Annotated in this window: 47 protein-coding genes and 1 pseudogene; 30 read left to right on the top strand and 18 right to left on the bottom strand. The window is 69.4% G+C overall.

The window, feature by feature from the left end; genetic code table 11:
* Positions 1-939: 939 nt before the first annotated feature.
* Positions 940-2,025, bottom strand: coding sequence for a tetratricopeptide repeat protein (locus tag ETD96_RS04350; RefSeq protein WP_138634392.1), 1,086 nt, complete (start codon positions 2,023-2,025; stop codon positions 940-942).
* Positions 2,026-2,110: 85 nt separating this feature from the next.
* Between ETD96_RS04350 and ETD96_RS48045 the strand changes: the two are divergent.
* The 3 genes and pseudogenes from ETD96_RS48045 to ETD96_RS04340 all read left to right on the top strand — a co-directional run.
* Positions 2,111-2,410, top strand: a pseudogene (locus tag ETD96_RS48045) (DUF6879 family protein); the annotation flags it as partial.
* Positions 2,411-2,450: 40 nt separating this feature from the next.
* Positions 2,451-2,645, top strand: coding sequence for a DUF6879 family protein (locus ETD96_RS04345; protein ID WP_138634389.1), 195 nt, complete (start codon positions 2,451-2,453; stop codon positions 2,643-2,645).
* A 139-nt stretch (positions 2,646-2,784) separates the two neighbouring features.
* On the top strand, positions 2,785-3,147 hold the full coding sequence (locus tag ETD96_RS04340) for a DUF6082 family protein (protein ID WP_138634387.1): 363 nt from the start codon (positions 2,785-2,787) through the stop codon (positions 3,145-3,147).
* A gap of 46 nt (positions 3,148-3,193) precedes the next feature.
* Here ETD96_RS04340 and ETD96_RS04335 read toward each other — a convergent pair whose 3' ends face one another.
* From ETD96_RS04335 to ETD96_RS04325, 3 genes are all read right to left on the bottom strand, one after another.
* Positions 3,194-3,712, bottom strand: a complete 519-nt coding sequence (locus ETD96_RS04335; RefSeq protein ID WP_138634384.1) for a hypothetical protein — start codon at positions 3,710-3,712, stop codon at positions 3,194-3,196.
* 111 nt (positions 3,713-3,823) lie between these two features.
* Positions 3,824-4,909 carry an alpha/beta hydrolase gene (locus ETD96_RS04330; RefSeq protein ID WP_171068851.1) on the bottom strand — a complete coding sequence of 362 codons (1,086 nt, stop codon included), beginning with the start codon at positions 4,907-4,909 and terminating at the stop codon, positions 3,824-3,826.
* 25 nt (positions 4,910-4,934) lie between these two features.
* Positions 4,935-5,654: a hypothetical protein gene (locus ETD96_RS04325; RefSeq protein WP_138634379.1), complete on the bottom strand. Its 720-nt coding sequence runs from the start codon at positions 5,652-5,654 to the stop codon at positions 4,935-4,937.
* Positions 5,655-6,469: 815 nt separating this feature from the next.
* Between ETD96_RS04325 and ETD96_RS04320 the strand changes: the two genes are divergently transcribed.
* Positions 6,470-6,862 carry a DoxX family protein gene (locus ETD96_RS04320; RefSeq protein WP_138634376.1) on the top strand — a complete coding sequence of 131 codons (393 nt, stop codon included), beginning with the start codon at positions 6,470-6,472 and terminating at the stop codon, positions 6,860-6,862.
* A 26-nt stretch (positions 6,863-6,888) separates the two neighbouring features.
* Here the strand turns inward: ETD96_RS04320 and ETD96_RS04315 are convergent, their stop codons facing one another.
* A complete protein-coding gene (locus ETD96_RS04315; protein ID WP_138634373.1) occupies positions 6,889-7,329 on the bottom strand; it encodes a YybH family protein in 441 nt (146 codons plus the stop codon).
* 174 nt (positions 7,330-7,503) lie between these two features.
* Here ETD96_RS04315 and ETD96_RS47465 point away from each other — a divergent pair, with 174 nt between their 5' ends.
* The 6 genes from ETD96_RS47465 (at position 7,504) to ETD96_RS04280 (ending at position 14,546) form a co-directional block, all read left to right on the top strand.
* A complete protein-coding gene (locus ETD96_RS47465; protein ID WP_138634370.1) occupies positions 7,504-8,613 on the top strand; it encodes an alpha/beta hydrolase in 1,110 nt (369 codons plus the stop codon).
* Positions 8,614-8,786: 173 nt separating this feature from the next.
* Positions 8,787-9,218, top strand: coding sequence for a DUF6223 family protein (locus ETD96_RS04305; RefSeq protein ID WP_240807199.1), 432 nt, complete (start codon positions 8,787-8,789; stop codon positions 9,216-9,218).
* A gap of 435 nt (positions 9,219-9,653) precedes the next feature.
* Positions 9,654-11,189 carry an ABC transporter substrate-binding protein gene (locus tag ETD96_RS04295; protein ID WP_138634367.1) on the top strand — a complete coding sequence of 512 codons (1,536 nt, stop codon included), beginning with the start codon at positions 9,654-9,656 and terminating at the stop codon, positions 11,187-11,189.
* Positions 11,190-12,173, top strand: coding sequence for an ABC transporter permease (locus tag ETD96_RS04290; RefSeq protein WP_138634364.1), 984 nt, complete (start codon positions 11,190-11,192; stop codon positions 12,171-12,173).
* Positions 12,163-13,056, top strand: a complete 894-nt coding sequence (locus tag ETD96_RS04285) for an ABC transporter permease (RefSeq protein WP_240807197.1) — start codon at positions 12,163-12,165, stop codon at positions 13,054-13,056. Before ETD96_RS04290 ends, ETD96_RS04285 begins: the two co-directional genes overlap by 11 nt.
* On the top strand, positions 13,053-14,546 hold the full coding sequence (locus tag ETD96_RS04280; protein ID WP_171068850.1) for an ABC transporter ATP-binding protein: 1,494 nt from the start codon (positions 13,053-13,055) through the stop codon (positions 14,544-14,546). Before ETD96_RS04285 ends, ETD96_RS04280 begins: the two co-directional genes overlap by 4 nt.
* On the opposite strand, the gene ETD96_RS04275 is transcribed toward ETD96_RS04280, so the two are convergent.
* On the bottom strand, positions 14,503-16,125 hold the full coding sequence (locus ETD96_RS04275; RefSeq protein WP_138634404.1) for a TlrC/CarA/OleB/SrmB family ABC-F type ribosomal protection protein: 1,623 nt from the start codon (positions 16,123-16,125) through the stop codon (positions 14,503-14,505). The two genes, ETD96_RS04280 and ETD96_RS04275, sit on opposite strands and share 44 nt — an antisense overlap.
* A 126-nt stretch (positions 16,126-16,251) precedes the next feature.
* On the opposite strand from ETD96_RS04275, the gene ETD96_RS04270 reads away from it, so the two are divergent.
* The 7 genes from ETD96_RS04270 to ETD96_RS04240 all read left to right on the top strand — a co-directional run bounded on the left by ETD96_RS04270 (position 16,252) and on the right by ETD96_RS04240 (position 20,736).
* Positions 16,252-16,845 carry a TetR/AcrR family transcriptional regulator gene (locus ETD96_RS04270; RefSeq protein WP_240807205.1) on the top strand — a complete coding sequence of 198 codons (594 nt, stop codon included), beginning with the start codon at positions 16,252-16,254 and terminating at the stop codon, positions 16,843-16,845.
* 219 nt (positions 16,846-17,064) lie between these two features.
* Entirely contained in the window at positions 17,065-17,427 is a 363-nt protein-coding gene (locus ETD96_RS04265; protein ID WP_138634358.1) for a DUF2089 domain-containing protein, read from the top strand.
* Complete coding sequence (locus ETD96_RS04260; RefSeq protein ID WP_138634355.1) at positions 17,424-17,684, top strand: hypothetical protein; 261 nt, start codon at positions 17,424-17,426, stop codon at positions 17,682-17,684. Before ETD96_RS04265 ends, ETD96_RS04260 begins: the two co-directional genes overlap by 4 nt.
* 19 nt (positions 17,685-17,703) lie before the next feature.
* Positions 17,704-18,144 carry an SHOCT-like domain-containing protein gene (locus ETD96_RS04255; protein ID WP_138634352.1) on the top strand — a complete coding sequence of 147 codons (441 nt, stop codon included), beginning with the start codon at positions 17,704-17,706 and terminating at the stop codon, positions 18,142-18,144.
* Positions 18,141-18,953 (top strand): ABC transporter ATP-binding protein, encoded by an 813-nt coding sequence (locus tag ETD96_RS04250; RefSeq protein ID WP_138634349.1) that lies wholly within the window; start codon positions 18,141-18,143, stop codon positions 18,951-18,953. Before ETD96_RS04255 ends, ETD96_RS04250 begins: the two co-directional genes overlap by 4 nt.
* A complete protein-coding gene (locus tag ETD96_RS04245; protein WP_138634346.1) occupies positions 18,953-19,714 on the top strand; it encodes an ABC transporter permease in 762 nt (253 codons plus the stop codon). The genes ETD96_RS04250 and ETD96_RS04245 overlap by 1 nt, the downstream gene beginning before the upstream one ends.
* Positions 19,715-19,806: 92 nt before the next feature.
* Complete coding sequence (locus tag ETD96_RS04240) at positions 19,807-20,736, top strand: hypothetical protein (RefSeq protein ID WP_138634343.1); 930 nt, start codon at positions 19,807-19,809, stop codon at positions 20,734-20,736.
* A gap of 160 nt (positions 20,737-20,896) precedes the next feature.
* On the opposite strand, the gene ETD96_RS04235 is transcribed toward ETD96_RS04240, so the two are convergent.
* On the bottom strand, positions 20,897-21,526 hold the full coding sequence (locus ETD96_RS04235; protein ID WP_138634340.1) for a TetR/AcrR family transcriptional regulator: 630 nt from the start codon (positions 21,524-21,526) through the stop codon (positions 20,897-20,899).
* Between the two features lie 103 nt (positions 21,527-21,629).
* On the opposite strand from ETD96_RS04235, the gene ETD96_RS04230 reads away from it, so the two are divergent.
* Both ETD96_RS04230 and ETD96_RS04225 read left to right on the top strand, forming a co-directional pair.
* Positions 21,630-23,825 (top strand): MMPL family transporter, encoded by a 2,196-nt coding sequence (locus ETD96_RS04230; RefSeq protein WP_171068849.1) that lies wholly within the window; start codon positions 21,630-21,632, stop codon positions 23,823-23,825.
* 77 nt (positions 23,826-23,902) lie between these two features.
* Positions 23,903-24,691, top strand: a complete 789-nt coding sequence (locus ETD96_RS04225) for a YggS family pyridoxal phosphate-dependent enzyme (protein WP_138634334.1) — start codon at positions 23,903-23,905, stop codon at positions 24,689-24,691.
* 294 nt (positions 24,692-24,985) lie between these two features.
* On the opposite strand, the gene ETD96_RS47460 is transcribed toward ETD96_RS04225, so the two are convergent.
* Together ETD96_RS47460 and ETD96_RS04215 are read right to left on the bottom strand one after the other, a co-directional pair.
* Positions 24,986-25,117: a hypothetical protein gene (locus ETD96_RS47460; protein WP_274704588.1), complete on the bottom strand. Its 132-nt coding sequence runs from the start codon at positions 25,115-25,117 to the stop codon at positions 24,986-24,988.
* Positions 25,118-25,280: 163 nt separating this feature from the next.
* Positions 25,281-25,886 carry a MarR family winged helix-turn-helix transcriptional regulator gene (locus ETD96_RS04215; RefSeq protein ID WP_138634330.1) on the bottom strand — a complete coding sequence of 202 codons (606 nt, stop codon included), beginning with the start codon at positions 25,884-25,886 and terminating at the stop codon, positions 25,281-25,283.
* A 65-nt stretch (positions 25,887-25,951) separates the two neighbouring features.
* Here ETD96_RS04215 and ETD96_RS04210 point away from each other — a divergent pair, with 65 nt between their 5' ends.
* A complete protein-coding gene (locus ETD96_RS04210) occupies positions 25,952-26,533 on the top strand; it encodes a protoglobin domain-containing protein (protein WP_138634327.1) in 582 nt (193 codons plus the stop codon).
* Positions 26,534-26,906: 373 nt separating this feature from the next.
* Here the strand turns inward: ETD96_RS04210 and ETD96_RS04205 are convergent, their stop codons facing one another.
* A complete protein-coding gene (locus ETD96_RS04205; RefSeq protein ID WP_138634324.1) occupies positions 26,907-27,500 on the bottom strand; it encodes a helix-turn-helix transcriptional regulator in 594 nt (197 codons plus the stop codon).
* Between the two features lie 93 nt (positions 27,501-27,593).
* Between ETD96_RS04205 and ETD96_RS04200 the strand changes: the two genes are divergently transcribed.
* Complete coding sequence (locus ETD96_RS04200) at positions 27,594-28,652, top strand: NAD(P)/FAD-dependent oxidoreductase (RefSeq protein ID WP_138634321.1); 1,059 nt, start codon at positions 27,594-27,596, stop codon at positions 28,650-28,652.
* A gap of 107 nt (positions 28,653-28,759) precedes the next feature.
* Positions 28,760-30,337: an MFS transporter gene (locus tag ETD96_RS04195; RefSeq protein WP_205719103.1), complete on the top strand. Its 1,578-nt coding sequence runs from the start codon at positions 28,760-28,762 to the stop codon at positions 30,335-30,337.
* A gap of 184 nt (positions 30,338-30,521) precedes the next feature.
* Here ETD96_RS04195 and ETD96_RS04190 read toward each other — a convergent pair whose 3' ends face one another.
* The 3 genes from ETD96_RS04190 to ETD96_RS04180 form a co-directional block, all read right to left on the bottom strand.
* Positions 30,522-31,079 (bottom strand): redoxin domain-containing protein, encoded by a 558-nt coding sequence (locus ETD96_RS04190; protein WP_138634315.1) that lies wholly within the window; start codon positions 31,077-31,079, stop codon positions 30,522-30,524.
* Positions 31,080-31,109: 30 nt separating this feature from the next.
* Complete coding sequence (locus ETD96_RS04185) at positions 31,110-31,415, bottom strand: globin family protein (RefSeq protein ID WP_138634312.1); 306 nt, start codon at positions 31,413-31,415, stop codon at positions 31,110-31,112.
* 218 nt (positions 31,416-31,633) lie between these two features.
* The gene (locus tag ETD96_RS04180) at positions 31,634-32,176 is read right to left on the bottom strand and encodes a carboxymuconolactone decarboxylase family protein (protein WP_138634309.1); all 543 of its coding nucleotides are present in this window, start codon (positions 32,174-32,176) and stop codon (positions 31,634-31,636) included.
* Between the two features lie 107 nt (positions 32,177-32,283).
* Here ETD96_RS04180 and ETD96_RS04175 point away from each other — a divergent pair, with 107 nt between their 5' ends.
* The gene (locus ETD96_RS04175; protein WP_138634306.1) at positions 32,284-32,880 is read left to right on the top strand and encodes a MarR family winged helix-turn-helix transcriptional regulator; all 597 of its coding nucleotides are present in this window, start codon (positions 32,284-32,286) and stop codon (positions 32,878-32,880) included.
* Between the two features lie 108 nt (positions 32,881-32,988).
* Complete coding sequence (locus ETD96_RS04170) at positions 32,989-34,440, top strand: catalase (RefSeq protein ID WP_138634398.1); 1,452 nt, start codon at positions 32,989-32,991, stop codon at positions 34,438-34,440.
* Positions 34,441-35,060: 620 nt separating this feature from the next.
* Here the strand turns inward: ETD96_RS04170 and ETD96_RS04165 are convergent.
* Both ETD96_RS04165 and ETD96_RS04160 read right to left on the bottom strand, forming a co-directional pair.
* Positions 35,061-36,218, bottom strand: a complete 1,158-nt coding sequence (locus ETD96_RS04165; protein ID WP_205719101.1) for an ATP-binding protein — start codon at positions 36,216-36,218, stop codon at positions 35,061-35,063.
* Between the two features lie 38 nt (positions 36,219-36,256).
* Entirely contained in the window at positions 36,257-36,922 is a 666-nt protein-coding gene (locus ETD96_RS04160; protein ID WP_138634300.1) for a response regulator transcription factor, read from the bottom strand.
* A gap of 233 nt (positions 36,923-37,155) precedes the next feature.
* Between ETD96_RS04160 and ETD96_RS04155 the strand changes: the two genes are divergently transcribed.
* From ETD96_RS04155 to ETD96_RS44395, 5 genes are all read left to right on the top strand, one after another.
* On the top strand, positions 37,156-37,671 hold the full coding sequence (locus ETD96_RS04155) for a hypothetical protein (protein ID WP_138634297.1): 516 nt from the start codon (positions 37,156-37,158) through the stop codon (positions 37,669-37,671).
* Positions 37,672-37,743: 72 nt separating this feature from the next.
* The gene (locus ETD96_RS04150) at positions 37,744-38,808 is read left to right on the top strand and encodes an efflux RND transporter periplasmic adaptor subunit (RefSeq protein ID WP_138634294.1); all 1,065 of its coding nucleotides are present in this window, start codon (positions 37,744-37,746) and stop codon (positions 38,806-38,808) included.
* Positions 38,805-39,542: an ABC transporter ATP-binding protein gene (locus ETD96_RS04145; protein ID WP_138634291.1), complete on the top strand. Its 738-nt coding sequence runs from the start codon at positions 38,805-38,807 to the stop codon at positions 39,540-39,542. Before ETD96_RS04150 ends, ETD96_RS04145 begins: the two co-directional genes overlap by 4 nt.
* Positions 39,543-39,640: 98 nt before the next feature.
* Positions 39,641-40,807, top strand: coding sequence for an ABC transporter permease (locus tag ETD96_RS04140; protein ID WP_240807195.1), 1,167 nt, complete (start codon positions 39,641-39,643; stop codon positions 40,805-40,807).
* 726 nt (positions 40,808-41,533) lie between these two features.
* Positions 41,534-41,698: a hypothetical protein gene (locus ETD96_RS44395; protein WP_171068848.1), complete on the top strand. Its 165-nt coding sequence runs from the start codon at positions 41,534-41,536 to the stop codon at positions 41,696-41,698.
* A 45-nt stretch (positions 41,699-41,743) separates the two neighbouring features.
* On the opposite strand, the gene hemC is transcribed toward ETD96_RS44395, so the two are convergent.
* The 3 genes from hemC to ETD96_RS04125 form a co-directional block, all read right to left on the bottom strand.
* Positions 41,744-42,613: a hydroxymethylbilane synthase gene (gene hemC / locus ETD96_RS04135; RefSeq protein WP_240807201.1), complete on the bottom strand. Its 870-nt coding sequence runs from the start codon at positions 42,611-42,613 to the stop codon at positions 41,744-41,746.
* A gap of 270 nt (positions 42,614-42,883) precedes the next feature.
* Complete coding sequence (locus ETD96_RS04130) at positions 42,884-44,254, bottom strand: glutamyl-tRNA reductase (RefSeq protein ID WP_171068852.1); 1,371 nt, start codon at positions 44,252-44,254, stop codon at positions 42,884-42,886.
* Entirely contained in the window at positions 44,251-44,439 is a 189-nt protein-coding gene (locus ETD96_RS04125; RefSeq protein WP_138634282.1) for a hypothetical protein, read from the bottom strand. The genes ETD96_RS04130 and ETD96_RS04125 overlap by 4 nt, the downstream gene beginning before the upstream one ends.
* A gap of 65 nt (positions 44,440-44,504) precedes the next feature.
* Between ETD96_RS04125 and ETD96_RS04120 the strand changes: the two genes are divergently transcribed.
* Positions 44,505-45,086 (top strand): protoglobin domain-containing protein, encoded by a 582-nt coding sequence (locus ETD96_RS04120; protein ID WP_138634279.1) that lies wholly within the window; start codon positions 44,505-44,507, stop codon positions 45,084-45,086.
* Positions 45,087-45,108 lie beyond the last annotated feature (22 nt).

Genomic DNA, 45,108 nt, shown 5'->3' with positions numbered 1-45,108 from the left:
CCCCGACCCCAGTCCGATGTGGTTCGTCGCGCCTGTTGTGTCTCGTGCGTTGGTGATGCGGGAGGTGCGTCCAGCCCGGGCCGGTCCCGGCCATGGTTCGGCCGTGGCATGTGACGAGTGGATGGGACGCCCTCCGACCGGGACGCCGCCTCGGCCCGGTGTGTGCACGACGGTCCGCATCGGTCGATGGGCACGGTTCCTCTCAAGTATCACCTCAGGTCCCGTCGTTCCCTCCGCCTCAGGCCCGCCACCCGAGCGACCGGTCCGGCTCGCCACCTGGCCGCCGCCTCGGGCAGTCACCTGCACGCCGCACCATGATTACCGCCCGCGCTCTTTCCCCACGAACCTCCTGCCATTGCCGCGCCCGTTAGTAACCTCTAGTCCAGCTTGCGGTAGCAGTTCATCCCCTCGGAACTCGGTGCGAGAATCACCTACTGTGCCCTCAACCTGGAGTGGAGAGGCTACGACAAGGCCGTGGGAAGCCCAACACAGTGCGGGCTTCCAGAGAAGGCTGGGCAAACGGGCTGCCGAGGTGGGGGACAGTCGCACTACAGGCGATTGCCCCGAGATTTGGGAACTGGACAATGGCGACATCGCCGTCATCGGCCGCGACGCCACCGACGCCTACGCCGACCGTGCCTCCCATACGGCGTCACCATAGGGTCGGACGAGCGCCTTGTCGTCATTTCCGGGCGCATGCTCTCCGCGGTCGAGCCGGATATTCGCGATGCTTGACGGCGTCCGTGGCGTTCCAGGGGAAAGCCTCGGGTATGCGGATTATCGCGCGGATCTCGCTCGCGCGTTGGGAGCTCTGCGTGGGGTGCTTTTGCCGTGCGTCGGCGGCCCGGTCCCGTCGAGCGAATTCAGCTTCGACATTCGGCTGTTAGCCGGTGGCTGAATCGTGCTGTACGGGGCGTACCGGAGTGACGTTGGGTACGCTTACGCATCGCCATCAGCGTTTTCCGGGGCATCAGGGCGCTGTAGGCGTGTCCGAGCCTGCGCCGCTGCCTTTACCTCGTCCCGCTTGCCGCCTTGTTCCGCGAATTCGCACGCCGTGGCCAGCTCCTGCCGCACGTATTCGGTGTCGGGATGATCGGCGCCAAGCGACCGCTCGGACCGCCCCAGTGTTTCCTCCAGCCCGTGCAGTGCCTGGACCACACGGTTGCCGATCAACCGGGCCGAGCCGAGGGCGCACGCCGTGCGCAGGGCTCTCGGGTGGTCTGGCCCGAACTTGCGTTCCACATCGGTCAGCTCCGCCTTGAGCGCCTTGATCTCGGCGCGGCCCGGTCCGTCGAGTTGCTCTCGCGCGACGAGACAGTCGTCGAGCGCCCGCCGGGTGTACGGATGGTCCGGGCCAAGCAGCCGGACGAAATGGCGGGTCGTCTGCTGGGCCATAGCCAGCGCCGCCGCCTGCCATCCGACCTCTAGATACACCTCCGCCATCCGCTGGCGCAGTTGGAGCGTCGCGATGTCGTCGGCGGGCAGCGCCGCCTCATGCGCAGCCAGTACCTCCTCATACAGCGGAAGAGCGCGGTCGGCCATGCCGGATTCCCAGTAGCTTTCGGCCTGCTGATAGCGCTCGCCGTGCAGTTCGGGGTGATCGGCCAGCTGAGACGGTGGTTCGGGCCGGGATTTTGCGGCCTCCTCCGCCTCTGTCACGGCGTCCGCCTGGGCCTTGTATTGCGCCGCGAACCAGCCGTCCCTGGTGTTCAGGCCGTATGGGTCATCGGCGCTGAACGGGAACCGGCGACCGATGTAACGCGTGGCTTCGCCGGTCATGGAACGCTTGAGGGTGATGACGCGGAAACGAGCTGCCATCGGCCAGATGGGAATCCACAGGACGCAGAAATACAACCGCTTGACGACCGAACCGCACCGCGGGCAGGGGTCGGCCTCGCCGAAGAGGGTGGTGCCGAACCCGTTGACTGTCGCCGTGCCCGGAGCGGGCCACGCAATGGTCTCGTCCGTGCACTGCTCGCAGAACCGAGGAACGCGGTGCCGGGCATTCCGGTCAGTCGACTTCATGACGCTCCCCGTGGCTCGCTGCTGGTAAGCAATCCGGCGTGCCGCCCCGAGATGGGGGATCTTCAACAATCGCTACGGGATCCATATGAGGGCATTGTGGCACGGGGTGCTCTGTAAGCTCGAACCCTCCCGAATCTTCCGTGAGCCGCGCGATGCCAGTTGGCAGGCGTTCATGACGGGGGACTGGCAGGGCGCCCTCGACCTCCTTGAGAAAGACCGCGACGCCACCCGCGCTGAGGCCCGCAAGAACGCCGCCCAAGGGTTGGAGATCCGCCGCGTCCGCGTGGCCGAACTTCCGGTCGGCCCCTACCGCCAGTGGGAAGTGCACGCGCTGAAACTCCTCGCCGACGGAGGTTTCGGGTTGACCGTCCTCACGTCCGACCAGGTCGCCTCGCTCGAAACCCGCGCCCAGTTGCCCGAGGTGGGTGGTCGTCGGAGATCGCGTCCTCTACGAGGTCCAGTACGAGTCCGACTGGACGCCTTGCGGAGCGCGCCGGATCAACGACCCGAACGTCATCGCCGCGGTGGCCTCCGAGATCAAGGACCTCTACGAACGTGGCGAACCTTTTCTGGACTTCTTCGCACGAGGGGTCGCCCCCCTGCCGGCCCCGGCGGTCTGAGTCAGCGTCCAGGAATGCCCTCACCCCGCCCCGGCCGTCGCGGCGAGGACGCTCAGCATCACCTTCGGCGTGCTGGTGGTCTTGGTGTCATCGGCGCGTCCCCCTGGTTCCTGCGTGCGTTCGACGGGCCGACCACCCGTTGGGAACGCTGAGCTTCATCGGCCAGACCTACGGCGCGGCCTCCGCTCTACTGGCCGTCCTCGCGCTGATCGGCATGGTCGCCACCCTCGCCCTCCAGGCCCACGACACCGGGATCGCCCGCGAGGAGGCACGCCTGCGCGCCGTGTCGCGGGAGATGTTCAGCGCACGCCCAGGCCGCGCCTACTGGCGCGCAGCCCGCGGGCTGCGTCTCGCCATGCCCCAGAACAAAAGGATGCACCGCTTCCACCGGATCCTGGACGAGGAATACCGCCGTGCACCTGAACCCCGTCCGAGCCTCCGCGCCGCCGCCGCAGGTGGGGCGGGGCCTTCGTCGCGCCTTCTACGTCCCGCACGTTCGTGAGGCGCGGGAGGCGCGTCCGCCAACTCGTCACGACCGGCTACCTCGGCTAAGCACGCTCCTCATCGGGATGCCGGAAACACGGTGACGAGACGTCAAGCCCAATGCGCTGCTCAGTCCCTTCACCGGCGATGGGCGCTTCGAGCACGGCCCCGTATCCCTTCTCGGGCGCCGCGACGCGCAACTGCCACGTCCCGCCCGCCGGCCGGTTGAACGCCGTGATCCGCCAGCCCGTGCCCGAAAGACGCTCGCTGAGCCGGGTCAACGCCGCCGTGGCCTCGGCCTCGCTGCGCACGCTCACCCACGTGTTCACCGTCATCATGAAGGGGCTGTAGTCCACGAACCAAGGTTGCAAGTAGGGATTGGTGTCCGGAGGATCCGTCCTCCGGACCTCCTCGCGATCCGCCCCATTTCCGCAAGGCAGTGGATTGATGCCGCCCGTCTTGCTCTCGACCGGACCGCCAAGGCCGAGCCCCTCCTTGATCTGCCCGGCCATCCCATCGACCTTGCCCGCGACCATCCGCGGATGTGCGACCGGCAGTTCATCGTTACCCGGCACCTCGTCCACGCCGCGTCCTCCTCTCCCCACGCCGCAGCTGACAGAAACCCCAGCCAAGAGCACTACCGCGACTACAGTGCAGCGTCGCACGCCACTCTCTCCCTTCTCGACAGGCGCCCGTCAGAAACGGATCTGGGGATCGTTACCAGGGTCCTGGTCGAGCGGCGTCCCCGCCACCACCTTGGCTTGGTTGAGCAGGCTGAGCGTTGGCCCGTTGACAGGGTCGGACGCCCAGTAGTCACTGTGGCCCCGGGTGTCGGTGACGAGCCGCTGGGCCCCGAAACTCTCATCCGATGGCACGATGGGGAATGTTCCGTAGGTGCCTCGCGAGTAGCCGCCGTGCGAACTCCGGCCGAGATCGGCCACGGGGTCGCCGGCGGCCAGTTCGGACCACACGCGGCGCGGGTCCATGTGCAATTCCTGTGCGTTGGGCACTCGCATCCCGGGGCTGCCCGCGACAACGATGTCGTCCACATTGAGGCCGTTGCCGACGCGGGCCGCCTCGCCGATGACCGTGCTGCCGTAACTGTGTCCGACCATGGTCAGATGCCGATGCCCCTCACCCTGTGCGGCTCGGACACCGTTGACGAACTGATCGAGGGCGGGGCCTCCCCGCTCCGCGTACTTTCCGGACGCCGCATCGGTAAAGGAATCCGGGGCGTCATATCCCAGCCATGCGATCGTCGATACTGGTTGACCTCGGGAGAACCGTTGTGTGGTACTCCAGAGATTTTTGATCCGGTCGATATCCCCTCCGGTGAGGGTGTCCAGTTTCGTTGTGGTGCCCGGAACGTAAACTCCGGTGTGCGTTGCTTTGTCCGGATTGCCGAGTGCGAGGATGATCCGCCCGTCGGGCCCTGGTGAAGAATTGCTGACGAACTTTCTCATGTCCGGCGGGATTTTTTCGCCGCCCGGCACGCTGCGGAACGGATCGGGTTTGGGGCCGTAGCCGTCCCAGGGGCCGGCGGTAGTGGTGTCGAGACCGAGCAGGAAGACTTCGGGTCCTCGCTTGGCCGCCGCCAGGCCGTCCAGCGCGTCGATTCGCTGCCGCAGTTTCAGAAGACGGGCCAGGTCGCGCTTCTCGTAAGAACTCAATTGTGCGACCAGGAGAGACCTGGCTTGCAGTTCGTCGATGCGTCTGGTCAGAACGAGGCGGTTGGCGCGATCTCGATCAGGGGCGGGCGGCCCGTCCAACCAGCCGATCACCTGAGGAAACGCCCTAATGTAAGGCTCATGCTGCTGATCGGTCAGGGATTTCCACCAATCCGCAGTCGCGCGCGGATCCCCTTGAGGGGGGATCATTGGAGAGATCGACGCCTGCCCTCTGGAGTTCAGCGGCCAATCTCGGGTCGGCCTGCTGGAGTTGCGCGGTGAGGACGGCCAGCCGAGCACTCTGCGTCACTGCGTCGGTCAGCATGCCGATGTTCAGCCCAACCTGGTCGGACCTTATGAGGTCGGCGCGCCTGCGAAGCAGGTCGGGCTGCTGCGATATCAGCCACTCACCCGCTGTATCCAGCGTACGAGCAGTGGTGCGGCCGGCTCCCACCTGAACAAGGATCCGGTCCAGGCGGGTGGCGGCCTCACGCCATGAACGTCCTGCCCGACCGAACTCGGCGTGCAGCTCGTCGAGCAGGCGTACGTCACCGCCGGCCACGCCCGCGCGCGCCTTGGCGTTGCCGACGGGCGGTGCCCCCAGCCGGGGCGCCGCCACCGGCAAGGGGCCCTTCAAATCCTTCTCGGACAGCCACTTGACCTGATCGAATGCGCGGGATAACGCCTGGCGGACGGACCGGTCGCGATCCACCATCGCCCGTTCCAGTTCGACCCCATGTGACCCGATCAGGGCATCGTCGCCTATGATCCGGAATCCTTTGTTAAGGGCACCTCCATGCGCGTCGGCAAGCATGACGATCCCACGTAGCGCGGACTCGTACTCTTCCCGCGTGGCCATCGGTCGTCTCCTTCGGAGTATGCGAGGCGATGGTGACTCGATTAAACACGTGGGAAGGTCGACGCGCCTGAGTACGGATACCTAGAGACGCGCCAGGTGAGAAACGGTCGTCTCTTACGAGGTATCGGGTGGTTCCTTATGCGCCTTGAGTGGGTGTCAGGGGGTGAGGTCGCCCAGGCCCTTGCCGGTGGGGGCGTACGCCGTCCCAGAACTCGGCCTGACCGGTGCGCTCTCACTCGCCGACCGCTCCCTGCTGGAGGCGAACAATCCGGCAGTTGCCCTGCTGCGTATGGCGCGGGTGGCGGTTTGGCCGAAGGCGGGTGCGGCGTCGGCGGGGTCGGTGAGGTCGACCAGGTGGGTGCCGCTTCCGCCGGATCCTGGACGAGGAAGACCGCCGCGCACCTGAGCCGCCGCCCGAACCTCCGTGCCGCCGCCGCAGGTGGGGCGGGACCGTCGCCGCCGTGGCGGCGGCGACCCTGGTGGCCGTCCCGCTGGCCCTCCGCGCCCTCCGGCACCGCGCGACCCGCCGCTGACCGTTGTGCCTGACCGCGATCGTCCGAGCCATCCTCGCCCTTCAGTGCCAGGCCGGAAGAAGTTCAAGTGGCTCAAGGATGCGGGGCGGCGATCAATCGCACGGGATATGTCGGTCCGGCCCCTGCCCAGTGTCGGACGCATCTGTGATGCACGTCATGTCTCCGGGGTGTCACAGAAACCGAGTTGCGGGTGTCTTGTGTCGAATGCGGAAACCAGATCCTGGTTCAGGAGGGAATCGGAAATGACTTTGGCAAAGCAGAGAATGGCTTAAGGAGAAACTCGTGAACCCCGCCCTCTGGATCGTTGCCGGGCTCCTTGCCGCCGTCGCCCTCTCCGGTGGTCTCACCAAAGCGTTCATGAACAAGGCAAAACTGGACGACTTGGGTGAGAAGTCCGGTGGGGGATGGACGATGCACGCGAGCACCGGGTTCGTCCGAACTCTCGGGGCCCTGGAGATAGCAGCGGCAGCCGGCCTGACACTCCCGGCCGTGCTCGACATCGCACCGGTCATGGTGCCGGTGACCGCCGTCTGCTGGATCCTGCTCATGATCGGCGCCGTGATCACTCACGCCCGCTACGAACAGTACAAATTCGTCGCGCTGAACGTCGTCTACCTCGCCATGGCCGCCTTCGTGGCCTGGGGGCGCTTCGGCCCCGAGTCCTTCAGCGCCTGATAGAGGCAACGGAATGCGTCCGCTCGTCAGGGAGTGAGGTCGGTCAGGCCCTTGCCGGTCGGGATGTCGAAGGGGACGGAGACCTGGTCGTGGGCGATCAGCCAGGTGCCGTTGATCTTCTGGAAGCAGAACGTGGCGCGTACCCACATGCCGTTCGTTGCCGTGCCGTCTTTCAGGGTGCCGCTGAGGCGGCCGAAGCCGTGGCCGAAGGCGACGGTGTCGCCGACGGTGAGGGCCAGGTCGCGGAACTCGTAGTCGACGTCCTGGAAGACGGCGAACACGTTCGACCAGTTCTTCAGCTTCTCCGCCACGCCCACATGTTGCAGCGGCGGTTCGATGTCGAAGGAGACGACGTCGGGGGTGTAGAGCTTCTCCAGGGTGTCGAGGTCCTTGGCACGGAGACCTTCGATGATCTTGTCGATGTGCTGCTTGAGCTCGGCTTCGTCCAGTTCGCGTTGCGTGGGCATCGCTGCTCGTCCCCTCTGGCGTGTGGTTTCGTCCATTCGACGAAGTGGCTGCCTGGGATGTGACATGCCCTCGCCACCACCTACCAAAGTCGGGGGTGGCCTCGCCTGGCGGAGGGGGGAGTCCGGCCGCGCGCCGGATGTGGCGGTCTGCGTGGTGAAGCCAGGCTGGCCACCATGCCTTACGGATTCCTGACCACGCTGGCCCTCGCCGTCGTCCCCACATGCTTCGCGCTGGCCGCGCCGCGCCGGCCCCGGCCGCTGGCCATGGTCGCCTTCTTCCTCGGGGTGGCCGTCAACGAGCTGCCGTTCGCGGCGTTGGCCTGGGTGCTGGCCGCCACGGTGCTCTGCTTCGTCCAAGGCGACCTGAACTCGCCGGTTGTCATGGGTGCGGTGGTCGTGACCGTGGCGGGCCTGGGGCTGATCGCGTGGCGCGGGCGCCGGGCGCTGCCGGTCGTCCAAGAGGCCATGGGGTCGGTGCCCGTCGCGGGTCGTCTTCCGTCGTACGGACGCGTCCTGTTCAGTCCCTTCCTCCGCCGTCACCGTGCTGTGGAACGGATTCCCAACCTCTCGTACGGCCCGGCTGGGAAGCGCAACCTGCTCGACCTTTACCGCCACCGTGCACGGCCCACTGGGGCGCCCGTGCTGATCCACCTGCACGGAGGCGGCTACAAGAGCGGGCACAAGAACAGCCAGGCGTTGCCGCTGCTGCGCCACCTGGCCGAGCAGGGATGGGTGTGCATCAGCGCCAACTACCGGCTCCTTCCCGAGGCGGCGGACTTCCGCGACCACCTGGTGGACGCCAAGAGGCTGATCGCCTGGGTTCGCGAGCACGGGCCGTCCTATGGCGCCGATCCCGAGCGGATCGTCCTTGCGGGCAGTTCGGCCGGTGCCCATCTGTCCGCCATGGCCGCGTTGACTGCCGGGGAGCCCGGTTTCCAGCCTGGTTTCGAGCAGGTCGATACCTCCGTGGCGGCGGTCATCGGTATGGGCGGGTACTACGGGCCCTACTACACGGATCCGCAGGCTTCGCCGATCGACCGCGTTCGGCCGGACGCGCCGCCGTTCTTCATCGTCCACGGCGACCGCGACACCATCGCCTCGGTCGAGGACGCCCGGCGCTTCGCCGAGCGGCTGCGCGCCGTCTCCGGCGAGCCGGTCTTCCATGCCGAGTTGCCCGGCGGGCAGCACGCCTTCGACCTCTTCGACTCGCTGCGCTTCCACGCCGTCATCAACGCCGTCGACGCCTTCGCCGCCCGCGTGCTCGACGGCCGTCCAGTGAAGTGAGCCTGTCCGGTCGGCTGCTGCGGACGTGGTAGTTCCGGAGGATCTGCCGCGTTCGCAGCAGGCGCATGCGGCAGTGGCGGCAGTGGCGAGTGCCTGCTTTCGGTGGACGATCCGGGCCGTGTTCCGGCGACATCATCGGGAGTGTTCGAACCGGCACGAAAGAGGAGACGGACATGCGCCCTTCAGGAGTCCCGATGGCGGCCCGGCGTTCGCTCGCGGTGTCCGGCGCCGTGCTGCTGGGGATGGTCGTGCTCGCCGCACCGGCGGCGGCGCACGCCGAGGTCCAGCCGGTCGCCGCCGACGCCTACGACCTGAGCGTCGGACGCGTCGGGGCCATGGTGGCCGCTGTGCTGGGGTTGGCCGGTGCGGTCGTCGGCGGGTTCACGCTGGCCCGCTCCCGGAGCCGCCGCGGCGCCAGTGCGGCCCTTGCCGCGGGGCTGGTCGCGGTGGTGCTCGGCGGGACGGTCGTGGCCACGGCCGACGGGGGCCTCGGCACCGGCAACGGGCTGGGCGGGGGCTATGTGGCCATGATCGTGGGCGCGGTCGCCGCCTGCCTCGGCGGGCTCGCGCTGGCCCGTTCGCGCCGGGCCGCCGCGCGGACGTAATGGCCGGCGCCCGGGTCCGGCGGGGGACGTGCCGGGCCCGGGCCCAGGAGTCAGCGGCCGAGGTCGCGGCGGACGAAGCGCCAGGCCCCCAGGCCGAGCAGGACGGCGGTCGCGGCGGCCAGGACGCCCGCGTCGGCGTACTGGAGGCCGTTCTTGAGCGGCTCGCCGCCGATGTAGCCAGGGCATCGCCGCCGCCGGCGCCGACAGCCCCGCCGCCCGCCGGCTGACGGAGATGCGCGACTTCTACGGCTTCATGTTCCGCGAGCTGCCAGCCGTGGTGGACCAGTGGCGCGCCGAACGCGACCAGCGGCGGCCGACGGGCGGGTGACCCCGCCCGGGCTGCGGGTGATCTCGGTCACTCAGATGCGGTGACTTTGCTCCTGCATATTATTTGCAATAATGTCGATCATGGTGAAACGTCCGGTTCTTGCCTTGATGGCTCTTGTTGTGGCGGCCTCGGCCGCGTCGGCGTGCGGCCAGGGCGGCGAGCCCGCCGCCGGTGCGGACGGCGCCCTGACGTACGCGGTCGGCGACGAGCCCGAGACGTTCAACCCCGGGCTGCAGGACGAGCACACCGACCCGGTGACCGAACTGGTCTTCCGCGGGCTGACCCGGCACGACAAGGACAACAAGGTCGTGCCGGGGCTGGCGAAGTCGTGGGAGGTGGCGCCGGACGGCAAGACCTACACCTTCGCCCTGCGTCCGGGCACCACCTGGCAGGACGGCAAGCCGTTCACGTCCGGCGACGTCAAGTTCACCATCGAGGCGATCAAGGGCGCGGGCGCCGACTCCCCGCTGTCGCGGAACTTCTCCATGGTCACGGCGGTCGAGACGCCGGACCCGGCCACCGTCCGGCTGAAGCTGGACGAGCCGTTCGCGCCCATGCTGGACGCGCTGTCGACGGGGATGCTGCCCGAGCACCTGCTCCAGGGCAAGAAGCTCACCGACCCCGACTTCGGACGACGGCCGGTGGGCACAGGCCCGTTCAGGCTCACGACCTATAAGCCGGGCCAGTACGCCGAGCTGACCGCCTTCGACGGGTACTACGAGGGCGCGCCGGGACTGAAGAAGATCGTCGTCAAGTACGTCCCGGACGACTCCGCCCGCTTGATCCAGCTGAAGAACGGCGAGGTGGACGCCGCCCACCTCGCGCCGCAGCAGGCGGGCAAGGCCGGCGGGCACCGGCTGGAGGTCTACCCGACCGCCGACTACCGGGCGCTGATGTTCAACATGAAGGACCCGGTGTTCGCCGACCGCCGGATCCGCACGGCGATGAACTACGCCGTCGACCGCGACGCCATCACGAAGAGCGTCGTCCTCGGATACGGGACGCCGGCCAAGGGCCCGCTCGACGCCGGCCCGTACGCCGCCGCGCCCGGGTTCACCTTCGACCCCGCCAAGGTGTCCGCCCTGATGGAGGAGGCCGGATACGCCAAGAACGGGCAGGGCATGTGGGCGAAGGTCGGCAAGACGGTCAACTTCGAGCTGACCACCTTCGCCGAGGACTCGCTGCGCGTCGCCATCCTGAACGTGTCCGCCACCCAGCTCAGGAAGCAGGGCTTCGACGTCGACCCGCGCCCGCGCCCGCGTGACTGGGTGCGCAAGCACTGGGGCGACCTGCAGGGCATGGTGGTCGGCTGGGGGACGCCCTACGACCCGGACTCCTCGGTCTACGGGGTGTTCGCTTCGTCCCAGGCACTGGCCAAGGGCGGCTCCAACTACGGCACCTACAGCAACCCCGCCGCGGACAAGGCCCTCGAAGAGGGCCGCTCCACACTCGACCCGGCGAAGCGCAAGGCCGCCTACACCGCGTTCCAGAAGGCACTGCAGGACGACCCCCCGTTCGTGTGGATCTCCTACCTCAAGACCATCAACGCCGTCCCGAAGAACCTCACCGGACCCGCCCAGCGCACGCTCGGCCACCACGGCTACGGGTTCTTCTGGAACGCCGAGACCTGGCGCTACAACTAGATGGCGCTGCGTCTGATCGGACGGGCGGCGACGGCGGCGCTGGTCGTCGTCGCCCTGTCGATGGTGTGCTTCGGGCTGCTGGCCGCCGCGCCCGGCGACCCGGCCGCCTCGGTGCTGGAGGCGCGCTCGGGCGGACGCCCACCGGCCCCCGCCGCGGTCGCCGAACTGCGCGCCGAGATGGGGTTGGACGACCCGCCGCCCGTCCGGTACTGGCGCTGGGCGTCGGACGCCCTGCGCGGCGACCTCGGCACGTCCTACATGTCGGGACGGCCCGTCACCGAGACGCTCGGCGACACCGTCCCGTGGACGCTGCTGCTCACGGCCGCGTCCGTCCTGCTGAGCTTCACCGCAGCCCTCGCGGTCGGGCTGGTCGCGGCGCTCACGCGGCGCGCGTGGCTGCGCCGCGGCATCGACCTGCTCCTGTTCGTCATGGGCGGCATGCCCGGGTTCGTCATCGCGCTCCTGCTGCTGTACGTGTTCGCGGCGGCGACCCATCTGATGCCGTCCGGGGGAGTGAGCCGCCCGGGCGAGGACGTCACCGCGTACGGGCTCCTCGCCCATCTGGTGCTGCCCGCGTGCGCGCTGGCGTTCGGCCACCACTTCGGCATCTACGTGCGGCTGGTGGAGAACGGCGTCGGGCGGCTGAAGGACGCGCCGCACGTGGAGAACGCCCGCGTCCGGGGGCTGCCCCGCCGCACCGTGGTCGCGCGGCACCTGATGCGGCCCGGACTGGTGCCGTTCACCGCCCGGCTCGGCGTCGGCGTCGGGACGCTCATCGCCGGCGTCTACGCCACCGAGGTGATCTTCTCTTGGCCCGGGATGGGACGCGAGGCCATCAGCGCCGCCCGCGCCCAGGACTACCCGCTGCTCATCGCCATCGTCCTGGTCACCGGGCTGATCGTGATCGCGGCCAACCTCGTCGCCGAACTGATCGTCGCGGCGCTCGACCCGCGCGTCCGGACGGGGCTGACCGATGCCGTCTGACTCCCTGAAGCAGCCCGCGCCCAAGCAGCCCGCGCCCGGCCGCGTGCGGGGGCTGATGGCCGTCCGGACGCGGCCCCGCCGCCCGGCGCTGGCGGCGGCCGCCGCCGTGCTCGCCGTCTTCGGGCTCCTCGCCGCGTTCGCGCCGCTGTTCACCTCCCTCGACCCGGTCGCCACCGACACCTCGGCGACCTCGCTGCCGCCCGGCTCGTCCGGGCACCCGCTCGGCACCGACCTGCTCGGCCGCGACCTGTGGACCCGCATGCTCTACGGCGCCCGCACGTCGCTGCTGGTCGGGCTGAGCGCGGCCGCCATCACGGTCGGGTTCGGGATGCTGGTCGGCGGGCTGGCCGCCGTCGCGCCGCGCTGGCTGGACGGCCTGATCGCCCGCACCGCCGACATCCTGCTGGCGCTGCCGCTGCTGGTCGTCGTGCTCGCGCTCGCCGCCGTCGCCGGGCCGTCCCTCGGGCTGGTCATCGCGGCGATCGCGGTGACGAGCTGGATGCCGGTCGCCCTGATCGTCCGCGCCGAGCTGCGCAGCCGCCGCGAGCGCCTCTACATCCGGGCCGCCTACGCGCTCGGGCTGTCCCGCTGGCAGGTCATGCGGCGGCACCTGCTGCCGGGCGCGCTGCCGCCGGTCGCGTCCATCGCCGCGTTCGAGGTCGGGCACGCGATCCTGACCGAGTCCACGCTCAGCTTCCTCGGCCTCGGGGTCCCGCCCAACCGGCCGAGCTGGGGCAACCTGCTCACCGAGGCCCAGTCCCACCTGCTCACCGGCGAGTGGTACACGGTCGCGATCCCCGCCGCCGCCGTGGTCGCCACGATCATCGCGGTCAACGTGGTCGCGGGCGCGATCTCCGGCCCGTCCGAAGGGAGAACGTGGTGACCGGAGATCCCGGACTCACCGTCACCGGCCTGACCGTCGACGTCCCCGGACGCCGGGTCGTGCACGGCGTCGACCTCGCCGTCCCCGCCGGACGCGTCCTCGCGCTGGTCGGCCCGAGCGGCAGCGGCAAGACCCTCACCGCCCGCGCCGTCGCCGGCCTGCAACCGCACGGCGGCACCGTCCTGGTGGACGGGCGGCCGCCGGTCCTCGGCCGGGACGTCGGCTACGCCTTCCAGGACGCCCTGGCCTCGCTGAACCCGACCGTCACCGTCGGGCGGCACCTCGCCGAGACCATCAGGACGCACCGCACCGGAGACCCGGCCGCTGCGCTGTCCCGCTTCGGCCTCGATCCGGCGCTGGCCGCCGCGCACCCCTTCGAACTGTCGGGCGGGCAGGCGCAGCGCGTGGCGCTCGCGCTCGCGACGGTGCACGAGCCGCCCGTCCTCATCGCCGACGAGGTCACCACCGCACTCGACCCCGTCACGCAGGCGACGGTGCTCGACCTGGTCCGCGCCGAGGCCGCGGGCCGCGCCATCCTGCTGATCACCCACGACCTGGCCGCCGCCGCCCGCTGGGCCGACGACATCGCCGTCATGCGGGACGGCCGCATCGTCGAGCACGGCCCCGCCCGGCGGATCCTGACCGACCCGTCCAGCGACCTCGCCCGGGATCTGGTGGCGGCGATGGCGGAACCGCCGGGCTCGCTGGCGAAGGTGGAGCCCACGTCCCCTACCGGGGAGGGTCTCGCCGTTCAGGGAGTGCGGCGGGTGCTGCGGTCCCGGCGCCGCACGACCCTCGCCTTGGACGCGGTCGACCTGGACGTCCGGCCGGGGGAGGCGGTCGCGGTCGTCGGCCGGAGCGGATCCGGCAAATCCACTCTCATCGGGGCCCTCGCCGCGCTCGACCGTCCGGCCCAGGGCACCGTCCTGCGCGACGGCCGGGACGTCTGGGCCATGCGCGCCCGCGACCGGCGAGCCGTCAGGCACCGGACCGGGCTGATCTTCCAGGACCCGCTCGCCTCCTTCGACCCCCGCCACACCGTCCGCCAGGTCATCGCCGAAGCCGGCCCGTTCCGTGACGAGCTGCTCCGCCGTGTCGGTCTCGACCCCGCCGTGGCCGCGCGCCGCCCCGCGACGCTGTCGGGCGGCGAACGCCAGCGGGTGGGCATCGCCCGAGCGCTCGCGCAGGAGCCGCGCGTCCTCCTCGCCGACGAGCCCACCAGCGGCCTGGACGTCCTCACCCAGGAACGCATCCTGCGCCTGCTGGACGACCTGCGCCGCGACCACGGGCTGACCATCGTCCTGGTCACCCATGACCTGCGCGTCGCCCGCCGCGTCGCCGACCGGGTCGTCGTCCTCGGCGACGGCCGGATCGTCGAAGACCTCCCGGCGGACGGCCTCGATGCCGCCCGCCACCCCGAGACCCGGCAACTGCTGGAGGCGACCGCTACCGGGCCGAGCCTTCGGGCAGTTCGAGACGGGACCCGGTGAACGAGGCCCGCAGCCGCCGGTCGTGCGTGACCACCACCAGCGCCCCCGCATAGAACGCCAGCGCTTCCTCCAACTGCTCCGCCAGCACCGGTGACAGATGGTTGGTCGGCTCGTCCAGCAGGAGCAGGTCGACGGGCTCGCTCATCAGCCGCGCCAGCTCGATCCGGCGCCGCTGGCCGTAGGACAGCTCGCGCAGGCGCAGGCCCAGGTCGGACGGCTGGAACAGGCCGAGGGCGAGCAGCGCGTCCGCGTGCTCGTCCAGGCTTCCCGGACGTCCCAGTGCATAAGCCCGCAGGACGGTCATGTCAGCGGTTCGCGGGTCGATGTCCGGTGTGTCCTGCCGGAAGAAGCCGACCCGGCCGGTTCGCCGCACCTCGCCCGCGTCCGGCCGCAGCTCTCCGGCGAGCACGCGCATCAGCGTCGTCTTGCCCGCTCCATTGGGGCCGGTGACGAGCAGCCGCTCTCCTGCGCGGACGGTCAAGGACGCCAGGCGGAGCCGTCCCGCCACCACCACGCCGTCGAGCGCCGCGACCTCGTCACCTGCGGCGACGCCCGCGGTGGCGGGGACGCCGCTGAAGCGCAGCGGCTCTGGAGGCGGCGGGGCCGGGTGGTCGTGGAGCCAGCGCAGCCGCTGCTGCGACTGCCGGATGCGGCCCGCCGCCCCGTGCGTGCGCGAGCGCGCCCGCCAGGCTCCCGTGCCCATGCCCGCCTTGGCCATCTTGCGGGGGATCGCTGCCAGTCGGCCGGCGTTGGCCGTGACCAGGGTGGCGTGCCTGTCCAGCTCCGTCCGCCACTCCTCGTGGGCACGTGCCTGCGCCGCCCGTTCGGCGGCCTTGGCCGCGAGGTAACCGGCGTATCCGTCGCCGTAGCGGCGCACCTGCCCGTCGGCCACCTCGACGATGGCGGTGGTGACCCGGTCCAGGAACATCCGGTCGTGCGTGATCACCACGACCGTGCCCCGGTGGGTGCGCAGCCGCTGCTCCAGCCAGGCCGTGGCCCGGTCGTCCAGGTCGTTGGTCGGCTCGTCGAGAAGCAGCAGCTCCGGGGCGGACGCCAGCGCGCCGGCGAGGGCGAGCCGGGACCGCTCGCCGCCCGAGAGCGTCCCGAGCCTGCGGTCCCGGTCGAGCCCCGGCAGGCCGAGGCCGTGCAGCGCGACCTCCACGCGCGTGTCGGCCTCGTAGCCGCCCCGCGCCTCGAACTCCGCCACCGCCTGCGCGTAGGAGTCCAGCTCCGCGCCGTCCCCGCCGAGACCGCGCTCGGCCGCCCGCATCCGCGCCTCCAGCTCGCGCAGGTCGGCCAGCGCGAGATCGACGGCGTCGGCGACCGTGGCATGGGACGGCAGTTCGAGCGACTGCGGCAGGTACCCGGTGCCGCCGGGCGCGGCGACCACGAGCTCGCCGTTGTCCGGACGCTCGGCGCCCGCCATCAGCTTGAGCAGCGTCGACTTGCCCGACCCGTTGTCGCCGATCACGCCCAGCCGCTCCCCGGGCTTGACGCTGAGCGACACCCGGTCGAGGACGACGCGCGTGCCGTAGCGCTTGGTGACCTGGTCGAGGGCCAGTTGAGCATGGGTGCGCAGAGGGCCCCACCTCCCGTTCGCCGGTGCTGAGACGAGACGGTCCGTCTCGTGACATTCAGGATGAGCGCCGGCCGCCGTTCTGTCAAGACGGACCGTCTCGTCTCGCCGGATGCTAGGCTCCGGGCCGTGGCCGCCACCGGAAAGCCGAACCCCGCCCGGCGCAGCGAGCGCTCCCGCCGGGCCGTCCTCGCCGCCGCGCGCGAGCTGGTCGCCGAGGTGGGGTACGCCAAGATGTCGATCGAGGCGATCGCCGCGCGCGCCGGAGTCGGCAAGCAGACCATCTACCGCTGGTGGCCGTCCAAGGGCGCGGTGATCTTCGACGCGTTCCTCGCGCTCAGCGAGGGCGCCGACGGCGTCCGGCTGCCCGACACCGGCGACCTCGAAGCCGACCTCAAGACCGTCATGCGGGCGACCGCCGCCGAGTTCGCCGACCCGGCGTTCGAGGCGCCGCTCAGAGCGCTCAACACGCAGATCGCCGACGACCCCGCCCTCGCCGCCCTGTACCGCGAGAAGCTCGCCGGCCCCATTGACGAGGCCAAGAAGGAACGGCTGCGCAGTGCCCAGCGGGCGGGCCAGCTGCACCGGGACGCCGACCTCGACCTCGTCCTCGAAGTGCTGTACGCCCCGCTCTTCCAGCGCTGGCTGCACCGCTCCGGCCCGCTCACCGCCGAGTACGCCGACGCCCTCGTGGACGTCACCCTCCGCGCCTTCGCGCCCTGAGCAACCCCTTCCCTCACACCACCACCCGGGAGCGGATCACCGCGCTCGGGTGATGTGGCATGCGCGGACTAGTCGTCCGGTTTGGTGACGTGTCCGCTCTATAGACTCTAGATCCTTGAAGGTCAGGTTCGAAAAATCAAGGTTCTCGCGTTGACTGCTTAAGATAATCAAGATACAAAGTGGACAGCGGTCATGGCGTCGAGAGTGAGGGGGCCGAGAGTGGAGTGGCAGGAACTGACGGACCTGACCCACGGGCGGCCGTTCGTGGTCGAGCGGGTCCGCCTCGCCGGCAGCGGCGTCGTGGTCGAGGGGCAGTTCGAGCCGCCGCAGCTCGCCCAGCTCAGCGTGGACGACCAGGTGTTCGTCGCCGCGTTCGTCCGGGCGCACGGCTCGATCAAGGAGATGGAGCGGGTCTTCGGGGTGAGCTACCCGACGGTCAAGGCCCGGCTGAACCGGATCGCCGAGCGCCTCGACTTCGTCGACACCGACCCGCCCCCCACCGGGGCCGACGTGGTCGACCGCCTGCGGCGCGGGGAGATCAGCGCTCAGGAGGCGCTGGCCGAACTCGAGGACCTCCAGTGATCCCGCAGCTGGTCACGGTGCGGTACCGCCGCACCGGCGGCCGCCGGCTGCGGCTGTACGTCCCCGTCGTGCCGGTCGTGCTGGTGCTGTCGCCGCTGCTGCTGCTCGCCGTGATCGGCGGGCTGGTCGCGTGCCTCGTCTTCCGGGTGCGGCCGGTGGCCGCGCTGCGGGGCGTCGGGCAACTGGTGCGGGCGCTGCCCGGCACCCGGATCGAGTACGAGCAGGGCCCGATGGCCGTGCTCCTGAGCATCAGATGAGGCGGAGGAGAGAGCAGCGATGAACGAGCAACGCCGCCAGATCCTGCAGATGCTGGCCGAGGGCAAGATCACCGCGGACGAGGCCGAGCGGCTGATCAACGCCCTCGAACGGGCCCGGCCGGAGGCGCCGCCGACGGCCGAGCCGCCACCGGCCGCCCGCCCGGCCGCCCGTCCGAAGTACCTGCGGGTGATGGTGCGCTGGACGGACGACGGAGCCGACGGCCCCGGCAAGATCAACGTGCGGATCCCGCTGCAACTGCTGCGCGCCGGGGTCCGGATCGCGGCCCTCGTCCCGCCGCAGGCGCTCGCCAAGGCCAACGCCGAGCTGGCCAAGTCGGGGGTGCCGATCGACCTCACCGAGCTCAAGCCCCAGCACGTCGAGGACCTCATCGAGCACCTCGACGACCTCATCGTGGACGTCGACGACTCCGACGCGAAGGTGCAGGTGTTCTGCGAATGACATCGGCGACATCGGCGGCTCCGGCGCCTTCGGAGGCCGAGCACCAGGTCATCCACGTGCGGGGCCTGGAGAAGTCCTACAAGGACCTGAAGGTGCTGCGCGGCGTCGACTTCGACGTCGCGCGGGGCGGCGTCTTCGCCCTGCTCGGCTCGAACGGCGCGGGCAAGACCACGGTCGTGAAGATCCTCGCGACGCTGCTCAAGGCCGACGCCGGGACCGCCCGCGTCAACGGCTTCGACGTCGCCGCCCGCGCCGCGGACGTGCGGGAGTCCATCAGCCTGACCGGGCAGTTCGCGGCCGTGGACGAGATCCTCACCGGGCGCGAGAACCTGGAGCTCGTCGCCCGGCTGCGGCACCTGAAGTCCCCGCGCGCGATCGCGGACGAGCTGCTCGCCCGCTTCGCGCTGGCGGACGCGGCCGACCGGAGGGCGGCGACGTACTCGGGCGGCATGCGCCGCCGCCTCGACATCGCGATGAGCCTCATCGGCGACCCGCCGGTCATCTTCCTCGACGAGCCGACGACGGGCCTCGACCCCGAGGCGCGCACCGAGGTGTGGCAGACCGTCCGGGAACTCGCCGGGCGCGGCACGACGATCCTGCTCACGACGCAGTACCTGGACGAGGCCGAGCAGCTCGCCGACCGCATCGCGATCCTGCACCGGGGCCGGATCATCGTGAACGGCTCCCTCGCCGAGCTGCGGCGGCTGCTCCCGCCCGCCGAGGTCGAGTACGTCGAGAAGCAGCCGACCCTCGACGACGTCTACTTCGCCGTCGTCGGCGGCGCCGGCGCGATGAGTGAGGAACGCTGATGGCCGCGCACTTCGCCGCCGACACCACCGTCCTGCTGGGCCGGTCCCTGCGCCACATCGCGCGCAGCCCGGACACCGTCATCACGACCGCCGTCATGCCGGTCGCCCTCATGCTGCTGTTCGTCTACGTCTTCGGCGGCGCGATCGACACCGGGTCCGCCTCGTATGTGGACTACCTGCTGCCCGGCGTCCTGCCCCTGACGGTCGCGATGGGCATCTCGTACACGGCGTTCCGCCTCTTCGCGGACATGAAGAACGGCATCTTCGAGCGGTTCCAGTCGATGCCGACCGCCCGGTCGAGCATGCTGTGGGCGCACGTGCTGACCGCGCTGGTCGCCAACATGGCGTCGCTCGCGGTCGTGGTGCTCGTCGCCCTCGCCATGGGCTTCCGCTCGGGCGCCGGGGTGGCGGCGTGGCTCGCGGTCGCCGGCATCCTGGCCCTGTTCACCCTCACGCTGACCTGGGTCGCCGTCATCGCGGGCCTGACCGCGAAGACGATGGACGGCGCGAGCGCCTCCGCCTACCCGATCGTCTTCCTGCCGTTCATCAGCTCGGCCTTCGTGCCGACCGGCACCATGCCCGCCCCGGTGCGCGCCTTCGCCGACAACCAGCCGGTGACGTCCATCGTCGACACGATCCGCGCCCTGCTCGCGCAGCAGCCGGTCAGCGGCGACATCTGGACCGCCCTCGCCTGGTGCGCCGGCATCCTCCTCACCGCGTACGCCCTCGCCATGCTCGTCTACCGCCGCAAGACCGCCTAGCCACCGGCCGGCCCCGTTGCAGCCGGTTCCGGACGGCGTCCATGCCAGTGAACACTGGCGGAAAATGGGTCGGGTCAGGATGATGGTCGTCCATGAGAATCCCCCCAAGGCGCATCGGCGGGCTCCTGCTGTCCGCCGTCCTCGGCCTCAGCCTGTTGACTCCGGGAACCGCTCATGCCGCCGCGTGGCATTCGGTGCCGCTGCCGTTCCTGTGGTGGCAGAACCGCATCGAGGACATCGCCGCCGCCGGACCCGGCAGCGTCTGGATCGCCGGCGTCCAGGGCTACATCCCCGGCCTGCCGCTGCCCGTCAGCTACGGCAACCCGGTCGTCCGGCGGTGGGACGGGTCGGGCTGGAAGGAGTACCCGCTGAACGGCTGGACCGGCCAGGGCTCGATCTACGAGGTCGCCGCGGCCCCCGGCGAGGTCTGGGTGATGGGCGGCGGCTACATGGCGCGCTTCGACGGCGCCGCGTTCCAGAAGGTCGCGCCGCCTCCGCACGTCTCTGACATCGAGGCGGGCACCGGCGGCGTCTATGCCACGGCATGGTCGGACGGGACGGCCTACAAGTGGAACGGCTCCGGCTGGGACCCCTCGCCCCTACCCCCGGACGCCCTGTGGACGGGTGACGCCTACGAGACGGTCGATCCTCCGGCCGCCGAGCCCGTCCGCGCCGCGGCGAACGGCCCGTCCGGGCTCTACGCCCTGGCCGACCTCGACCCGCTCGACGACATCGCCGCCCGCGTGTGGCGCAGGACGGCCGGAGGCTGGTCGGAGGTCCCGGTCCCCGCGGGGCTCCTCGCGCGCACCATCACCCAGGACGCGACCGGAAGGCTGTGGGCGGCCGGTGGCATCTCCAACGAGTACTCGGTGTACTCCCTCGACGGCACGACCTGGACCAAGCAGTACGGGCCGGCCATCAGCGGGGTCTATCAGCTGGTCGCCGTCCCCGGCACCGGGACCGTCTGGGGACGCGGCTTCGGCCCCCCGCTCGGCGACCCGCAGATCACCACCAACTCCTGACCCCACCCGCGCGGCGCGCCCCGCGGTGACCGAGGGCGGGGACAAGGCCGGTCAGGACGCCTGATCGGAGAGGGTTTTGTTGTCGCGGGCTCGTCGCCACGTGGGCGGCGGGCCCGCGGTCGTTTGCGGAGGTCGGGCCGCCTGACGTGTGTCGCCCCGCTCAGTGCAGGCCGCGGACCAGGGCCGAGACCGCGTCCACGAGGCGGGCTTCCAGGTCGAAGTCCGCGTCGGACAGTGTCCAGTGCAGGACCAGGCCGTCGACCAGGGCGGCCAGCCCGGTGGCGGCGGAACCGGCCCGGCGCTCGGCGTCCTCGCCGTCCCCGGCGATCTCCAGGAGCAGGGCGCGCAGCTGCTCGGCGAAACGCGCGTGGTGCGCGGTGAAGCACACCTTGATCTGCGGGACGCGCTGGGCGAGCGTGAGCAGCTCCAGGGTCAGGAGCGCCCGGTCGGCGTCGGCGGTGAGGCCGCGCGCGAACCCTCGTGCCAGCTCTTCGAGCCTCTCGGCGGCGGGGCGTTCCGGGCCGCCGGCGGCCGACAGACCGGCGTGCTCGGCGTCCAGGATCTGGTGCACCAGCGCCGTCGCCAGCTCCTCCTTGCTCTTGAAGTACCAGTACAAGGTGCCCTTGCTCAGCCCGGACTCGGCCACGACGTCGTCCATCCGGGCCCCGTGGTAGCCCTGCCGGGCGAACACCGTTCCGGCCGCGGCCAGGATCTGCCGCCGCCGTTCGCCCTCGCGGCTCGCGCCGCCCCCGGCCTTGCCGCGCGGCGGCTGGACGTTCGTGTCGGCCATGGTCCTCCCTCTCCGGAGAGCCCTCACTCTAGCTCTAGACCGGCCAGTCGGTTTACAGTACGGTGCACTCGACCGACCAGTCAGTCTAGAGAGAGGATCCGTGGTGGCGACCCCCCGAGAAGGCGCGCTGGAGCGCACACCGCTGTACCGCCTGGGCCGATGGTGCGGGCGCCGGGCGTGGCGGGTGATCGCCGTCTGGGTCCTGGTCCTCGGCGTTGCCGGGGCGCTGGTGCCGCGCTTCACCGACACCCTGACCGGGTCGTCGCTGGCGGTGGACGGGTCGCAGTCGGCGCGCGCCGAGCGGCTGCTGAGCGAGCGGTTCGGCGGCGGGGTGACCGAGGACCTGGTGGTCGTCTTCGACTCGGCGTCCCGACCGGTGACCGAGCCGCGGGTGCGCGGTGCGGTCGAGCGCGGGCTGGCGGAACTGCGCCGGCAGCCCGGCGTCGCGCGGGTCCAGGGCCCCTATGACGGCGGGGACGCCGCCGGGCTGATCTCCGCCGACGGGCGCACCGCGCTGGCCGTCGCCGGGCTGACGGGCGACGAGCGCGAGCGGCAGAAGACCGCCCCCGCGCTCCAGGACGCGATGGACGCCGCCGCCACCGGCGACGTCGCCGTCTACGTGACCGGCTCCAGCCCGCTGAACGCCGCCGTCGTAGAGCAGGAGGACCGCGACCTGGCCCGCGCCGAGTCGATCGGGCTGCCCATCGCGCTGCTGGTGCTGATCATCGCGTTCGGCTCGCTGGTGGCGGCCGGGCTGCCGCTCCTGGCCGGAATCGCGGCGCTGGTGACCGCGTTCGGCGTGCTCGGCGCGGCCAGTTACCTGACCAGCTTCGATGTGTTCGTCCAGGCCGTCGTCACCATGATCGGGCTGGCGCTCGGCATCGACTACTGCCTGTTCGCCGTCACCCGCCAGCGCGCCGAACTCGCCGCGCACCCCGGCCGTCCGATCGCCGACACCGTCGGCTCGACCATGGCGACCGCGGGCAAGGCCGTGCTGTTCTCCGGCTCGACCGTCCTGATCTCGGTGGCCGGGCTGCTGCTGGTGCGGGCCCCGGTGTTCCGCACCATGGCGCTCGGCGTCATGGTCGCGGTCGCGGTGATGCTCGCGATCACCGTCACCCTGCTGCCCGCCGTCCTGGCCCTGCTGGGCGAGCGGATCAACCGGCTGGCCGTCCCCGGGATGCGCCGGGCGGCCGGCGGGGGCACCGGTGCGCTCTGGCGGCGCTGGACGGACCTCGTCATGCGCCGTCCGGTGCTCATCGGCGGCGCCGCCACGCTGGTCCTGCTGCTGGCCGCCGCGCCGATGACCGGGCTGAGGCTGGGCTTCGACGTCGGCGCGTCGGCCGTCGCCGACTCCCCGGCCGGACGCGGCTACGAGCTCGTCTCCGGGAAGTTCGCGCCGGGCGCCGCCACCCCGATCCAGGTGGTGGCGACCCAGCGCCCGGCCGCGCCGGACGGGGCCGGGCTCAAGCGCCTGGGTGAGCGGCTGAGCGCGCATCCCCGCGTCGCGCAGGTCGTCCAGGAGAACGACGCCGTCCTCACGGTGTTCGCCGAGGACGCCGCCGACTCCCCGGCGGCCATCGAACTGGTCCGCTGGATCCGCGGGACGGCCGTCCCCGAAGCGACGCCGCCGGGCGGGCCCGAGGTCGTCGTCGGCGGCCTCACCGCGCAGACCGTCGACGTCGTCGACGAGGTCGACCGCGCCACGCCGTGGGTCCTCGGCACCGTGCTCGGCCTGTCGTTCGTGCTGCTCCTGCTCGCCTTCCGCAGCCTGCTGCTCCCGCTCAGCGCGATCGTGATGAACCTGCTGTCGGTGGGCGCCGCGTTCGGCCTGCTCACCTGGGTCTTCCAGGACGGTGCCGGCGAGTCTCTGCTCGACTTCTCCAGCCGGGGCTTCATCCAGGCGTACCTGCCGCTGTTCACCTTCGTCGTGCTGTTCGGCCTGTCCATGGACTACGAGGTCTTCCTCATCTCCCGGATGAAGGAGGAGTGGGCCCGCACCCGCGACAACCGGGCCGCGGTGACCGCCGGCCTCGTGCACACCGCCGGCGTCATCACCGCCGCCGCCGCGATCATGATCGTCGTCTTCGCCGCCTTCATGATCACCGATGTGGTCGAGGTCAAGCAGATGGGCTTCGCCTTGGCCGTCGCGGTCGCCGTGGACGCCACGCTCATCCGCATCGTCGTGGTGCCGGCCCTCATGCGCCTGACCGGACGCGCCAACTGGTGGTTCCCCGCGGCCTTCACGGGGCGTGCGGGTGGGGCGTTCCGGGCGCGTCCGGGTCGTAGTGGACCATGAGCAGGAGGTGGGAGTGCCGGAGTGGAAGCATCGCCGCGCCCCGGTGCACCAGCGGAGATCGAGCAGAGGAAGGCCTGATGAGTAGTCCAGCCCAGTACCCGCAGGCGGAGAGCGTCGCGGACTTCGCCCGCAACATCGCCGAGGTCCGCGCACGCATCGACGCGGCGGCGGAACGCGCCGGCCGCAGCGGCGCGGAGGTGCGGCTGCTGCCGGTGAGCAAGACCGTCCCCGAGGAGCGGATCCGCCTGGCCGTCGAGGCGGGCTGTCGCGTCCTCGGCGAGAACAAGGTCCAGGAGGCCAAGCGCAAGTGGCGGAACCTCGCCGACCTGGACGTGTCCTGGTCGGTGATCGGCCACCTGCAGACCAACAAGGCCAAGGACGTCGCGGCCTTCGCCGCCGAGTTCCAGGCCCTCGACAGCCTGCGCGCCGCCGAGGCCCTGGACCGCCGGCTCCAGGCCGCCGGCCGGGGCCTGGACGTCTTCGTGCAGGTGAACACGTCCGCCGAGGAGTCCAAGTACGGCCTGCCGCCGGACGAGCTGATCGGTTTCCTGAAGCGGCTGCCAGACTACGGGGCATTGCGCGTCCAGGGTTTGATGACGCTGGCCGTCTTCACCCGGGACACCGAGCGGGTCCGGGAGTGCTTCCGCCTGCTGCGCGGCCTCCGCGACCAGGCCCGCGACCTCGGGCTCGCCGGCCCGGGAGAGCTGTCGATGGGGATGTCCGGCGACTACGAGACCGCCGTCGAGGAGGGCGCCACGGTCGTCCGCGTCGGCCAGGCGATCTTCGGCGCCCGTCCCCTCTCGGACGCCCACTACTGGCCCGGCGCCGCGCCGGGCGACCAGGCCCCGCCTGACCCGCACTGCTGACACCTCTCCGCACTTGGAGTCCCAGCCTGTCGCGGAGAGGATCCACAGCACACTCTTGTCCCCAACCTGATCGCCAGGGGCGACGTTGTGATCTCCGCTCAGGAGGTCGTCCCCCTGAACGGACGCCTTGATTCGCACTTTCGCCTCGCCGTCGGCGTCAAACTCGTCAAGAGCTACACGGAGGTGTCCGCGTTCTCGGTTTGGCCGGCCAGAAACTGATCGGCCTGGGCGGCATACCGATGGCGGCGGGTGCTCCAGTTCGGAGCGGCCCGCCGCCATCGGGAGCGCTGGATGTCAGCCGCGCAGGGCCTTGACGGCGGCCTCCAGCCGCTCTCCGAAGGTCCCGTCGGCCTGTCGGAAGTTGTTGATCGCGTGTTCGATGATGTCGTCGCGCGAGACCTGCGAGATGGAGCCCGCCAGATACACGGGCAAGTCGTCGGCGTTGATGCCGACGCGGTAGCAGTGAGCGGCCCTGACCCATGTGCGCCTCCTGCGCCAGTGCCTGCATTGGCGGTTCGCCCCTTGAGCCCAAGAAGATCAATTTTGCAATTGGACGCCAGGTGTCACGTCGCAACAATGCGGTCACGGGTCAGCGGGGCCAGGCCGGGACGGGCGGCTCGTGCTCGGGGCAGTCGACGCGGAGATCAGCCTGCTCGAGTCGCGCGTTCAGCAGAGAGCAGTAGTGGCCTCCGTCGACCGCCTCATGAAAGCGGCAGGTCAGGCAGGTACGGGCCACGGTGATGACACCGACGCTGTGCAGGTGCGCGATGAGCAGCAGGAGCGCGTTCAGGACGGACGCGCGCGCGTCGGCGGGCAGTGCGTCGACGAGGGAGACTAGTTCTGCGCGCCGGGTGGCGACGGCGTCCGCGGTGTTGCGGCCGGACGGGGTGAGGGACAGCCGGTGCCTGCGCCGGTCGGCCGGATCGCGTTCTCGTGACACCAGCCCCTTCAGGGTGAGTGACTTGACGGCGTCGCTGACCGTCGGCTGGGCAACCTGCAGTTCACGATGCAGGGCGTCGACGTGTGCGGCGGGCGGCGGGCCGCTCGCGAGCGTGGTGAGGACCTGCAGCTGGAGCGGGCTCAGCCCCTCTGCGCCGGCCACCTGCTGGCTGAACGCCCGGTACGCGACGGTCAGCCGGTCGATGGCGTCGACCGTCTTGCCCGCGACATCTTGACCGCCTGTCGATCGTTCCATGGTTGACACTCTATAGGACTCCTCACTATAAATTCAAAGGAGTCCTATAGATGGAGGTCCGATCCATGACCGCACAAGCGCCGGCCGGATACACCTACGGCTCGACGCCGCCGAGCCCGGTCACGCCTGACGAGTTCGAGAAGCTGAAGGCGACCGTGCTGCTCACCGCCGACGACGAGGAAGCCCTCCGCATGGCGGGCGACGTCCTCGAGGACCAGGTCGAGGACGTCTTGGACGTCTGGTACGGCTTCGTGGCGGCGCACCCGCACCTCGTCGCCTACTTCGCCACCCCCGACGGCGCGGTCCTGCAGGACTACCTCGCCCGGGTCCGGGGGCGGTTCGGCCGGTGGATCCTCGACAGCTGCCGGCGCCCGTACGACGGCGAGTGGCTGTCCTACGCGCACGAGATCGGGCTGCGGCACACCTTCGACAAGAAGAACCGGACCGACGACGCTCCGTCCGTGCCGCACATCTCGCTGCGCTACATGGTGGGCTTCATCTACCCGATCACGGCGACCATGCGCCCGTTCCTCGCGAAGAAGGGCCACAGCGACGAAGACGTCGAACGCATGCACCAGGCGTGGTTCAAGACGGTCACGCTGCAGGTGGCCCTGTGGCTCAGGCCCTACTCGCCCGAAAAGTGGTAACCGACACCTACCGAGACGCGAGTACCGTCCGGGCCCTCCGGCCCGGACGGTACTCGCGTCTCGGCGGCCGCCGAGACGGCCAATCTCACCAGGTGTAGCTGACCGAGAACCTCGTGCGGTGGCCGGGAAACCTTCACCGGGTGTAGCCGGGCGGCCTTGATTCGGGGGCACCCTCAGCGTTGCCGGCGTTCGCTGTGGGCGCGGGCGCGTTCGCTAGTTTACGGTACCCGCCCACACGACACCCCGACATCGCGCCATGTCGCCTCACATGCACACCTTGTTATGGCCTCTGGGCGGGTCATCCGCGCCCGGCGTCAGCGTGTTTCGAAATGCGCAAGGCGATGAGCGGCCGGACTGTGCGATACGCAAACGATCAGGGTGCCGAGCGGTTCGCTTTCCCAAGGTCCTCGCCGCGCTGGTGGCCGCGGCGGGCATCGCGGTCGAAGATGCCCAGGATCTCGCATGGCCCACCCTCGGCGCCGATGGCGTGCGGGAGCATCGTGGGGAACTCCGCCGCCTGATTGGTCTCAACCCGGAGGCGCCGGTCGCCTAGGAGCAGCATCGCGGTGCCGGACAGGACGACGAACCACTCGCGGCCCGGGTGGGCGCGCATGCGTGAGGGATTGTCGGGGGGCGGGGCGGTCATGCGCTGTCGTAGGACGGTCATGCCGGGTTCTGCCTTGATGGGCCAGCGCATCAGCCCGTGGGCTCCGTCGATCATTGGATTGGAGACGACGTCATCCGTGGCGGTCTCGACGAGTTGGTCGAGGGAGGTGTCTAGGGCACGGGCGAGGGTGACGAGTTGGTCTAGGGCCAGGCGCCGTTGACCGTTCTCGATGCGGCTGAGCGTGGACTGGCTGACCTTGGCGCGGGCGGCCAACTCCTCCAGGGACCAGCCCTGGGCCACGCGCAGGGCGCGGATGCGTTTGCGTACCAGGCTGTCGAGCTCACCATTGTCTTGCGTCATACGCAACAGTGTATGCCTTTATAGCAAGGCATGGATAGAGTCGTTAGTGCTCGGCCCACAACGAGTCGGGAAGTAGCAGAAGAGGTTGACGACATGCCTGCGTCGCAGAGCGCATACAGGAGTGATGAGTTGCCGGGCAAGACCGTTGACGCCGTGGTGGTCGGCGGCGGCGCTGCCGGGCTGAACGGCGCGCTGATGTTGGCCCGTTCGCGCCGCTCGGTCGTTGTGGTCGACAGCGGCACCCCGCGTAACGCGCCAGCCGAGGGCGTGCACGGACTGCTTGGCTTGGACGGGACTCCGCCAGCCGAGCTGCTGGAACGGGGCCGTGACGAAGTTCGCCGCTTCGGTGGCACTGTGCAAAGCGGTGAGGTAGTTAAGGCCGCTGCCGATCCGTCCGCCGGCGGGGACCTGCGCTTCAGTGTCGCCCTAGCCGACGGCGGCACCCTGCGCGCACGACGCCTCCTGGTCGCCACAGGTTCGCGGGACGTTCTGCCTGACGTTTCCGGGCTGGCCGAGCACTGGGGGCACAGCGTGGTGCACTGCCCCTACTGCCATGGCTGGGAGGTACGCGACGAGCCCATCGGTGTCCTTGCGGTTGGCCCGACTTCCATCCACCAGGCAATACTGTTCCGCCAGTTGACCGACAACCTGGTCTACTTCACCAGCGGTACCCGCCTTGACAGGGACACCCGGGAGCGCTTCGCCGCCCGCAACATCTGTCTCGTCGACACCCCCGTCGACGAAGTCGTGACGGCCGAGGGCGGCGGTATCGCTGGCGTCCGCCTGACGGACGGTCGGCTCATCCGTCGCCGCGTCCTCGCCGTCGCGACCACCATGCAGGCGCGCACCGAGGGGCTGGAGGATCTGGGACTGCCAATGCAGGACCTGCCCAACGGGATGGGCCGCCACTTCGCCACCGGTATGGCCGGCACTACCCAGGTGCGCGGCGTGTGGGTGGCCGGTAACGCCACTGATCTGACCGCACAGGTCGGCGCCTCGGCAGCAGCTGGCGCTCTGGCCGGCGCCCATATGAATGCCGACCTGGCCACCGCCGACACCGAGGCGGCCCTCACCACCGTACACCGCGACATCGCTCACACCCGGCCGCCGGCGCGTTCACCGGCCCGCACCCGCTGCATTCCAATCGCCTAAGCGGGGTGAGGCCCACCCCTTCGGCGCTGGTGTTTCAGCTCTGCTCCGGCGCCGATACCCGCATGTCCTGTTGAGAGGAATTTATGAGTGCAAACCGACCTGGCCAGGTGAACGCCGAGCCGAGCAGCCTCCCTGCCGAGGGCGTGCTCGACGCGCGTCAGCGTCGCACGATCCTGATCGCCGTCTGTATCGCGTTGATGGCCGTCATCGCCTCGGTGTCTGGACTCAACGTCGCCCAGCCCGACCTCGCCATCGCCTTCGGCGCCTCGCAGAGCACGATCCTGTGGATCATCAACATCTACACCCTCAGCCTGGCCGCACTCTTGCTGCCGCTCGGCGCGATCGGCGACCGCTTCGGCCGCAAGCCCATGCTGCTCACCGGCTTGACCGTCTTCGGCGTCGCCAGTGCGGCGGGAGGTCTCGCACCGTCGGCTGAGGTCATGCTCGTCGCTCGCCTGTTCAGCGGAGTGGGCGCGGCGATGGTCATGCCCATCACCCTCGCCGTCATCACCTCCACCTTCCCCGAGGGAGAACGCGGACGGGCGATCGGCGTGTGGACCGGTGTGGCCGGAGGCGGCGGCGTCTTGGGCATGTTCCTCTCGGCCGCCCTGGTCGACGTCGCCACCTGGCGATGGCTGTTCGTCCTGCCCGTCGCACTCGTCATGGTCGCCCTCACCATGACGCTGCGGTCTGTCCCCAACTCTCATGAGGCGTCGGGGCACGCTTTCGATACCGTCGGCGCCCTGACGTCCGTTGTCGCCGTGGCCGGGCTCATCTTCATCCTCCAGGAAGGTCCTGAGCAAGGCTGGACCGCGCCCGCAACCTTGCTCAGCCTGGCCATTGGGGTCATCGCTGCTATCGGCTTCATAGCCTGGGAGCTGCTCCGCGGGGACGCCGCGCTCCTGGACGTGCGCCTGTTCGGCGAGCGAGCCCTGTCCGGGGGCTCGATCACGCTCCTGGCGGTCTTCGGTGTCCAGGCGGGCATCTTCGTGGTCCTTTTCCCGTTCTTCCAGGCCGTCCTCGGCTGGTCGGGGCTGCTGTCCACCCTGGCGCTGATGCCGATGGCCGCGCTGATGATGATGGCGTCAGGCCTTGCCCCACGACTGGCCGCACGCATCGGCCCCCGAGCGACCATGGCCGCAGGCATCCTCCTTGCCGGGGCAGGGCTGGCGCTCATGGCCGCCATCGTCTCCGTCGACGGCGGCTACCCGTCCGTGCTGCCCGGCATGCTCGCCATGGGCATCGGCATGGGCCTGTCGATGACACCCTCCACCGAGGCCATCACCAGTGCCCTCCCACGCGAGCGCCAGGGCGTCGCGTCCGCATTGAACGACGTCACCCGCGAATTCGGCAGCGCGCTGGGTGTCGCCTTGCTCGGTGCACTCCTGTCCTCCGGTTACCGCAACGCCATCGACTCCCGATTGGCCGACATTCCTCAAGGACCGGCCGACACCGCACGGGAAGGGGTTGCCAATGCTCTCGATGCCGCGGACCAGGCCGGCCCCCATGCGCAGACGCTGGTCCGTGCCGCCCAGGAGTCGTTCGTCGATGGCTGGCAGCAGGCCATGTGGACAGGAGTCGCCGTCATGGCCGCCCTTTTCCTCTTTATCCTCGCCCGAGGGCCTCACCGTTCCACCCTCACACCGGAAATCGCGCCGGAACCAGACGACGCGCCTATTCGATAGCCCCGAACCGCGACAAGCCGTCAGCCGGTGGGGTAGCCAGCGAGCCACCTTGCTCACGGCCCAGAAGAGGCTCGTTTGTTCTCCCGCCAGCTCATAGGGCAGGACGCGGGTGAACCCGCAAGATGTTGGCACGACGGCGTCCGGGGACTGTGACCCCGGACGCCGCTTCGCACTCGAAGCGGGACTATGTGCAGTCGCCGCCGGGGACGCAGACGGACGTCGGGGTCACCGACGCCTCGGCATTGCGTGGCGCCCGGCCTTCGTCGATAAGGCGGGCGACGGCCGCGGCGATGGTCATGTCGTCCAGTGCGCCGAACTGCTGTCCCCGCAGGTTGCCGTCGCGATCGATGAGAACCGTGGTAGGCGTGCCGCGCATGCGATAGCGGGCGAAGGTGACCGGCGTCGGGTCTTCGCCCCGGTGGGCATCCACCGCGACTGGAAAGTGGATCTTATACTCGTGCAGGAAGGCGCGAAGGCTGGTCGGGGTCATGGCGTCATGATGCTCGAAGACGCTGTGCAACCCGATCACGGCGAGGTCGTCGCCGAAGGTTTGAGCCAACCGTACGGCCTGCGGCAGAGCATGGCCGACACAGCCCGGGCACAGCATCTGGAAGGCCTCTAGGACGACCACCCGGCCGCGCATATCGGTCAAATTCAGAGGATCGCTGTTGAACCATTGGGTCGTGGCCCACGGTGGAGCCGATGAGGCAGCCTCATCCACGGACGGAGGTACGAACGACATGGTTGCTCCTGATCATTGCGCGGCGGCGGATCACCAGACGGGGCTGGTGTAGGGCTGGGGCCACAGGGTGACAGCTTTGAACCAGGCTTGAAACATCGCCTCGACCTGGTCGTCATGGCCGCCCGAAGTGAGGAAGGGCGCACCGTTGCCGTGATCGGATAGATCAAGGCGACGAGGTGGCGCGGCGGGATGTGAGGCACCGAATCGGCCTGGGTCGGTCTTGTTCTTCTTGTCCCACGTGTGGCGCGGGGCGATCGCCTGCTGATAGGCCAGCCAGCGCTCGTCGTAGGGACGGGTGCGGGTATAAGTGATCCATCGTCCGAAACGCGCCCGCACCCGTGCGAGATCCTCGTCGATCGGCTCCCCAGACGGCGTAAAGAAGTACGCGAGAGGACGGGGTGAGGGCCAGACCATCGTAGTTGTATCCGGGGATGGAGGTCGGGCCGCTCATGTGGGCTCCTGGGTTGTATCAGCAAGGCCGGGGTGCAGATGACGCCCGAGCATTCGGACGCGCCCAGCAAATGTGTGCCGGACGCGTCCAGATGCCTTGCCCGCTAGTTACCGGGCAGAGGGACGGGTGGGAAATCGACCTCGGTTCGGGCCACGGAGTTGAAGTAGTTGGTGAAGATGTTCAGCGCGACGTGGGCCACGATCTCTCCGATCTCGCCGTCGTCGTGGCCGGCGGCGCGGACCTCCTCTAGTTCCTCGTCGCTGACGAAGCCGCGGGTCTCGATGACGGCCCGGGCGAACGCGAGGGCGGCGTGCGCCTTCGGGTCGGACGCCTGGCCCCGGCCGGAGGTCTTGAGGTCGTCGGCGCTGACGCCGGCGCGCTCGCCGAGCACATGGTGGGCGGCGTAGCAGTACTCGCACGCGTTCTCCGCCGCGGCGACGAGGGCGATCTGCTCCCGGACGGCGGCCGGCAGGCGGCCGGTGCCGAGCGCTCCGCTGTGGGAGAGGTACGCGTCGAGCACGGCCGGGGACGAGGCCATGGCGCGCATCATGTTCGGCGTCGCGCCGAGGGCCTGCTCGACCTTCTTGAGCAGGGCCTCGGCTCGCGGCTCCGCGGTCGCCGGGTCGACGGTGGCAAGACGGGACATGGGGGTTCCTTCTCAGAGAGATGTGGACGCCAAGTTATTTGGCACTGCCAAACATAAGTTGGCAGTGCCTAGGATGGCAAGACCCGGTCGCGATTTCGGAGAGTGCGATGAAGGACGTTCCAGGCACGCCGCCCCGCGAACAGTTGCTCGTGGGCGTCGCGCGCCTCGGGCAGGCGCTGCGCATCAGCAACTTCCGCAACGCGGGGCCCTACCGGCTGTCCCCCCTGCAGGCGGACATCCTCACGCTGCTCGCCGGGGATCCACGGCCTCGGCGGTTGAGCGACCTGACGGCCATGCTCGCGTCAACGCCTCCGACGATCAGCGATGCGGCCAAGGCCCTGACGATCAAGAAACTCGTCGGGCGGCATCGCGACCCCGCCGACGCCCGCGCCGTCACCTTGACGCTCACTCAGGCCGGCCGCGCGGAGGCCGAACGGCTGGCCCGCCTGCCGGACGAGTTCGCGGATGCGATGTCGTCGCTCGCGCCGGAAGACCTCGCGGCCATGCTTCGCGGCATGAGCGAAATGATCAGGTCATTGCAGGACCGCAAGGCCATCCCAGTCACCCGGATGTGCCTGACGTGCGACTACTTCAGACCCCAGGCCCACCCCGGCACCGATCGCCCCCACCACTGCGCATTCGTGGACAACGCCTTCAGTGATGGCGAACTGCGCCTGGAGTGCCCCGACCACCAGAACCACTGACTCGCCTTGCCGTATGACACTTGGTGTCCTATAGTGCTCATTGTTTCCTCACGAGTGTCGCTCTCGGCGGCACCTGTACAGGGCAACGCACTAGCGCAGGAGGCGCACATGGGTCAGGGACCGCTCACCACGGAGGCCGGTGCTCCGGTAGCCGACAACCAGAACAGCGAGACCGCGGGCGTCGGCGGCCCTGGGCTCGTCCAGGATCAGCTTCTTCATGAGAAGCTCGCTCACTTCAACCGCGAGCGCATCCCGGAGCGCGTGGTCCACGCCCGCGGCGCGGGCGCGTACGGCACCTTCACAGTGACCGCCGACGTCACCAGGTACACGCGCGCCGCGTTCCTCTCCGAGGTGGGCAAGCAGACGGAGACCTTCCTGCGCTTCTCCACCGTGGCGGGAAGCCTCGGCTCCGCGGACGCGGTCCGCGACCTGCGTGGTTTCGCGGTGAAGTTCTACACCGAAGACGGCAACTACGACCTCGTCGGCAACAACACCCCCGTCTTCTTCATCAAGGACGCCATCAAGTTCCCGGACTTCATCCACACTCAGAAACGCGATCCGTACACCGGGTCCCGCGAAGCGGACAACGTCTGGGACTTCTGGAGCCTGTCGCCGGAGTCCACGCACCAGGTGACCTGGCTGTTCGGTGACCGCGGTATCCCGGCGTCGTACCGGCACATGGACGGCTTCGGCACGCACGCCTTCCAGTGGAACAACGAGGCCGGCGAGGTCTTCTGGGTCAAGTACCGCTTCAAGACCGACCAGGGCATCAGGTGCCTCACGCAGGCGGACGCCGACCGGCTCGCCGGCGCCGACCCCGACTCCCATCAGCGCGACCTGCGCGAGGCCCTCGAGCGCGGCGAGTACCCGGCCTGGACCCTGTGTGTGCAGATCATGCCCGCCGCCGAGGCGCCGGACTACCGCTTCAACCCGTTCGACGTGACCAAGGTGTGGCCGCACGCGGACTACCCGCTCATCGAGATCGGCAGGCTGGAACTGAACCGCAACCCCGATAACATCTTCGCCGAAGTCGAGCAGTCAATCTTCACACCGGCGCACTTCGTGCCCGGCATCGGCCCGTCCCCGGACAAGATGCTGCAGGGTCGCCTTTTCGCCTATGGCGACGCCCACCGCTACCGCGCCGGCATCAACGCCGACAACCTGCCCGTGAACCGTCCACACGCGACCGAGGCGCGTACCCACTCCCGTGACGGCCTCCTGTATGACGGCCGCCACAGGGGCGCGAAGAACTACGAGCCCAACAGCTTCGGCGGCCCGTCCCAGACAGACCGGCCGCTGTGGCAGCCCACCACGGTCAGCGGCACCACCGGCCGCCACGAGGCCCCGTCCCATGGCGATGACGACGACTTCGTGCAGGCCGGGAACCTGTACCGGCTGATATCGGACGGCGAGAAGGACCGCTTGATCCAGAATCTGGCGGGCTCCATCTCGCAGGTCTCGCGCGACGACATCATCGAACGCGCGATCAACAACTTCCGACAGGCCGACGGGACCTTCGGAGAGCGGCTCGAGGCCGCCGTCAAGGCCCTGCGCGGCTGACATCCAGCGCTCCCGATGGCGGCGGGCCGCTCCGAACTGGAGCACCCGCCGCCATCGGTATGCCGCCCAGGCCGATCTGGAGTTCGTTCACGCGAGCAACCAGGCCCAGAGGGGCCTGGGGGAGGCGAATGGACGAGTCAGTCTTGAAGGACAAGCCGTTCAAGTTACTGAAGCAGCCGGTACGGGAGGCGTATAGGCGAGTTGCGCCCAACAAGGGCGTGGCCGGAGCGGACGGGCGGTCCATTACCGACTTCATGGCCGGTGAACGCGGTGGATCAGCAAAAAACGCCGGTGCAGCACGAAGGCCGGATGGTGGGTGATGAGCAATCTCCAACCCGTCGACCTCGGCGCTGATCAACTAATTGGAACCGCCGCACCCAGGACCAGAAAGCCTTGGCGTGAAAGACGGTGTGCCGCCGGTGAACGGCTTCGGTAAGCCGTGGGCAAGAGAACTGCGTGCACGGCTTGACGGGCGGGAGTTGGAGACGGAGCAGAATTGGCTATGGTCACCGGGGGATAGTGCAGCCGCTCGAAAAATCGACGGGGGAAGGTTCTGAACCCTGCCGTCCGAAATGCCGCCGCGCTAGGTCCTGCTCCTCAACAAGGAAGCGCCGCATCACCTATTTATCGGCGGCTTTGTCGCCTGTCTCCTTGGTCTCTGCGACAGAGCGGAGGCTTGGAAAGCTGATTCGGATATTCAGGCCGCCACTCGGATTGGCCTGCGCGGTGATTTCGCCTGCATGAGCGTGGGCGATAGAGGCGACGATGGAGAGCCCGAGGCCGGTGCCTTCGCCGCGAGCGTGGCGGCGGGGATGCATTCGCCGGAACGGTTCGAATAGGTGGGGGACGACGTCAACTGGCACGACTGGGCCAGTGTTATAGACCTCGAGCGCCCTGTCGTCCAGGCGGATGCGGACCGTGCCGCCGGGGAGGTTGTAGCGGAGCGCGTTCTCCATAAGGTTGCGTACGAGGTGTTTGAACAGGGTGGGGTCGCCGTCCAATTGTACCGTCGCAAGGTGTGTCTTTATCGAAACGTCACGGTCATCGGCCATGGTCGTGTGTTCGGCAACAATGGCTGCAACGACCTCGTAGGCGTCGATGGGTTCAGGCCGGTCCAGGCCTTGATCGCTGGTCGACAGCAGCAGGAGTCCCTCAATGAGCCTTTCGCTGCGGTCCGCGACATTAAGCAGTTTCTCGCGTACACGGGCCACATTGCCGGGGACGGGGTCGGCCAGGCCGATCTCCAGTGCCGCCCGCTGCACGGCAAGCGGGGTCCTTAGTTCGTGGGCGGAGTTGGCAACGAATCGTTGTTGCGCGTTTACCAGTCGCTGTAGGCGATCGAGCATGTCGTCAAATGTGTCGGCCAAGTCTTTGAGTTCGCCCGGCGGGGCCTTCAGCGCAATGCGGTCGTTAAGATTTTCACCGGAGAGACGCCTTGCCGTCGCGGTGATCGTGTGGACGGGCCGCAGCACGCGGCCTGCCATCCACCAGGCCAGGAACACCGACACGGCTGCGAAGATCGCGAGTGAGATGAGCGAGACGATCAGCAGGTGATGATAGGTGGTGTCCTTGGCGGCGGCCGCGGCCGCGAGGCTGATCGCGTCTGCTTGGGTCCGGTCGCCCGGTCGAAGCGGGATGGCGGGTGTCTGCTGGCCCCAGCCGGAACCATCGGGTGGAACCACTTTGGTGATGGCGACAGGCAGGCTGTCGGCGAGGGACTGGCGCATCACGAAGTAGACCGAGGCGATCAGGCCGCTCCCCGCGACGAGCAGCAGCACTCCGTAAAGGGCCGTGAGCCGGGCACGCGCAGTGATCCTCATTCGCTCGTCCTGATGCGGTAACCCGAGCCCGACACTGTTTCGATCACCGGTGGGGAACCGAGTTTGGCTCGCAGTTTGCTGATGGTCACTCGCACGGCGTTGGAGTTGTAGCTGATGTACTCCTCCCAGATCTCTTGAAGCAGGTCCTCCGCAGCCATGACCATCCCATCAGCACGCATCAGCGCCTCCAAGACCCCGAACTCCTTGCGGGAGAGGACGATCCGGCGACCGTCGCGATATGCCTGGCGGCGCGGGGTGTCCAAGACGACACCGGCTCGCTCGATCACTGGAGGCAGTGCGGGCCGGGCGCGTCGTCCTAGGGCCAGCACGCGGGCGACGAGTTCGTCGTAGGAAAACGGCTTGGGAAGATAGTCGTCGGCCCCTAGGCCGAGTCCGTCGACCCGGTCCCGCACGGTGCCGGACGCGGTGAGCATCAAGACCCGCGTCATCATGCCGCTGCCGACGATCTGGCGGCAGACCTCGTCACCGTGCACTTCAGGCAGGTCTCGGTCGAGTATGAGGACGTCGTAGTCCATCGCCTCGAGCCGGCGCAGCGCCTCAGCACCGTCATAGGCCACGTCCGTGGCGATCGACCGCCCCCAGAGCCCTTCGGCGATCAGTTCCGCCAGAAACCTGTCGTCTTCGGCTACCAGTACGCGCATGTCGCCAAGCTACCCGCTCAGGCATTTCGAAAAGATAAAGCGCCCCGAACCCCTCAGATTAAGGAAACGAAACAATGGGTTCGGCGAAGCTGGAAGCCAAGGCGGGCCAATCGCGGTACGGCACGGCAGGGGAGCTGGACCCGCCTTCTCGGCTCTCCGAGTGACCAAACGGCAACCCGTCATCAGCCACAACCGGTCCTCTCGATCGGACCGACGACCAGGGGAGCAACATCATGATCAGCGACCGGCATCGCCTGCGCGTGCTCGCCGTGGCTTGCGGACTGGCCGCCCTGACCTTCGTCAGCGGAGCATGCGGTGATGACTCCGGCGACGGCGATGGAGCGGGCTCGAACCGCTCCGACGCGTCGGGCAGCAAAGCGTCAACCATGGATCAAAATCTCAAGCTTGCCCAGTGCCTGCGCAAGCATGGCATCGACGTACCCGACCCCAAGCCGGGCCAAGACCCGGAAATGACCTCCATCGGAGGCAACGGCGCCAGCCCGGAGCAGATCGAAAAAGCCATGAAGAGCTGCCAGGACGTTGCGGGTCTCCCGGAGCCCAAGCCGCTCTCGCCCGAGCAGCAGGACAAGATGCTCAAGTTCGCCGCCTGCATGCGCGAGCACGGAATCGATATGCCCGACCCGAAGTTTGACGGCGGCCCTGGAGGGGGAATGAGCGACGCCATGCCCATGCCCACGGACAACGACAAGATGGACAAGGCCACCAAGGCCTGTGCCAAGTTCACTTGATCCTCGCTCCGGCGGAGGACACTCCGATCGGCTCTGAATGCGGCATCGCATGGATCAAGGAGAAACGGGACGATGAAACGAAAGACGGTCATAGGCATCACCACGGCCGTGGTCGTCGCCGGCGGCGGTGCAGGGGGCGCTATCAGCGTGGCAGCCTCTAGCGGCGGGGAACCACGCCAAGACGCGGGCGTGTCCACGGCTGAGGCTCCCGTGAAATATGGCGACCTGAGCGACACCACCTCGGCGGACGGCACGCTCGGGTATGGCGGCCAGCGCAAGATCATGGCGAGCGGCGACGGCACCGTAACCTGGATTCGGAGCCCCGGTTCCACCGTCCGCATGGATGACATGCTCTACGAACTGGACGGTCGGCCCGTGCGGCTGATGTACGGGAAGCGGCCAATGTATCGGCAGCTCAAGACAGGTGTCGAAGGCCCCGATGTACGTCAGGTCGAGAAGAGTCTCCGCGCACTCGGCCACGGCGGCGGACTGACCGTCGACAGCAAATTCACCGCGGCCACGTCCAATGCGATCAAGCGCTGGCAGCGCGCACACGACGCCAAGGCCACGGGAACGGTCGGGCCGAACGACATCGTCTTCGTGCCGGGGCCGATCCGGGTCATTAGCCGGGATGCGTCGCCGGGTGGCCGGGTGGCACCCGGCCAGCCGGTCATGACGTCCTCCGGCACCGATCGGGTCGTCAATCTCAAACTCACCGCCGGTGAGGTGAGACTTCTGAAGAACGGCACGAAGGTCACCGTCGAACTGCCCGGTAACCGCAACGTCACGGCAACTGTACGTTCGGTCGGTACCACTGCAGTCCAGGAGGAAGGGAACGGGCCAGACGGCGAGGCGAAGGTCAACGTGGTCGTCAAGCTCGACGACCCCAAAGACGCCGGGAACCTCAACCAGGCACCGGTCACCGTGCGCATCACAACCCAGACGAGGAAGAACGTCCTGTCGGTCCCCGTCCAAGCTCTGCTCGCACTGCCGGGCGGCGGCTTCGGCGTTCGGGTGGTCGCGCCCGGCGAGACCCGTATGGTCAGGGTCGAGCTGGGAATTTTCGGACAGGGCCGCGTCGAGGTGACCGGTGATGGCATCAAGGAGGGAATGAAAGTCGAGGTGCCCACATCATGACGCCGACGCGACGGGTCCACACGGTCGCTGACGACGGCGGCGAGCCCGTCATCGAACTCGCCGGTGTCCGGAAGGAGTACCCGGGGGGTGTCGTCGCCCTCGCCGGGGTCGATCTGATCGTCCGGCGGGGAGAGTTGATGGCGATCGTCGGGCCGTCCGGGTCAGGAAAGTCGACACTGCTCCATCTCATCGGGAGCCTCGACCGCCCCTCGGCGGGCTCGGTCCGTATCGCAGGCCACTCGGTCACCGGACTGTCCGACCGTGAGCTGTCCGCCCTGCGCGCGCAGCACCTCGGTTTCGTCTTCCAGTCCTTCCACCTCGCCGCAGGCATCTCCGCCCTGGACAACGTCGCGGACGGACTGCTCTACAGCGGCTGGCCGGTCCACACCCGGCGGCGGAGGGCCGCGGCGGTCCTCGAACGGGTCGGGCTCGCCGACCGTTCGACGCACCGGCCGCACGAACTCTCCGGAGGGCAGAAGCAACGTGTCGCGATCGCCCGCGCGATCATCGGTGAACCCGCACTGCTGCTGGCCGACGAGCCGACGGGCGCGCTGGACACGGCCTCCGGCAAGACCGTGATGGCGCTGCTGCACGATCTGAACGCTGATGGGACCACGATCGCCGTGATCACCCACGACAATGACCTCGCCGAGGCGCTGCCACGGCAGGTGCGGCTACGCGACGGTCACATCGTCTCCGACTCGCTGCGGCTGACCAGGACGGGCACTCGATGAGGCGCGTAAACAAGCGGACCCGTACCGGTCTGCGGTTCACCGGCGGCTCCACCCCTTCGGCGCCGAAACCAGGCGAAAGGCTCGCACCAGCCCGACTCGTGCTCACCGATGTGCTGCGCACCGGATCGGCGGGCCTACGTACCCGGCCCTTCCGGGTGGTGCTGTCCGCCCTCGGCATCGCGATAGGCATCGCCACGATGATCTCCGTCGTGGGGATCTCGGAGTCCAGCAAAGCCGACGTGCTACGGCAATTGGATCGTCTCGGCACCAATCTGCTCGTAGCCACCCCCGGCGACTCGATGCTCACTGGGAAGAAGACCAAACTGCCCAAGAGCGCGGAGAGGATGGTGCAGCGGATCGACGGCGTCCGGCATGCCGGAGCCACCGGATCCCTGACGGGTACCGTGCGGCGCTCGAGCAAGGTCGACGAGGGTGACACCGGAGGTATTGGCGCGCAGGCGGCTACCGAGGGCCTGATGCAGACGCTGCGCGGCAGCGTCAGCGCCGGGGCGTGGCTGAACACGGGCAACAGCCGGTATCCGTCGGTGGTTCTCGGCTCGGTGGCGGCACAACGGCTCGGCATCAGCGAAATCGGTGACCAGGTATTCATCCGGAACCGCTACTTCACCGTGGTCGGAATCCTCGCCCCGCTGCCCTTGGCGCCGGAGATCGAGCGCTCCGTGCTGATCGGCTGGGACTCAGCGCAGAAGTATCTCGGCTTCGACGGTCACCCGACGTCGGTGTACGAGCGTTCCACTGACGCCGCCGTCCCCCATGTCAGGCGGCTGCTACCCCGCACCATCAATCCTGAGAACCCGCAGGACATTAGAGTCACCGATCCGTCGTCGGCGCTGCAGGCCAAGGCCGCGGCAGCGGGCGGGTTCACGAACCTGTTGCTGGGGCTGGGGGCCGTGGCGCTCCTGGTGGGCGGCGTCGGCGTCGCCAACACGATGGTCATTTCGGTGCTGGAGCGCCGCCATGAGATCGGCCTGCGGCGCTCGCTGGGCGCGACCCGGGGGCATGTGCGACTCCAGTTCATCACCGAGTCGCTGCTGCTCTCAGGTCTGGGCGGTGCTGCGGGAGCGGTCCTGGGCAGCTTGGCCACCGTTGCTTATGCCACGTCCACCGGCCTGCCACCGGTAGTCCCAGGGTGGGCCATCGCCGGCGGATTCACGGCCACCTTGGCCATCGGCACCATCGCCGGACTCTACCCGGCTATCCGAGCCGCCCGCCTCTCGCCCACCATCGCACTCCAGGCCACCTGACCGGGCTTGAGCCCCACGTTATTCCTTCGGCTCGGGACTCTCTCCATGTCGGCAGCGAACGCGGCGGGCATGGGCTGGCGCGTCGATCCCGGGACAGAAGCCGAGTCTCCCGAGGATGGGGTTCCTACTCTTCGAGATCGAGATCGAGATCGCGGATCCGGCAGAAGGCGGCTAGATCAGCGCGCCCGGGACTTGTCCTGTCGTCAGCGGTGTGGCCCGCGCCCAGGAGCGGATCGGCAGGATGGCCATGAACTGCGGCTTGAACGCTCGATGTCGGCGACGTTGCCGACCGAGACTCCCACCATCAGCGGCAAGCCCTCGGCATCGACAGGACGTGTAGTCCTGCGCTGCAACGAGACCTTCGCCCGTCTGTCCGCCGCTTTCGGTGTCGGCGTCGCGACCGCGCACTGCTATGTCACCGACGGCATCCTGGCCCCCATCGACCGGCTATCAGGTGTGGGTGCTAACGGCGGTGCTAAGCGGCAAGCAGCACCCGCACGGAGTGAACTTTCAGTTCCTGACCGACCCGTATGGCCGGCTGATCCGGGGCGTCCTCGGTGCTGCCCGGCTCGACGCACGACCTCACCGCGGCCTGCGTCCACGGCATCATCGACGCGCTCGCCAGCCGCGCGATCGCCTGCTACGCCGAAAGGGGATACGTCGGCGCGGGCGGCGCAATCGGGACGCCTTACAAGCGCCGAAGCGCAACTGGCTCAACAGCGCAGGATGCTGTTCAACCGGCACCACGCCCAGGCCACGCCCAGGCACGGGCACTCGGCGGAGCAAGGCGCCGCCGCCCTCAAGAGCTGGCGTATCCTGCGCAAGGCCCGCTGCTCACCCAGCCGCCTGACCGGCATCGTCCAGGCGACCCTGCGCCATCACGCCAAGTGAGGTTGGAAAGACCTCAGTGAGAAAACGTCACTGTGCCGACGGGGCTCAATCTGGCTCCCCCATCAACTGGTCGGCCCCCTGGCCGAGCAGCCGGTCCGCGAGGTCGCGTCCGATCTGTTTGGCCGAGTCCGGGTGGCCGCTCGCGGACATCCGTATCTGGCGGCTTCCGTCGTAGGCGGCGACGGTCGCGGTCAGATGCAGCGTTTCATCAACTTCGGCAGCGTATGTTCCCACGGGCGCCGAGCAACCGCCCTCCAGGACGGTCAGCACCATCCGCTCGGCGGTGACGGCCGCGCGGGTCATCGGGTCGTCGAGCGCGCCGAGCAGCTCGATGAGGTCGGTCCGGTCGGCGCGGCACTCCAGGGCCAGCGACCCCTGTCCGGGGGCGGGCAGCATCTGGTCCGGGTCGAACACCTCGGCGATTGCGTCGAGGCGCCGGATGCGGCGCAGCCCGGCGTGCGCGAGGACGACCGCGTCCAGCTCGCCGTCGGTCACCTTGCCGAGCCGGGTAGGCGCGTTGCCGCGAATCGGAACGACATCGAGGTCGGGGCGCAGTGCGCGCAGCTGCGCGACGCGGCGCGGCGAGCCGGTGCCCACGCGGGCGCCGTGCGGCAGGTCGGCGAGCTTCACGGGACCGCACAGCGCGTCGCGGGCGTCGTCGCGGGCCGGCGTCGCGGCCAACGCGATACCGGGTGTCGCGGTCGTCGGCAGGTCCTTCAGCGAGTGCACTGCGAAGTCCACCTCGCCGGACAGCAGCTTGTCGCGGAGTTCGTTGACGAAGACCCCCGTGCCTCCGATCTGGGCGAGCAGCGCCTTGGAGACATCACCATGGGTGGTTACCCCGACGAGCTCCACGGCATGCCCCGTATGCTGCGTCAATGCGTTGGCGACGCCCTGGGACTGCGTCATGGCCATCAAGCTCTTGCGGGTGCCGAGCCGCAGCGGGCGCCTCGCGCCCGTCACCGTCCCGGTGCCTGCCGTAGTCAATGCCTCACTCCGCTCATGATTCGTCTCCGTTCCGGGACGCCGCGCCGCGGGCGCTCACCGTGCGGGCGCTCGCCGCCCGCACGGTGAGCTCCGCCACGGTGGTGGTGCTGACGCAGTCGGCCTCGGCGCATTCCGTCGCCGCCGATGCGGGCGCTGTTGCTGCGGCCCCGCTCTCCTCCACCGTACGCGCGGACGCGCTCAGGGGGGAGCGCCGCTCCCCGCGGCCGGGACGGGACGCGGTACGCCGTCCCCGGCGAGGTCCTCCCCGATGCTGGCGCGGGCGACGGCCTCGGGCGCTTTCGGGTCCAGGTCGAACAGCTCGCGGAGCGCGTCGGCGTAGGAGTCGCCGCCAGGCACGGCCGCGAGCTCTCTGACCCGGACGGTCGGCGCGTGCAGCAGCTTGTCGACGACGCGCCGCACGGTCTGCTCGATCTCCTTGCGGTCGCGGTCGTCCAAGTCGGGGAGGCGTCCGGTGAGCCGGGCCAGTTCGGTGTCGACGACGCCTGCGGCCTTGGCCCGCAGTGCGACGACGGTCGGTGCGACGGCGGTGGCGCGGGTGGCCGACAGATATGCGGCGACCTCGTCGTGCACGATCCGGCGGACGGCCTCGACGGCGCGGGGTCCGACGGCGCGCGCGGCCTCCTCGGTGGTGCGCAGGTCGTCCAGCCCGGCGAGTGCGACGCCCGGTAGGTCGCGGACAGCCCGATCGATGTCGTGCGGGAGGGCGAGGTCGAGCAGGAAGCGGGCGCGGCCGTCGGTGCCCGCACCGGCCGCGGCGAGCTGCTCGGCGGTCAGTACCAGGCCGGTCGCGCCGGTGCAGGACACAATCAGGTCGGTGGCCGCGAGCGTGGCGTCGAGGGCGGTGAAGTCGACGGCGCGCGCGGGCACGTCCAGCGACGTGGCGAGCCGGATGGCGTTCGCGTGCGTGCGGTTGGCGATCATGACCTCGCGGGCTCCGGCGCGGCTCAGCGTTGCGGCGGCCAGCGAGCTCATCGACCCGGCCCCGATGACGAGCGCCCGGATCCCGTCCAGTGGGCCGAGGTGCCGGGCGGCGACGTCGAGGCCGACGCTGACCAGCGACGCGCCGGCCTTGTCGATGCCGGTCTCGTGGTGGGCGCGCTTGCCGATGCGCAGCGACTGCTGCAGGATGTCGTGCAGGTCGCGGCCGAGCGTCCCCTCGTCCTGCGCGAGCTTGAACGCCTGCCGGATCTGGCCGAGGATCTGGCCCTCGCCGACGACCATCGACTCCAGGCCGCACGCCACCGCGAACACGTGCTGGACGGCCCGCTCCTCGTAGTGGACGTACAGGTGCAGGGACAGGTCGTCCAGCGGGACGCCGGAGTGCAGGGCCAGCAGCTCGGAGATCGCGGACACGCCGCCGTGGAACTTGTCCACGACCGCGTACACCTCGACCCGGTTGCAGGTCGACACGACCGCCGCCTCGGCGACGTTCGCGCACTCGTGCACAGCGTGCAGCAGCTTGGCCAGGTCGTCCCCGGTCACCGCGGCCCGTTCGAGCAGCGCCATGGGGGCGCTCCGGTGACTCAGCCCCACCACCAACACACTTATGTGCATGTCACGTGTGCGGCGGGCGGCGGGCCGCTCGCGAGCGTGGTGAGGACCTGCAGTTGGAGCGGGCTCAGCCCCTGTGCGCCGGCCACCTGCTGGCTGAACGCCCGGTACGCGACGGTCAGCCGGTCGATGGCGTCGACCGTCTTGCCCGCGACATCTTGACCGCCTGTCGATCGTTCCATGGTTGACACTCTATAGGACTCCTCACTATAAATTCAAAGGAGTCCTATAGATGGAGGTCCGATCCATGACCGCACAAGCGCCGGCCGGATACACCTACGGCTCGACGCCGCCGAGCCCGGTCACGCCTGACGAGTTCGAGAAGCTGAAGGCGACCGTGCTGCTCACCGCCGACGACGAGGAAGCCCTCCGCATGGCGGGCGACGTCCTCGAGGACCAGGTCGAGGACGTCTTGGACGTCTGGTACGGCTTCGTGGCGGCGCACCCGCACCTCGTCGCTTACTTCGCCACCCCCGACGGCGCGGTCCTGCAGGACTACCTCGCCCGGGTCCGGGGGCGGTTCGGCCGGTGGATCCTCGACAGCTGCCGGCGCCCGTACGACGGCGAGTGGCTGTCCTACGCGCACGAGATCGGGCTGCGGCACACCTTCGACAAGAAGAACCGGACCGACGATGCTCCGTCCGTGCCGCACATCTCGCTGCGCTACATGGTGGGCTTCATCTACCCGATCACGGCGACCATGCGCCCGTTCCTCACGAAGAAGGGCCACAGCGACGAAGACGTCGAACGCATGCACCAGGCGTGGTTCAAGACGGTCACGCTGCAGGTGGCCCTGTGGCTCAGGCCCTACTCGCCCGAAAAGTGGTAACCGACACCTACCGAGACGCGAG

The sequence above is a fragment of the Actinomadura geliboluensis genome, from assembly GCF_005889745.1.
Classification (GTDB): Bacteria; Actinomycetota; Actinomycetes; order Streptosporangiales; family Streptosporangiaceae; genus Spirillospora; species Spirillospora geliboluensis.
The sequence above is the reverse complement of the archived record's forward strand: the minus strand, read 5'-3'. Positions and strand labels throughout refer to the sequence as shown.

Excerpts from the sequence above, each read along its gene's own strand:
- hemC (WP_240807201.1), bottom strand. The coding sequence starts at position 42,613 with ATGGCCATGACGCAGTCCCAGGGCGTCGCCAACGCATTGACGCAGCAT.
- ETD96_RS04315 (WP_138634373.1), bottom strand. The coding sequence starts at position 7,329 with ATGCCCACGCAACGCGAACTGGACGAAGCCGAGCTCAAGCAGCACATC.
- ETD96_RS04235 (WP_138634340.1), bottom strand. The coding sequence starts at position 21,526 with ATGGCCGACACGAACGTCCAGCCGCCGCGCGGCAAGGCCGGGGGCGGC.
- ETD96_RS04175 (WP_138634306.1), top strand. The coding sequence starts at position 32,284 with ATGAAGGACGTTCCAGGCACGCCGCCCCGCGAACAGTTGCTCGTGGGC.
- ETD96_RS04160 (WP_138634300.1), bottom strand. The coding sequence starts at position 36,922 with ATGCGCGTACTGGTAGCCGAAGACGACAGGTTTCTGGCGGAACTGATC.
- ETD96_RS04205 (WP_138634324.1), bottom strand. The coding sequence starts at position 27,500 with ATGACGCAAGACAATGGTGAGCTCGACAGCCTGGTACGCAAACGCATC.
- ETD96_RS04305 (WP_240807199.1), top strand. The coding sequence starts at position 8,787 with ATGCGCCCTTCAGGAGTCCCGATGGCGGCCCGGCGTTCGCTCGCGGTG.
- ETD96_RS04150 (WP_138634294.1), top strand. The coding sequence starts at position 37,744 with ATGAAACGAAAGACGGTCATAGGCATCACCACGGCCGTGGTCGTCGCC.
- ETD96_RS04125 (WP_138634282.1), bottom strand. The coding sequence starts at position 44,439 with ATGGAACGATCGACAGGCGGTCAAGATGTCGCGGGCAAGACGGTCGAC.
- ETD96_RS04190 (WP_138634315.1), bottom strand. The coding sequence starts at position 31,079 with ATGTCGTTCGTACCTCCGTCCGTGGATGAGGCTGCCTCATCGGCTCCA.
- ETD96_RS04295 (WP_138634367.1), top strand. The coding sequence starts at position 9,654 with ATGGCTCTTGTTGTGGCGGCCTCGGCCGCGTCGGCGTGCGGCCAGGGC.
- ETD96_RS04250 (WP_138634349.1), top strand. The coding sequence starts at position 18,141 with ATGACATCGGCGACATCGGCGGCTCCGGCGCCTTCGGAGGCCGAGCAC.
- ETD96_RS04290 (WP_138634364.1), top strand. The coding sequence starts at position 11,190 with ATGGCGCTGCGTCTGATCGGACGGGCGGCGACGGCGGCGCTGGTCGTC.
- ETD96_RS04180 (WP_138634309.1), bottom strand. The coding sequence starts at position 32,176 with ATGTCCCGTCTTGCCACCGTCGACCCGGCGACCGCGGAGCCGCGAGCC.
- ETD96_RS04120 (WP_138634279.1), top strand. The coding sequence starts at position 44,505 with ATGACCGCACAAGCGCCGGCCGGATACACCTACGGCTCGACGCCGCCG.
- ETD96_RS04240 (WP_138634343.1), top strand. The coding sequence starts at position 19,807 with ATGAGAATCCCCCCAAGGCGCATCGGCGGGCTCCTGCTGTCCGCCGTC.
- ETD96_RS04170 (WP_138634398.1), top strand. The coding sequence starts at position 32,989 with ATGGGTCAGGGACCGCTCACCACGGAGGCCGGTGCTCCGGTAGCCGAC.
- ETD96_RS04245 (WP_138634346.1), top strand. The coding sequence starts at position 18,953 with ATGGCCGCGCACTTCGCCGCCGACACCACCGTCCTGCTGGGCCGGTCC.
- ETD96_RS04200 (WP_138634321.1), top strand. The coding sequence starts at position 27,594 with ATGCCTGCGTCGCAGAGCGCATACAGGAGTGATGAGTTGCCGGGCAAG.
- ETD96_RS04255 (WP_138634352.1), top strand. The coding sequence starts at position 17,704 with ATGAACGAGCAACGCCGCCAGATCCTGCAGATGCTGGCCGAGGGCAAG.
- ETD96_RS04210 (WP_138634327.1), top strand. The coding sequence starts at position 25,952 with ATGACCGCACAAGCGCCGGCCGGATACACCTACGGCTCGACGCCGCCG.
- ETD96_RS44395 (WP_171068848.1), top strand. The coding sequence starts at position 41,534 with ATGCTGTTCAACCGGCACCACGCCCAGGCCACGCCCAGGCACGGGCAC.
- ETD96_RS04325 (WP_138634379.1), bottom strand. The coding sequence starts at position 5,654 with ATGGCCACGCGGGAAGAGTACGAGTCCGCGCTACGTGGGATCGTCATG.
- ETD96_RS04155 (WP_138634297.1), top strand. The coding sequence starts at position 37,156 with ATGATCAGCGACCGGCATCGCCTGCGCGTGCTCGCCGTGGCTTGCGGA.
- ETD96_RS04145 (WP_138634291.1), top strand. The coding sequence starts at position 38,805 with ATGACGCCGACGCGACGGGTCCACACGGTCGCTGACGACGGCGGCGAG.
- ETD96_RS04285 (WP_240807197.1), top strand. The coding sequence starts at position 12,163 with ATGCCGTCTGACTCCCTGAAGCAGCCCGCGCCCAAGCAGCCCGCGCCC.
- ETD96_RS04215 (WP_138634330.1), bottom strand. The coding sequence starts at position 25,886 with ATGGAACGATCGACAGGCGGTCAAGATGTCGCGGGCAAGACGGTCGAC.
- ETD96_RS04225 (WP_138634334.1), top strand. The coding sequence starts at position 23,903 with ATGAGTAGTCCAGCCCAGTACCCGCAGGCGGAGAGCGTCGCGGACTTC.
- ETD96_RS47465 (WP_138634370.1), top strand. The coding sequence starts at position 7,504 with ATGCCTTACGGATTCCTGACCACGCTGGCCCTCGCCGTCGTCCCCACA.
- ETD96_RS04350 (WP_138634392.1), bottom strand. The coding sequence starts at position 2,025 with ATGAAGTCGACTGACCGGAATGCCCGGCACCGCGTTCCTCGGTTCTGC.